This window comes from Streptomyces sp. NPDC091287, assembly GCF_044768525.1.
Lineage (GTDB): Bacteria > Actinomycetota > Actinomycetes > Streptomycetales > Streptomycetaceae > Streptomyces.
Genome location: NZ_JBIVUV010000023.1, coordinates 115343 through 172670 on the forward strand (window position 1 = coordinate 115343; position 57328 = coordinate 172670).

48 protein-coding genes (2 of these 48 cut by a window edge) are annotated in these 57328 nt (G+C 73.0%); 32 read left to right on the plus strand and 16 right to left on the minus strand.

Going from position 1 to position 57328, the window contains the following annotated elements; all coding sequences use genetic code 11:
- From ribD to ACIQRW_RS32650, 10 genes are all read left to right on the plus strand, one after another.
- Positions 1-53: the 3' portion of a bifunctional diaminohydroxyphosphoribosylaminopyrimidine deaminase/5-amino-6-(5-phosphoribosylamino)uracil reductase RibD gene (ribD, locus tag ACIQRW_RS32605; protein ID WP_403767291.1), read on the plus strand. Its footprint begins 1048 nt before the window's first position; 53 of the gene's 1101 nt are visible here — the last part of the coding sequence; its start codon lies off the left edge, out of view; the stop codon is at positions 51-53.
- Entirely contained in the window at positions 54-662 is a 609-nt protein-coding gene (locus ACIQRW_RS32610; RefSeq protein ID WP_403767294.1) for a riboflavin synthase, read from the plus strand.
- Entirely contained in the window at positions 659-1303 is a 645-nt protein-coding gene (locus ACIQRW_RS32615; RefSeq protein ID WP_403767297.1) for a nicotinamide riboside transporter PnuC, read from the plus strand. Before ACIQRW_RS32610 ends, ACIQRW_RS32615 begins: the two co-directional genes overlap by 4 nt.
- Positions 1300-2598: a bifunctional 3,4-dihydroxy-2-butanone-4-phosphate synthase/GTP cyclohydrolase II gene (locus tag ACIQRW_RS32620; protein WP_403767303.1), complete on the plus strand. Its 1299-nt coding sequence runs from the start codon at positions 1300-1302 to the stop codon at positions 2596-2598. Before ACIQRW_RS32615 ends, ACIQRW_RS32620 begins: the two co-directional genes overlap by 4 nt.
- Positions 2599-2639: 41 nt before the next feature.
- Entirely contained in the window at positions 2640-3125 is a 486-nt protein-coding gene (gene ribH, locus ACIQRW_RS32625; protein ID WP_007453188.1) for a 6,7-dimethyl-8-ribityllumazine synthase, read from the plus strand.
- A gap of 35 nt (positions 3126-3160) precedes the next feature.
- Positions 3161-3433: a phosphoribosyl-ATP diphosphatase gene (locus ACIQRW_RS32630; RefSeq protein WP_015607321.1), complete on the plus strand. Its 273-nt coding sequence runs from the start codon at positions 3161-3163 to the stop codon at positions 3431-3433.
- 91 nt (positions 3434-3524) lie between these two features.
- Positions 3525-4373 (plus strand): ATP phosphoribosyltransferase, encoded by an 849-nt coding sequence (gene hisG / locus ACIQRW_RS32635; RefSeq protein ID WP_403767306.1) that lies wholly within the window; start codon positions 3525-3527, stop codon positions 4371-4373.
- Positions 4374-4406: 33 nt separating this feature from the next.
- Positions 4407-4877 (plus strand): PH domain-containing protein, encoded by a 471-nt coding sequence (locus ACIQRW_RS32640; RefSeq protein ID WP_403767309.1) that lies wholly within the window; start codon positions 4407-4409, stop codon positions 4875-4877.
- 230 nt (positions 4878-5107) lie between these two features.
- Entirely contained in the window at positions 5108-6466 is a 1359-nt protein-coding gene (locus ACIQRW_RS32645) for a hemolysin family protein (protein ID WP_403767312.1), read from the plus strand.
- Positions 6463-7569: a hemolysin family protein gene (locus tag ACIQRW_RS32650; RefSeq protein ID WP_403767315.1), complete on the plus strand. Its 1107-nt coding sequence runs from the start codon at positions 6463-6465 to the stop codon at positions 7567-7569. The genes ACIQRW_RS32645 and ACIQRW_RS32650 overlap by 4 nt, the downstream gene beginning before the upstream one ends.
- Positions 7570-7612: 43 nt before the next feature.
- On the opposite strand, the gene ACIQRW_RS32655 is transcribed toward ACIQRW_RS32650, so the two are convergent.
- Positions 7613-9517, minus strand: coding sequence for an AAA family ATPase (locus ACIQRW_RS32655; protein WP_403767318.1), 1905 nt, complete (start codon positions 9515-9517; stop codon positions 7613-7615).
- A 357-nt stretch (positions 9518-9874) separates the two neighbouring features.
- Complete coding sequence (locus ACIQRW_RS32660; RefSeq protein WP_403767321.1) at positions 9875-10504, minus strand: uridine kinase; 630 nt, start codon at positions 10502-10504, stop codon at positions 9875-9877.
- 186 nt (positions 10505-10690) lie between these two features.
- On the opposite strand from ACIQRW_RS32660, the gene ACIQRW_RS32665 reads away from it, so the two are divergent.
- The 3 genes from ACIQRW_RS32665 to ACIQRW_RS32675 all read left to right on the plus strand — a co-directional run bounded on the left by ACIQRW_RS32665 (position 10691) and on the right by ACIQRW_RS32675 (position 13357).
- Complete coding sequence (locus tag ACIQRW_RS32665) at positions 10691-12055, plus strand: peptidase C39 family protein (protein WP_403767324.1); 1365 nt, start codon at positions 10691-10693, stop codon at positions 12053-12055.
- Positions 12056-12174: 119 nt separating this feature from the next.
- Positions 12175-12957: an SAM-dependent methyltransferase gene (locus ACIQRW_RS32670; RefSeq protein WP_403767327.1), complete on the plus strand. Its 783-nt coding sequence runs from the start codon at positions 12175-12177 to the stop codon at positions 12955-12957.
- 247 nt (positions 12958-13204) lie between these two features.
- Complete coding sequence (locus tag ACIQRW_RS32675; protein WP_403767330.1) at positions 13205-13357, plus strand: SCO1431 family membrane protein; 153 nt, start codon at positions 13205-13207, stop codon at positions 13355-13357.
- A 94-nt stretch (positions 13358-13451) separates the two neighbouring features.
- Here ACIQRW_RS32675 and ACIQRW_RS32680 read toward each other — a convergent pair whose 3' ends face one another.
- Entirely contained in the window at positions 13452-14699 is a 1248-nt protein-coding gene (locus ACIQRW_RS32680) for a glycoside hydrolase family 18 protein (RefSeq protein WP_403767333.1), read from the minus strand.
- A 386-nt stretch (positions 14700-15085) separates the two neighbouring features.
- Between ACIQRW_RS32680 and ACIQRW_RS32685 the strand changes: the two genes are divergently transcribed.
- Complete coding sequence (locus tag ACIQRW_RS32685; protein WP_403767336.1) at positions 15086-16258, plus strand: acyl-CoA dehydrogenase family protein; 1173 nt, start codon at positions 15086-15088, stop codon at positions 16256-16258.
- Between the two features lie 427 nt (positions 16259-16685).
- Here ACIQRW_RS32685 and ACIQRW_RS32690 read toward each other — a convergent pair whose 3' ends face one another.
- Entirely contained in the window at positions 16686-17084 is a 399-nt protein-coding gene (locus tag ACIQRW_RS32690) for a hypothetical protein (protein ID WP_403767339.1), read from the minus strand.
- Positions 17085-17286: 202 nt separating this feature from the next.
- Here ACIQRW_RS32690 and ACIQRW_RS32695 point away from each other — a divergent pair, with 202 nt between their 5' ends.
- From ACIQRW_RS32695 to fxsA, 4 genes are all read left to right on the plus strand, one after another.
- Positions 17287-17727: an Lrp/AsnC family transcriptional regulator gene (locus ACIQRW_RS32695; RefSeq protein ID WP_403767430.1), complete on the plus strand. Its 441-nt coding sequence runs from the start codon at positions 17287-17289 to the stop codon at positions 17725-17727.
- A gap of 68 nt (positions 17728-17795) precedes the next feature.
- Positions 17796-19442, plus strand: coding sequence for an amidohydrolase (locus tag ACIQRW_RS32700; protein WP_403767341.1), 1647 nt, complete (start codon positions 17796-17798; stop codon positions 19440-19442).
- A gap of 607 nt (positions 19443-20049) precedes the next feature.
- The gene (locus tag ACIQRW_RS32705; protein ID WP_403767344.1) at positions 20050-20817 is read left to right on the plus strand and encodes a polyprenol monophosphomannose synthase; all 768 of its coding nucleotides are present in this window, start codon (positions 20050-20052) and stop codon (positions 20815-20817) included.
- 113 nt (positions 20818-20930) lie between these two features.
- Positions 20931-21539: an FxsA family membrane protein gene (fxsA, locus tag ACIQRW_RS32710; protein ID WP_403767347.1), complete on the plus strand. Its 609-nt coding sequence runs from the start codon at positions 20931-20933 to the stop codon at positions 21537-21539.
- Positions 21540-21685: 146 nt separating this feature from the next.
- On the opposite strand, the gene ACIQRW_RS32715 is transcribed toward fxsA, so the two are convergent.
- The 4 genes from ACIQRW_RS32715 to ACIQRW_RS32730 all read right to left on the minus strand — a co-directional run bounded on the left by ACIQRW_RS32715 (position 21686) and on the right by ACIQRW_RS32730 (position 25224).
- The gene (locus ACIQRW_RS32715; RefSeq protein WP_003959706.1) at positions 21686-22060 is read right to left on the minus strand and encodes an RNA polymerase-binding protein RbpA; all 375 of its coding nucleotides are present in this window, start codon (positions 22058-22060) and stop codon (positions 21686-21688) included.
- Positions 22061-22326: 266 nt separating this feature from the next.
- Positions 22327-23700 (minus strand): MFS transporter, encoded by a 1374-nt coding sequence (locus ACIQRW_RS32720; protein ID WP_403767350.1) that lies wholly within the window; start codon positions 23698-23700, stop codon positions 22327-22329.
- A gap of 46 nt (positions 23701-23746) precedes the next feature.
- Positions 23747-24508: a glycerophosphodiester phosphodiesterase gene (locus ACIQRW_RS32725; RefSeq protein ID WP_403767352.1), complete on the minus strand. Its 762-nt coding sequence runs from the start codon at positions 24506-24508 to the stop codon at positions 23747-23749.
- Positions 24505-25224, minus strand: coding sequence for a YitT family protein (locus ACIQRW_RS32730; RefSeq protein WP_403767355.1), 720 nt, complete (start codon positions 25222-25224; stop codon positions 24505-24507). Before ACIQRW_RS32730 ends, ACIQRW_RS32725 begins: the two co-directional genes overlap by 4 nt.
- A 102-nt stretch (positions 25225-25326) precedes the next feature.
- Here ACIQRW_RS32730 and ACIQRW_RS32735 point away from each other — a divergent pair, with 102 nt between their 5' ends.
- On the plus strand, positions 25327-26826 hold the full coding sequence (locus tag ACIQRW_RS32735; protein WP_403767358.1) for a PLP-dependent aminotransferase family protein: 1500 nt from the start codon (positions 25327-25329) through the stop codon (positions 26824-26826).
- 92 nt (positions 26827-26918) lie between these two features.
- Here the strand turns inward: ACIQRW_RS32735 and ACIQRW_RS32740 are convergent, their stop codons facing one another.
- The gene (locus ACIQRW_RS32740; RefSeq protein ID WP_403767361.1) at positions 26919-28598 is read right to left on the minus strand and encodes a hypothetical protein; all 1680 of its coding nucleotides are present in this window, start codon (positions 28596-28598) and stop codon (positions 26919-26921) included.
- Between the two features lie 37 nt (positions 28599-28635).
- A complete protein-coding gene (locus ACIQRW_RS32745) occupies positions 28636-28830 on the minus strand; it encodes a hypothetical protein (RefSeq protein WP_003970432.1) in 195 nt (64 codons plus the stop codon).
- 327 nt (positions 28831-29157) lie between these two features.
- On the opposite strand from ACIQRW_RS32745, the gene ACIQRW_RS32750 reads away from it, so the two are divergent.
- The 7 genes from ACIQRW_RS32750 to ACIQRW_RS32780 all read left to right on the plus strand — a co-directional run bounded on the left by ACIQRW_RS32750 (position 29158) and on the right by ACIQRW_RS32780 (position 43308).
- Complete coding sequence (locus ACIQRW_RS32750) at positions 29158-29550, plus strand: ankyrin repeat domain-containing protein (protein WP_403767364.1); 393 nt, start codon at positions 29158-29160, stop codon at positions 29548-29550.
- A gap of 290 nt (positions 29551-29840) precedes the next feature.
- Positions 29841-31259 (plus strand): HEAT repeat domain-containing protein, encoded by a 1419-nt coding sequence (locus ACIQRW_RS32755; RefSeq protein WP_403767366.1) that lies wholly within the window; start codon positions 29841-29843, stop codon positions 31257-31259.
- Between the two features lie 92 nt (positions 31260-31351).
- Entirely contained in the window at positions 31352-31924 is a 573-nt protein-coding gene (locus tag ACIQRW_RS32760; protein WP_403767368.1) for a DUF4240 domain-containing protein, read from the plus strand.
- A gap of 112 nt (positions 31925-32036) precedes the next feature.
- Positions 32037-35726 (plus strand): hydantoinase B/oxoprolinase family protein, encoded by a 3690-nt coding sequence (locus ACIQRW_RS32765; RefSeq protein WP_403767371.1) that lies wholly within the window; start codon positions 32037-32039, stop codon positions 35724-35726.
- A gap of 45 nt (positions 35727-35771) precedes the next feature.
- Complete coding sequence (locus ACIQRW_RS32770) at positions 35772-37301, plus strand: hypothetical protein (protein ID WP_403767374.1); 1530 nt, start codon at positions 35772-35774, stop codon at positions 37299-37301.
- 175 nt (positions 37302-37476) lie between these two features.
- Positions 37477-38424: a hypothetical protein gene (locus ACIQRW_RS32775; protein WP_403767377.1), complete on the plus strand. Its 948-nt coding sequence runs from the start codon at positions 37477-37479 to the stop codon at positions 38422-38424.
- Between the two features lie 111 nt (positions 38425-38535).
- Complete coding sequence (locus tag ACIQRW_RS32780; RefSeq protein WP_403767380.1) at positions 38536-43308, plus strand: hypothetical protein; 4773 nt, start codon at positions 38536-38538, stop codon at positions 43306-43308.
- Positions 43309-43433: 125 nt separating this feature from the next.
- On the opposite strand, the gene ACIQRW_RS32785 is transcribed toward ACIQRW_RS32780, so the two are convergent.
- Positions 43434-43787, minus strand: coding sequence for a hypothetical protein (locus ACIQRW_RS32785; protein WP_403767433.1), 354 nt, complete (start codon positions 43785-43787; stop codon positions 43434-43436).
- Between the two features lie 625 nt (positions 43788-44412).
- On the opposite strand from ACIQRW_RS32785, the gene ACIQRW_RS32790 reads away from it, so the two are divergent.
- From ACIQRW_RS32790 to ACIQRW_RS32805, 4 genes are read left to right on the plus strand one after another with little or no spacing between them, the layout of a single operon-like run.
- Positions 44413-47538: a nitrate- and nitrite sensing domain-containing protein gene (locus ACIQRW_RS32790; protein WP_403767383.1), complete on the plus strand. Its 3126-nt coding sequence runs from the start codon at positions 44413-44415 to the stop codon at positions 47536-47538.
- Entirely contained in the window at positions 47535-47978 is a 444-nt protein-coding gene (locus ACIQRW_RS32795) for a roadblock/LC7 domain-containing protein (protein WP_403767386.1), read from the plus strand. Before ACIQRW_RS32790 ends, ACIQRW_RS32795 begins: the two co-directional genes overlap by 4 nt.
- Before the next feature lie 11 nt (positions 47979-47989).
- Positions 47990-48427 carry a DUF742 domain-containing protein gene (locus ACIQRW_RS32800; RefSeq protein ID WP_003970444.1) on the plus strand — a complete coding sequence of 146 codons (438 nt, stop codon included), beginning with the start codon at positions 47990-47992 and terminating at the stop codon, positions 48425-48427.
- The gene (locus ACIQRW_RS32805; RefSeq protein ID WP_403767389.1) at positions 48408-49016 is read left to right on the plus strand and encodes a GTP-binding protein; all 609 of its coding nucleotides are present in this window, start codon (positions 48408-48410) and stop codon (positions 49014-49016) included. Before ACIQRW_RS32800 ends, ACIQRW_RS32805 begins: the two co-directional genes overlap by 20 nt.
- Positions 49017-49169: 153 nt before the next feature.
- Here ACIQRW_RS32805 and ACIQRW_RS32810 read toward each other — a convergent pair whose 3' ends face one another.
- From ACIQRW_RS32810 to ACIQRW_RS32825, 4 genes are all read right to left on the minus strand, one after another.
- Positions 49170-50372 (minus strand): lipid-transfer protein, encoded by a 1203-nt coding sequence (locus ACIQRW_RS32810; RefSeq protein WP_403767392.1) that lies wholly within the window; start codon positions 50370-50372, stop codon positions 49170-49172.
- Positions 50369-50836 (minus strand): Zn-ribbon domain-containing OB-fold protein, encoded by a 468-nt coding sequence (locus ACIQRW_RS32815; protein ID WP_403767395.1) that lies wholly within the window; start codon positions 50834-50836, stop codon positions 50369-50371. Before ACIQRW_RS32815 ends, ACIQRW_RS32810 begins: the two co-directional genes overlap by 4 nt.
- A 116-nt stretch (positions 50837-50952) precedes the next feature.
- Positions 50953-51354: an Mpo1-like protein gene (locus tag ACIQRW_RS32820; RefSeq protein WP_403767398.1), complete on the minus strand. Its 402-nt coding sequence runs from the start codon at positions 51352-51354 to the stop codon at positions 50953-50955.
- Positions 51355-51486: 132 nt separating this feature from the next.
- Entirely contained in the window at positions 51487-52284 is a 798-nt protein-coding gene (locus ACIQRW_RS32825) for a M15 family metallopeptidase (protein WP_403767436.1), read from the minus strand.
- Positions 52285-52437: 153 nt separating this feature from the next.
- Here ACIQRW_RS32825 and ACIQRW_RS32830 point away from each other — a divergent pair, with 153 nt between their 5' ends.
- Complete coding sequence (locus tag ACIQRW_RS32830) at positions 52438-53004, plus strand: NUDIX domain-containing protein (RefSeq protein ID WP_403767401.1); 567 nt, start codon at positions 52438-52440, stop codon at positions 53002-53004.
- 90 nt (positions 53005-53094) lie between these two features.
- Here ACIQRW_RS32830 and ACIQRW_RS32835 read toward each other — a convergent pair whose 3' ends face one another.
- Positions 53095-55458, minus strand: a complete 2364-nt coding sequence (locus ACIQRW_RS32835; protein WP_403767404.1) for a glycoside hydrolase family 31 protein — start codon at positions 55456-55458, stop codon at positions 53095-53097.
- A gap of 217 nt (positions 55459-55675) precedes the next feature.
- On the opposite strand from ACIQRW_RS32835, the gene ACIQRW_RS32840 reads away from it, so the two are divergent.
- Positions 55676-57328, plus strand: the 5' portion of a protein-coding gene (locus tag ACIQRW_RS32840; protein WP_403767407.1) for an acetoacetate--CoA ligase. The gene runs 327 nt beyond the window's last position; only the first 1653 of its 1980 coding nucleotides appear in the window; it begins with the start codon at positions 55676-55678; its stop codon lies beyond the right edge, outside the window.

Here is a 57328-nt window from a genome sequence, read left to right on the forward strand (position 1 = left end):
GCCCCGATCTGCGCATCACCGCCGTCCCCGCCCCTGCTCGGAAGGGAAACTGAGTGTTCACCGGAATTGTCGAAGAACTGGGTGAGGTCACCGCCGTCGAGCAGCTGGCGGACGCCTCCCGCTTCCGGCTGCGCGGCCCCGTCGTCACCGAGGGCGCCAAGCACGGCGACTCCATCGCGGTGAACGGCGTCTGCCTCACCGTCGTGGAGACCGCCGACGGCGAGTTCACCGCCGACGTGATGGCCGAGACGCTGAAGCGCTCCAGCCTCGGCGCGCTCACCACCGGCTCCCGGGTCAACCTGGAGCGCCCGATGGCGCTCGGCGGCCGGCTCGGCGGACACATCGTCCAGGGCCATGTGGACGGCACCGGCACCATCGTCGAGCGCACCCCCTCCGAGCACTGGGAGCTCGTCAAGGTCTCCCTGCCGCCCGAGCTGACCCGGTACGTCGTGGAGAAGGGCTCCATCACCGTCGACGGCGTGAGCCTCACCGTCGTCGACGCGGCGGCCGACCACTTCACCATCAGCCTCATCCCCACCACCCTCGCCCTGACCACGCTCGGCCGCAAACAGCCCGGCGACCCGGTCAACCTGGAGGTGGACGTCCTCGCCAAGTACGTCGAGCGGCTGCTCGGCGACCGGGCCGGACAGGACCCGCGATGAACGCGGCGGACTGGCTCAACTCCGAGGCCTTCACCGTGTTCGGCCAGCACATCAAGTGGTCCGACATGATCGGCAACATCGTCGGCCTGACCGCCCTGGCCCTCGGCTGGCGGCGCTCGATCTGGACCTGGCCCGCCCAGCTCCTCTCCGGCGTGATCCTGCTCGTCGCCTTCGCCTCCGCGCACCTCTCCGGCAGCGCGGGCAAGCAGCTGGTCGTCATCGTCGTCGCCCTGTGGGGCTGGTGGTCCTGGAACCGCGGCAAGCAGCAGGCCCAGGACGGCTCCATAGCCGTCCGCTTCGCCACCTGGCGCGAGCGCGGCGTGCTGATCGGCGCCGCCGCTCTCGGCACCCTCGCCGTCGGCGGCCTGTTCACCGCCTTCCCGTCGCTGTCCTGGGACCCCTGGCCGGACGCGTACATCTTCGTCGGCACCGTCGTCGCGATGTACGCCCAGGCCCGCGGCATGGTCGAGTTCTGGTTCGCCTGGCTGCTCGTCGACCTGGTCGGCGTCCCGCTGAACTTCGCCAACGGATTCGCCTTCTCCGGCTTCGTCTACGTCATTTACGGCGCCCTCGTCCTGTGGGGGATGCGCGACTGGTGGCTGCGTACGCGGACACCCGCTCTGGAAGGAGCCACGGCATGACTGCCCAGCCCACCTGGTTGCACCCCGGCCACGGACCGCTTCCCGAGAACCTCTCCCTGGACCCGGTCGAGCAGGCCGTCCGCGACATCGCCGCCGGCCGGCCCGTCGTCGTCGTGGACGACGAGGACCGCGAGAACGAGGGCGACCTCGTCATCGCCGCCGAGAAGGCCACCCCGGAGATCGTGGCCTTCATGATGAGCGAGTGCCGCGGTCTGATCTGCGCGCCCATGGAGAGCGACGAGCTGGAACGCCTCGATCTGCCGCAGATGGTCGAGCACAACACCGAGTCGATGCGGACCGCGTTCACCGTCTCCGTCGACGCCTCCGCCGCGCACGGCGTCACCACCGGCATCTCCGCCGCCGACCGCGCCACCACCCTGCGCATGCTCGCGGGCGGCGTCGCCGGCCCCGGCGACTTCGTCCGGCCCGGCCACATCTTCCCGCTGCGCGCCCGCTCCGGCGGCGTCCTCGTCCGCAACGGCCACACCGAGGCCGCCGTCGACCTCGCCCGACTCGCCGGACTCCGCCCCGCCGGGGCCATCGTCGAGATCGCGGGCGAGGACGGCGTCATGCTCCGGCTGCCCGAGCTGATCCCCTTCGCCCGCAAGCACGGCCTGACGATCATCTCCATCGAGGACCTGATCGCCTACCGCCGCAGCAGCGAGCCGACCGTCCGCCGCGAGGCCGAGACCCGGCTGCCCACCGCGTTCGGCGACTTCACCGCGTACGGCTACCGCTCCAGCGTCGACGGCGTCGAACACGTCGCCCTGGTCCACGGCGACATCGGCGACGGCGAGGACGTCCTCGTCCGGATCCACTCCGAGTGCCTGACCGGCGACATCTTCCAGTCCCAGCGCTGCGACTGCGGCCCCCAGCTGCACGCCTCCATGCGGCGCATCACCGAGCAGGGCCGGGGCGTCGTCGTCTACCTGCGCGGCCACGAGGGACGCGGCATCGGCCTGCTCTCCAAGCTGCGCGCGTACGAACTCCAGGAGCGCGGCGTGGACACCCTCGACGCCAACCTGGAGCTCGGCCTGCCCGCCGACGCCCGCGACTACGCGGCGGGCGCCCAGATCCTCGCGGACCTCGGCGTGCGCAGCCTGCGGCTGATGACCAACAACCCCGACAAGACCGCCGCCGTCGTCCGCCACGGCCTCGCCGTCACCGGCCGGGAACCCATGCCCGTCCAGGCCGGCGAGCACAACCTGCGCTACCTGCGCACCAAGCGCGACCGCATGGGCCACGACCTGCCCTGGCTGGACGGCGCCCCTGCGTCGACCTGCGCCAACCAGTAACGCGAACCACCGAACACCACGTAACCAGCATCAGGAGAGACATGAGCGGCAAGGGTGCACCCGAACTGTCCGTACGTAACTGCGGCGACCTGCGCGTGGCCGTGATCGCGGCCCAGTGGCACGAGAAGGTCATGGACGGACTCGTCGACGGCGCCCTGCGCGCCCTGCGCGAGCTGGGCATCGACGAGCCGACCCTCCTCCGCGTCCCGGGCAGCTTCGAGCTGCCCGTCGTCGCCAAGGTGCTCGCCGGACGCGGCTACGACGCGATCGTCGCCCTCGGCGTGGTCATCCGGGGCGGCACCCCCCACTTCGAGTACGTCTCCCAGGGCGTCACCCTCGGCCTCACCCAGGTCACCGTCGACACCGGTGTTCCCGTCGGCTTCGGCGTACTGACCTGCGACACCGAGGAGCAGGCGCTCGACCGGGCCGGCCTCGAAGGGTCCAACGAGGACAAGGGGCACGAAGCGGTCACCGCCGCCGTGGCCACCGCGGCCACGCTGCGCACCGTCAGCGAACCCTGGCGCTGAGTGCCCTCCGGCGACCCCGTATTCTGAGGACCATCATGGCCAACAAAACCTTCGAAGAGCTCTTCACCGAGCTCCAGCTCAAGGCCGCCGAAGGCGACCCCGCAACCTCCCGCACCGCCGAACTGGTGGGCAAGGGTGTGCATGCCATCGGCAAGAAGGTCGTCGAGGAGGCCGCCGAGGTCTGGATGGCGGCCGAGTACGAGGGCAAGGAAGCCGCCGCCGAGGAGATCTCCCAGCTGCTGTACCACGTCCAGGTGATGATGGTCGCCCGCGGGATCTCGCTCGACGACGTCTACGCCCATCTCTGAGCCGACCTCAACGCCGTTGCCCGGGCCCGGCCCGGGCGACACCACCGCGAAACCGCCCGCACACTCCCTCCGCACGAAGGAAGCCGACCTCATGCTGCGCATCGCCGTTCCCAACAAGGGTTCACTCTCCGGGCCTGCGATGGCGATGCTCCATGAGGCCGGCTACCAGCAGCGCAAGGAGTCGAAGGAACTGGTCCTGGTCGACCCCGAGAACGAGGTCGAGTTCTTCTACCTCCGCCCCCGCGACATCGCGATCTACGTCAGCTCCGGCAAGCTCGACATCGGCATCACCGGCCGCGACCTGCTGCTGGACTCCGAGGCCGACTCCGAGGAGATCCTCCAGCTCGGCTTCGCCCGCTCCACCTTCCGCTACGCCACCAAGCCCGGCACCGCGGCGGGCCCGCAGGACTTCGACGGCATGACGATCGCCACCTCCTACGAGGGCATCGTCGCCGCCCACCTCGCCGAAGCGGGCGTCAAGGCCTCCGTCGTCCACCTCGACGGCGCGGTCGAGACCGCCATCGAGCTGGGCGTCGCCCAGATCATCGCCGACGTGGTGGAGACGGGCACCAGCCTGCGCAACGCCGGACTGGAGGTGATCGGCGAGCCGATCATGACCTCCGAGGCCGTCGTCATCCGCCGCAACGGCGCCCCCGCCGACGACCCCAAGGTGCAGCAGTTCCTCCGCCGCCTCCAGGGCGTCCTGGTCGCCCGGTCCTACGTGATGATGGACTACGACTGCCGCGTCGAGCACCTGGAGCGCGCCGTCGCCCTCACCCCGGGCCTGGAGTCGCCGACCATCTCCCCGCTGCACCACGAGGGCTGGGTCGCCGTCCGCTCCATGGTCGCCGCCAAGGAGGCCCAGCGGATCATGGACGACCTGTACGAGCTCGGCGCCCGCGCCATCCTCACCACGGCCATCCACGCCTGCCGCCTCTGACGGCCCCGCCCGCACCCCCCGAGAGAAGACCCGATGTCCGCGCCCAGGCCCGAACAGCCCACCCTGCCGGTCACCTTCCGGCCCACCCTCACCCGGGTGATCCTGCTGAGCACGGGCCTGGCGATGTTTCTCGTCATCACCGTCATCGCCCTGATGCTGGAGCGGCTCAACCCGGGGGAGCGGATCACCTTCGTCTTCGTCGCGGCGCTCTTCTTCGGTGTCCTGGCCCTGCTCAGCAGGCCCAGGGTCACCGCCGACGACACCGGGGTCACCGTCGTCAACCTCACCCTGACCCGCAGGCTGGCGTGGGAGGAGATCCTCCGCGTCAACCTGCGCTCCGGCGACCCCTGGGTCTTCCTCGACCTCAGCGACGGAACGAGCCTGCCCGCCCTCGGCATCCAGCCCGGCCTGGCCAAGCAGCAGGCCATCCACGACGCCCGCGCCCTGCGCTCCCTCGCCGAGTCGCGCGGCTCCGGGAGCGACGACACCCCGGCCGGCGGCTGAGAGGACGTCGGGCCGAGGTCACCCGAAAGCCTCTGATGCCCCTGCCCGGCGCGGGGCCTTCTTGTCTACTCTGGTGGGCGGCGGCGCCCCGCGCGTCCCGCCCCGCCCGTTCCACGGCCCCATCCCGGGCCCGCGGGGCTTTCCCTGCGACCCAAGGAGTGACTCCCTCCAGCAATGGACGGATCGTCCGGTAGTACCTGCGCCGCCCCCTCCCCGGAGGCGGCGGCCTCATGACCACCCCCCTGCTGCTCCTCGGAGCGGCCTTTCTCCTCATCCTCGCCAACGGATTCTTCGTGGCGGCCGAATTCGGGCTCGTCACCGTGGAGAAGCCCGACGCCGAACGCGCCGCCGCCGAAGGCGACCGACGGGCCCGTACCGTCGTCGAAGCCCTGCGCGAACTCTCCTTCCAGCTCTCCGGCACCCAGCTCGGCATCACCATCACCTCCCTGGTGGTGGGCATGCTCGCCGAACCGGCCCTCGCCCAACTGCTCGCCGGACCCCTCACCGCCGCCGGACTCCCCGCCGGGGCCGTCCCGGGCGTCGGCGTCGTCGTCGGCATGCTGCTGGCCTCGGCCGTGCAGATGGTCGTCGGCGAACTCGTGCCCAAGAACTGGGCGGTCTCCCGGCCGCTCCAGGTGGCCCGCTTCGTCGCCGGACCGCAAACCCGCTTCGCCGCGCTCCTGCGACCGGTGATCACCCTCCTCAACGCCCTGGCCAACCGGCTGGTGCGGCTTCTGGGCGTCGAGCCCACCGACGAACTGGCCTCCGCCCGCACCCCGGGCGAGCTGGTCTCCCTGGCCCGGCACTCCGCCGAGGCCGGAGCCCTGGAACAGGACACCGCCGACCTCTTCGTCCGGACCCTCTCGCTGGCCGGTCTCACCGCCCAGCACGTCATGACCCCCCGGGTGAAGGTCAGCGCCCTGCACTCCAGAGCGACCGCCGCGGACGTCCTCAACCTCACCCGCGCCACCGGCCTCTCCCGCTTCCCGGTCTACCGGGACCGCATCGACGAGGTCATCGGCATGGTCCACCTCAAGGACGCCCTCGCCGTCCCCGCCCCCGAACGCCTGCGCACCCCGGCCGGACGGATCGCCGTCCCCCCGCTCCTGGTGCCCGGGACGCTGCCGGTGGAGGTGCTGCTGCGGCGGCTGCGCCACGAACAGCCGATAGCCGTGGTCGTCGACGAGTACGGCGGCACCGCAGGCGTCGTCACCCTGGAGGACATCATCGAGGAGCTCGTCGGCGAGGTCCGCGACGAGCACGACGCCGAGGGCGCGGGCCGCCCCGAGCTGACCGCCGCCCCCGCGGAGGACGGCCGCCCGGTGTGGGACGCCGAGGGCAGCTGCCGGGTGCACACCCTGCGCCGCAGCGGACTCGATGTGCCCGAGGGGCCCTACGAGACCGTCGCCGGGCTCGTCGCCGGACTGCTGGGCCGCATCCCCGCCCCCGGCGACCGGGCCGAACTCCCCGGCTGGCGGATCTCCGTCCGCCAGGTCGGCCACAACCGGGCCGAACGGGTCCGTTTCACCCGGGTGCCCGACCCGCTGCCGGACAGGGCCGCACCGGCACTGCTGGAGGCCGCGCGATGAGCATGCTCCAACTCCTCCTCGCCGCCCTCCTCGTGCTGGCGAACGGCTTCTTCGTCGGCGCCGAGTTCGCCCTCGTCTCCGTACGCCGCAGCCAGATCGAACCGCTCGCCGCACAGGGCTCCGCACGGGCCCGTACGGTCCTGCACGGGCTGGAGAACCTGCCGCAGATGATGGCCGCCGCCCAGTTCGGCATCACCGTCTGCTCCCTCACCCTCGGAGCCGTCGCCGAGCCGACGCTCGCCCATCTCCTGGAGCCGCTCTTCCACGCGGCGCACGTCCCCGACGGGCTCGTCCACCCCCTCGGCTTCGCCCTCGCGCTGCTGTCGGTGGTCGTCCTGCACCTGGTCATCGGCGAGATGGTCCCGAAGAACCTCGCGATGGCGGCGCCCGAGCGGACCGCACTGTGGCTGAGCCCCGGTCTGGTCGCCTTCGCCCGGCTCTGCCGTCCGGTCACCACCGCGCTGGGCGCCTGCGCCGGGCTGGTGCTGCGGCTGTTCGGCGTCGAACCGAAGGACGAGGTGGAGGCCGTCTTCACCAGCGAGCAGCTCAACCGGCTCGTGGAGGACTCCGGACAGGCCGGCCTCCTCGGACCGGAGGCGGCGACACGTCTGGAGGACGCCCTCGAACTGGGCAGCAGGCCCGTCGCCGACGTCCTGCTGGAGCGGGCGTCCCTGGTCACGGTCGACCCGTCGGTGACCCCACGCCGGATCGAGGAGCTGACCGTGCGCACCGGCTTCTCCCGCTTCCCGGTCTGCGCGGACGGCGGCGGCCCCTTCATGGGCTACCTCCACGTCAAGGACGTCCTGGAGCTGGAGGACGCCGACCGCGCGGTCCCGCAGCAGATCTGGCGCCCGATGGCGACCGTACGGGCCGAACTCCCGCTGGACGACGCCCTGACCGTGATGCGCCGGGCCGCGACGCACCTGGCGCAGGTCGCGGACGCCTCGGGCCGGATCCTCGGCTTGGTCGCCATGGAGGACGTCCTGGAGACGCTGGTGGGGGAGGTCCGCGACCCGGCCCACCGGACGGTCTCGATGCCCCGCCGCACGGTGGACGCGCCGAAGACGCCGGAGCTTCCGGCGCCCGGAGCCCTCGTGCACTGAGGTGAGGCCGCGCCGCGCCGGGAGCGAGCACCCCGGCGCGGCGTCACACCGCGCCCGGCTCCTGCTTGCCCCGGCCCACCGGGCCGCGCCCCGACAGCACCTCGCCGTAGGCCTGCATCAGGTCCGCCAGCCGCAGCGTCGACAGGTCCTCCCGGGTCAGCTCGCCCGGACAGCCGGAGAGCCGCAGATCACGGTAGGCGCAGCTCTTCTCGTACAGCGTCCGCAGGAAGCGGCCGTTGCCCAGCTCGTCGATCCAGCCCTGGTCCACCACATGGCCGCTGATGGAGCGCAGCTCGTCCACCGCCTCCTCGTCCCACACGTCGTCGTTCTCCGCGGCCAGCACGCTCCCGATCGCCGTGAGTTCGAGCGGCCGGTAGCTGGGGAAGTCGACCCGGCTGGTGAAGCGGGAGGAGAGCCCCGGATTGGTGGCGAGCAGCCGGTCCATGCCCTCCGGGTAACCCGCGAGGATGACGACGAGATGGTCCCGGTTGTCCTCGGCCCGCTTGAGGAGGACCTGGAGCGCCTCGTCGCCGTACGCGTCGCCCTTGCTGTAACCGGAGTTGGCCAGGCTGTACGCCTCGTCGACGAACAGCACCCCGCCCAGCGCCGAGTCGATCAGCTCATTGGCCTTCACCGCCGTCTGCCCCAGGAACTCCCCTACCAGATCGGACCGTTGGGCCTCGACCAGATGATCGCCGCCGAGCAGCCCGAGGGCGTAGAAGACCCGGCCCAGGATGCGCGCCACGGTGGTCTTGCCGGTGCCGGAGGGGCCGGAGAAGACGAAGTGGCGTTTCGGCGGCTGGACGGGGAGGCCCTGATCGGCCCGCAGCCGGGCCATGTTCAACTGCGCCGAGAGCGCCTTGACCTGCCGCTTGACCGGTTCGAGACCGACCATGCGCTCCAGCTGCGCCAGCGCCTCGGCGAGCAGGGCGGGATCGCTGGGCCCTGCCGGGAAGGGCGGCGGCTTCCGGGTCTTGGTGCGGCGGGCGCCCTCGACGGGGGCGGGCGGACCGGGGGCCGGGTCGTCGCCGAGCAGCCCCGCGTCGCTCACCGGCCAGGACTCCCGTCCGTCCACCGGATCGGCGCCGAGCAGCGCGTCGCCCTCCGGCTGCGCCCCCGTCCCCGAGGCACCCGAACCGAAACCGGTCAGGGTCACGGCGGCCAGGTCCGCCGACTCGTCGTACCCGTCGCCCTCCACGAGCGCGGCGAGCCGGGCGGAGGTGTCCATGAAGGCCGGGTCGACCCGGTGCACCGCCCGGTACAGCGGCAGGGCGGCCGCGCTGCGCCCCGTGCCCTCGTGGGCCCGCGCCAGCCAGTAGCGCAGCTCCTTGCGCTGCGGCTGTTCGCTGCGACAGCGCATCAGCGCGGCCGACAGCAGGGGCTCCGCCTGCCCGAACATCTCCAGCCGCACCCGCGCCATCCCGCCGAACAGACCCGCCTCGATGCCCAGCATCGGATCGTCGACGAGCTGCTCGGTACAGCGCACCAACTGCTCCCAGTCCTTGACGAGATAGGAACGACAGGCGTGCAGGAACCGCACCTGCGGATCCGCGTCCACCGGCGGCAATCCGGCCAACGCCCGGTCCAGCTCCGGCACATGGCGGCCGTCCAGCCAGTGCGAGGCGTGCGCGAGCAGCAGATCCCGCCGGCTCTCCAGTACCGGCTGCACCCACCAGCCGAGCCAGTACCAGGAGTTGAGCGTACGTCGGTGGCGTGCGCGCTGTTCGCCGAAGCGTTCGCGGTGCCGGTACATGCGTAACAGGGCCGTGGTGGTGTCGATGCGGAGCGCGTGGAGGCCGAGCCAGCCGTCCGCCATGCCCGGATCGAACCGCACCGCGGCTCTGAACTCCTCCTCGGCCTGCGGGTAGGCGCCCATCGTGTAGGCGTCCATGCCACGCAGCCAGGCGAGGTCGGCAGGGGCTCCAGCGCCCTGTGTGCCGATGTCCATCAGGTCCCCCACAAACCGTGCCCCCAGGATGTCCCGCCCGCACAGCATGCCCACCGGAGCGTGCTGAATCACGGCGTGGAGGAAGGGAATTGACCACACCGAGGTGCATCGTACCCGCGCACGGGGAGGCGACCGCCCGATGACCGGCCGCCGGGGCGGTGACCCAGGGTGAGTGAATCGCTCTGCGTGGTCGCCGGGGCGGCGGGGGGAGCACAGAGCGAAGCCCCCGATCACGGGGGAACAACCGGGGGCTTCGCGTCCATGGGGGCTCCGAAAAGCCGCACAATGAGAACGTAAGACCAGTAAGGCCCCCCGGTCAAGCAGAGTTGGGGCACTTCCGGGCCGATTTCCGACTGCTCAGTATGGCGGGACGTCCTGGCTACCGTGCGTGACGGCTCGGTTCACTCCCGCTGTCACGCGGGGCCCCGCCAGCCACGCGTACCCCTCAGGCAACTGGCGTACCAGAGTGTCGGCGTAAGGCCGTGAGGGATCCTCGGCGAAATGCCGGGCCTCGGCGAGCGTCCACCCGTCCCAGAACCCGGTGAGCCCGGCCCCGTCCCGCCGCCGGCCCCGCTCCCAGGACGTGTCCCGGTCCAACTCCATCCAGCACAGCGCCGCCAGCCATGGGCGCAGCTGACGGCGTCCCGCGCCGACCCCCTCCACCAGCACCACCGGGGCCGGCTCCAGGGTCCGCGCCGGGCCGAAGCGGCGCTCCGTCCAGTCGTACGGGGCGTAGCGGGCGCTCTCGCCGCGCGAGAGGGGCAGGATCACCTGCTCCCGCAGCCGTCCCGTCCAGCCGAACAGCTCCTCGTGCGTGGCGAGGTCGTCCAGATGGAGGACCGGCGCACCGCCCAGCGCCGCCGCGAGACGGGCGGCGAAGGTGCTCTTGCCCGAACCGGCGTGCCCGTCGACCGCGACGAGCCGCACCGGCCCGCAGGAGGGGGGCAGTGCGGAGAGGTCATCGGCGTGGCGGGCCAGGTCGTCCATGGCTCCAGGGTACGTTCCGGCACGAAAGCGCCTGGGGTCCACCGCAGGTCACGCCAGTGGTCCAGACCCATATTCGATTGGGCGGCCACTGCCGAACACTGGCCCGATCCGGCCGCGAACCGGGATAGTTGGCGCACCGCACGGCACCCGCAGACCACCTTCCGCATCCCACCGGGAGTCACGACCATGACCAGTCCGACTTCGCGCAGAACCGTTCTGACCGCCGCGCTCGCCGCGGCGGCGGCCGCCGGCACGGTGGGCTCCACCGCGTCCGCGTCCGCCGCCCCGACCTCGCCCACCGGCTCCTCCGCCGCCCCGGAGGCCCTCGTGGACAATCGTTTCTGGCACACCTACACCGACTGGCGCTGCGGCACGGGCGACGGAACCCGGGTGCTTCCGGGGCCCCGGCCCGGCATCGTGATCGCCGTCCCGGCCGGCCGCACCGACTACACCGACCCGCACACCGGCAGGACGGCCGCCTGGGACTACGCCACCTGGACCTCCTCCGTGCACCGCTCCGCCGTCCCCGCCACCGAGGTGATCGCCTCCTGGAACGCCCGCACCCCGGCCGGCACCTGGATCCAGGTCGAGCTGAGCGGCGTCTACGCGGACGGCACCGCGACGCCCTGGTTCGTGATGGGCCGCTGGGCGGCGGGCGACGGCGACATCCGCCGCACGTCCGTCGACGGCCAGGGTGACCCGTACAGCTCCGTGTGGACGGACACCTTCTCGGTGGACGACCCCGCGAGCGGCGTCCGCCTGGCCTCCTACCGGCTGCGTCTCACGCTGTACCGCACCCCGGGCAGCCGCCTCACCCCGACCGTCTGGCGGGTCGGCGCGATGGCCTCCGACGTGCCCGACCGCTTCACCGTGCCCGCGAGCACCCCCGCGCTCGCCCGCGAACTGCCCGTGCCCCGCTACTCGCAGAACATCCACATCGGGCAGTACCCCGAGTACGACAACGGCGGTGAGGCGTGGTGCAGCCCCACCTCCTCGCAGATGATCATCGAGCACTGGGGCCGCCGCCCCACGGCCGAGGACCTGGCCTGGGTCAAGCCCGGCCTGCCCGACCCCCAGGTCTGCCACGCCGCCCGCCAGACCTACGACTACCAGTACGAGGGCTGCGGCAACTGGCCGTTCAACGCCGCCTACGCCGCCACGTACCGCGACCTGAACGCCGTCGTCACCCGGCTCGGCTCACTCACCGACGTCGAGCGGCTGATCCGCGTCGGCATCCCCGTCATCACCTCCCAGTCCTTCCTGAAGGAGGAACTGACCGGCGCCGGATACGGAACGGCCGGCCACCTGATGACGGTCATCGGCTTCACCCCCGAGGGCGACGTCATCGCCAACGACCCCGCGTCCCCCGACAACGACGCGGTACGCCGCGTCTACCGGCGGCGGGAATTCGAGAACATCTGGCTGCGGACCAAGCGCTACGACGCGGGCGGCAAGGTCAGAAGCGGCACGGGCGGGGTGGGTTACGTCTACTGGCCGACCCGGACGACACCGGGGCAGTGGCGCGCGCTGAGGGCGCTCGGCCTGTTGTGAGCAGGTGCGGCCTGAACCGTGCGGGAACTCCCCGCACGGTTCAGGCCGGTGAGCCGACGCCGGGGCCAAAGTGACGTAGGCGCACAGGAGTTGCCGGAGGGCCGCGCTATGTTGAACAGGTGACCGACATCAACTCGCGCATCGACACATCCCGCCCGCACACGGCCCGGATATGGAACTACTGGACCGGCGGCAAGGACAACTACCCCGTCGATCGCCAGGCCGGTGACGAGATCCGGGAGCTGCACCCCGGGATCGGTGAGTACGCGAAGGCGGACCGCCTGTTCCTGGGGCGGGCGGTGCGCCACCTGGCCGAGCAGGAGGGCATCACGCAGTTCCTGGACATCGGAACGGGGCTGCCCAGCGCCGACAACACCCATGAGGTCGCCCAGCGCGTGACCCCGGGCGCCCGCGTCGTGTACGTGGACAACGACCCGCTCGTGCTGGCGCACGCCCAGGCCCTGCTGGTCGGGACGCCCGAGGGACGTATCGACTACCTGGACGCCGATCTGCGGGACGTCGACGCGATCCTGGCGGCCGCGGCGAAGACACTCGACTTCTCGCAGCCGGTGGCGCTGATGCTGCTCGGGGTCGTCATCTTCATCGAGGACGACGAGGAGTCCTACGGAATCGTCCGCCGGCTCCTGGACGCGCTCGCCCCCGGCAGCTACCTCGTCCTGTCCCACACGGTCACGCACCCCGACATGCGGGACGTCGACGAGGCGGTGGCGTTCTGGAACGAGCACGGGACACCGAAGCTCACGCAGCGGACCCCGGCCGCTGTGACGCGCTACTTCGAGGGCCTGGAGCTGCTGGAGCCCGGGGTCGTGTCGTGCTCCGCGTGGCGGGCCGCGACCCCGGCGCCCGACGTCGCGATGTACGCGGGCGTCGGCCGCAAGTGAAGGACGGCTCCCGGTGGTCCGTCGGGCCACCGGGATGCGGGGCCGGTGTGGCGTGCCCCACTGCGCGCTCCCGCCCGCGTGGCCCGTCCCGGCCCGATTTCCCTGCCGTGCCTGCGGAGCGGGACGCCCGCGGATGCCTGGTCCGCCTCGGGCCGTGACCGGGATCTCGTTTTCCGCGGCCCGGGGTGCTGGCACTCTGGTCGGGTCACGGGGGACCCAGCCGAAACCGTACGAAGAGCGAGACGCCATGACCGCGACCACCGCCGTAGGAAACGCCCACCACGCCCGCCGCGCGCGCACCGGCGGCCCCGAGGACGGCTCGAAGCTGATGGAGCACATCGCCGGCTGGGCCTTCGTGGTCGTGTTCGCGATGCTCGTCACCCAGCTCGGCCTGCTGTGACGGCCCGCCTCCGGTCGTGCGTGCCGGCGGGGCGCGCGAAAGGGCGGGGCGCCACCCGGCGCCCCGCCCGTTCCGTCCGTCGATCCCGTGAACGCTAGCGGATCGCCTTGATCAGCTCGCCGTTCCCGGTGTCACCGCTCAGCTCCCAGAAGAACGTGCCTCCCAGGCCCTGTTCGTTCTTGTAGTCCATCTTGGTGCCGATGGTCTCCGGGGTGTCGTAGCTCCACCAGTTGCTGCCGCAGTGCGCGTACGCCGTACCGGCCACCTTGCCCGTGGCGGGGCAGCTGTTCTTGAGGACCCTGTAGTCCTCGATGCCCGCTTCGTACGTACCCGCCGCCGCACCGGTCGCGCTGCCGCCCGGCTCGGACTGGGTGACGCCCGTCCAGCCGCGGCCGTAGAAGCCGATGCCCAGCAGCAGCTTCTCCGGCGGGATGCCGAGGGCCTTCAGCTTGGAGATCGCGGCGTCGGAGTTGAAGCCCTCCGTCGGGATGCCCGGGTAGGAGGTCAGCGGGGAGTGCGGTGCCGTCGGCCCCTTCGCCTCCCAGGCTCCGAAGAAGTCGTACGTCATCGGCAGGTACCAGTCGAGGTGCTTCGCCGCCCCCGCGTAGTCGACCGCGTCGATCTTGCCGCCGTCGGAGCCGTCCGCCGTGATCGCCGAAGTGACCAGGTCGGTCCCGAAGGACTTGCGCAGCTCGCCCAGCAGATTGCCGTACGCGTCGCGGCCGCTGGTGTCACAGGTGAGACCGCAGGCGTTGGGGTACTCCCAGTCGATGTCGATGCCGTCGAAGACATCGGCCCAGCGGGGGTCCTCGACCAGGTCGTGGCAGGACTTCGCGAACGCGGCCGGGTTCTGCGCCGCCTGGCCGAAGCCGCCGGACCAGGTCCAGCCGCCGAACGACCAGAGGATCTTGAGGTCGGGGTGGAGCTTCTTCAGCTTGCGCAGCTGGTTGAAGTTGCCGCGCAGCGGCTGGTCCCAGGTGTCGGCGACCCCGTCGACCGACTGGTCGGCGGTGTAGGCCTTCTCGTAGTCGGCGTACGAGTCGCCGATCGTGCACTTGCCGCCGGTCACATTGCCGAAGGCGTAGTTGATGTGGGTGAGCTTGTCCGCGGATCCCGACGTCTCGATGTTCTTGACGTGGTAATTGCGGTCGTACGTACCCCAGTTGGTGAAGTATCCGATCACCTTGTCTCCCGCCGCCGTGGGGGCGGCCTCGGCCGCGGCGGGGGCGGCGCCGGCCGGGGACGTTCCCGCGACGCCGAGCAGGGTGGCGCCGAGGGCCGCCGTACAGGCGGCCGCGGCGAACGCCCGGAGACGGGCGCGGGGGCGGTGCGGCTTGAGCATCGTGGCTCCTCGTGGGGGAGGGCTGGTGCGTGGGGGGTGCGGGTGGAACTGCGGGCGGGAGCGCCCGGCTTGACATGGACGCGATAGGCGTTCGGTGGAACCGTAGAAGGACTAGACCAGTTGGGTCAATGGTTCGGACCAATTCACCGGTGGTTCGCGGCCGTCCCGGGCCGTCCGGCCTGCGCGGTTGCCCCCGTGACGGGAGGCATTCGATCGGGCATACTCGACCCGCCACAGCCGATCACCGCGCCACCCGTGACCCGGGAAGGCAGGATCGGCTGGGCAGTCTGCTTTTCCCGGGTCACTTCCGGGAGATCACCCGGCGGCGCCTCTCCCACCCCGAGCGCGTGACCGCCGCAACGCCCGACAGGGAGGAGAGCGCCGTCATGTCCGACCGTGCCCCGCAGCCGGTGGAACGCCGTCTGCCCACCGAGGAGTCCCGGCAGCTCGTCGCGCTCGTCCGCGACATCGTGTCGAAGGAGATCGCTCCCCGGGCGGCCGAGGAGGAGGAAGCGGGCGTCTTCCCCCGCGAGGCCTTCACCCTCCTGTCCAAGGCCGGACTCCTGGGACTCCCGTACGACTCCGCCCACGGCGGCGGTGACCAGCCCTACGAGGTCTACCTCCAGGTCCTGGAAGAGCTGGCCGCCGCCCGGCTCACCGTCGGTCTCGGCGTCAGCGTCCACTCCCTCGCCTGCCACGCCCTGGCCGGATACGGCACCGGCGAGCAGCGCGCCGCGCATCTGACGGCGATGCTCTCCGGCGGCCTGCTGGGCGCCTACTGCCTCTCCGAACCCGCCTCCGGCTCCGACGCCGCCTCCCTGCGCACCAAGGCCGTGCGGGACGGGGACGATTGGGTCATCACCGGGACCAAGGCCTGGATCACCCACGGTGGCGTCGCGGACTTCTACACCGTGCTCGCCCGCACCGGCGTCGAGGGCCCCCGCGGCATCACGGCCTTCCTCGTCCCCGGCGACGCCGAGGGGCTGAACGCCGCTCTCCCCGAGAAGAAGATGGGGATGAAGGGCTCGCCCACGGTCCAGCTCCACTTCGACGGCGTACGGGTCGGCGACGACCGGCGCATCGGCGAGGAGGGCCAGGGCTTCGCCATCGCCCTGTCCGCGCTCGACTCCGGACGCCTCGGCATCGCCGCCTGTGCCGTCGGGGTCGCTCAGGCCGCCCTGGACGAGGCCGTCCGGTACGCCACGGACCGGCGGCAGTTCGGCCGCCCCATCGCGGACTTCCAGGGGCTGCGGTTCATGCTCGCCGACATGGCCACCCAGATCGAGGCCGGCCGGGCGCTGTACCTGGAGGCGGCGCGGCTGCGGGACGCGGGGGAGCCCTTCTCCCGGCAGGCCGCCATGGCGAAGCTGTTCTGCACGGACGCGGCCATGCGGGTGACCACCGACGCCGTCCAGGTGCTCGGCGGCTACGGCTACACGCTCGACTTCCCGGTCGAACGGCTGATGCGCGAGGCGAAGGTGCTCCAGATCGTGGAGGGCACCAATCAGATCCAGCGCATGGTCATCGCGCGCCACCTCGCGGGTCCCGAGACGCGCTGAACCGCAGCGGCGCCTCGGGCCACGGGGGCAGTGCCGCGGCCTGGCGCCACTCCGGGTCGCGGCGGCCCGGCAGGGTGCGGCCGTCGCTCTCCCACTGCCTGAGCAGCGCGCTGTAGATCGGCGGGTCCACGGGGGCGCCCATGGGTGAGGTCCCCGTGGAACGGGGCAGCGGCTGCGTGGGCGTTCCCGGCTGCGGAACCGATTCTTCGGGGGCGGGCGCGGCGAGACGGCGGCGACCCGAACCGACTGTTGAATGCAGCGTGGTCATACGGGGCCAACGCGGCGGGGCGGGACGGGGTCACTGCCACGCCGATTCGAGCGCTCGTTCGCGGGTGCCCGCACCCGGTCGCCGGCGACCGGGTGCGGTGCCTCGTGCACCACGGCGGCCGGGCCGCCGTGGTGCTGGGCAGGGCGTACGGCGTACGGGTCAGGCGGCCTCGCGCCGCATCCTCGGCACGCGCAGCGGACGGGAGCCGGGCCCCGCGGCGTGCGAGAAGGGCTGCATCCGCCAGTCGAGTCCCTGGGGGAGCGTCAACAGCAGCCCCGCCTCCTGCTCCTGGAGTTCCAGCGTCTCGTCCGCGGGCCGGGCGTCGCCCACGCCGCGGCCGGTTCCGGCGCAGACGGTGAGGACGAAGGGGTTCCACGGCGTGGGGCACCGGGCGTGCTCCGGCAGGACGTCCTCGTCGGCCAGCAGCGCGATGGGCTGGGCGCAGTCCGGGCAGATCACCCGGACCATCTCGAACATGTCGTACGCGTCGGCGCTACCGTCGTCGTCCGGATCAACAGGCTCCGGTTCGGTACGTTCGGTGAGCTTCAGGCTCTGCATGGAAATTCCCCCCTCGGGTGGGCCGACAAGGCGCCACGGCCTCGACCACAGCAAGCACTTCCCGCCGCGCATCCCCGATAACCACGAGGCGGCCCGCTACCGACCCGCGAGCATGTGGCATTCGTCACATGCGGCCCGCAGGTGCCGAACCGTGACCCGCGCGACTGTGCCGAGCGGCGCCCGGGGCCATAGGTTGATCCACATGGAGGAGCTGGACCGTCAGATCGTTGAGTCGCTCGTCAAGGACGGGCGGATGAGCTACACCGACCTGGGCAAGGCCACGGGCCTGTCCACTTCGGCGGTTCATCAGCGCGTCCGCCGACTGGAGCAGCGCGGGGTGATCCGCGGCTATGCCGCGGTCGTCGACCCCGAGGCCGTCGGGCTGCCCCTCACCGCGTTCATCTCGGTGAAACCGTTCGACCCGAGCGCACCCGACGACATCGCCGAACGGCTCGCCGGAGTGCCCGAACTGGAGGCCTGCCACAGCGTCGCCGGGGACGAGAACTACATCCTCAAGGTGCGCGTGGCGACCCCGCTGGAGCTGGAGCACCTGCTCACCCGGATCCGCACGCTCGCCGGCGTGTCCACCCGGACCACCGTCGTCCTGTCCACCCCGTACGAGGCCCGGCCCCCGCGTATCTGAGCGGCGGGCCGCCCGCCGCGGAGGGGGCCGGGGACCGGTCGGCGGCCGACAGGCGCGAGACTGGTCCCATGAGCCAGAGCACCGCCCCCCAGAGCGCCCCCGAACACCGCACCGTGCTGTTGCGCGGCGGAGACGTCCACAGCCCCGCCGATCCGTTCGCCACCGCGATGGTCGTCGAACGCGGGCATGTCGCCTGGGTGGGGTCCGAGGGAGCTGCCGACGCCTTCGCCGGCGGCGTGGACGAGGTGGTCGACCTCGAAGGCGCCCTGGTCACCCCGGCGTTCACCGACGCCCATGTGCACACCACCGCCACCGGCCTGGCCCTGACGGGGCTCGACCTCTCCGGCGCCCGCACCCTGTCCGAGGCCCTCGGCCTCGTCCGTGCGTTCGCGAACGGGCGCCCTGCCGGGGACGTTCTGCTCGGACACGGCTGGGACGCCGCCCGCTGGCCCGAGCGGCGTCACCCCTCACGCGCCGAGCTCGACGAGGCGGCCGGCGGCCGGGCCCTGTACCTGCCCCGGATCGACGTGCACTCCGCGGTCGTCACGACGGCCCTGCTCGACCTCGTCCCCGGCGTCACCGCGATGACCGGCTACCACCCCGACGCGCCGCTCACCGGCGACGCCCACCACGCGGTACGGGCCGCCGCCCACAGCGCGCTCCCGGCCGCCCAGCGGGGAGCCGCGCAGCGCGCCGCCCTCGACCACGCCGCCTCCCTCGGCATCGGCAGCGTGCACGAGTGCGGAGGGCCGGAGATCTCCGACGAGGAGGACTTCACCTCGCTGCTCGCCCTGGCCGCCGAGCGGCCCGGACCCCGCGTCCTCGGCCTCTGGGCCGAGGAGATCGCCGACGAGAAGGACGCCCGGCGCATCCGCGAGCTGGGCGCGATCGGCGCGGCCGGCGACCTGTTCGTCGACGGTTCCCTCGGCTCGCACACCGCCTGCCTGCACCGGCCCTACGCGGACGACCCGCACACCGGCACCGCCCACCTGGACGCCGCCCGGATCGCCGCCCATGTCACCGCCTGCACCGAGGCGGGCCTCCAGGCGGGCTTCCACGCCATCGGCGACGCCGCGGTCACCGCCGTGGTGGACGGGATCCGGGCCGCCGCGGGGACGCTCGGCCTCGACCGGATCCGGGCCGCCCGTCACCGCGTCGAACACGCCGAGATGCTCACCCCCGAGACGATCGCCGCCTTCGCGGAACTGGGCCTCACCGCCTCCGTCCAGCCCGCCTTCGACGCCGCCTGGGGCGGCCCGGAGGGGATGTACGCCGAGCGCCTCGGCACGGAGCGGGCCGCCACCCTCAACCCGTACGCGGCGCTGCTGCGGGCCGGAGTGCCGCTGGCCTTCGGCTCCGACAGCCCGGTCACCCCGCTCGACCCCTGGGGCACCGTGCGGGCCGCCGCCCACCACCGCACCCCGGAGCACCGCATCTCGGTCCGCGCCGGGTTCACCGCCCACACCCGCGGCGGCTGGCGGGCCGTCGGCCGCGACGACGCGGGCCTCCTGGTGCCCGGCGCCCCGGCCGACTACGCCGTCTGGCGCACCGCCGAACTCCTGGTCCAGGCCCCCGACCACCGGGTCGCCCGATGGTCCACCGACCCCCGGTCCGGCACGCCCGGCCTGCCGGATCTCACCCCCGGGGTCGACCTTCCCGTCTGCCTGCGGACCGTGGTCTTCGGACAAACTGTCTACGTGCGACCGAACGAGTGACGTCGGGACATTTCGTACCGCCGATCGATGGCCCGATCGCTGGTCCGCGACCTGCGCCCCTTCCGCACTGACCAGGCTATTTCGGAAAAAGTCGCAGGTCGCACGGGTGTTGACAGAAAGCGCCCACGGGCCGGTAGGTTCGGCCGGGTCCACCACAGGACGTCCGCCCGGTTGAACCTCCACGCAGTCGTCGAACGCCGCTGGGTCATGAGGTGGTGTGCCGCACCGGCCCACCACCGCCGACAGCCAGGTTCAGCGCCCGCGCCTCGGGGGCGAGGGAAGGTTCCAGCCGGACGGAGGGTGGGACCCGGGTGGGGCCCGGACGTTCAGTAGACAACGGCTTTCGGTCGACCCGCAGCCAGCGGGTCCCAGGTCGGCCCGAAGGGCGCCGGGCCCCGATCCGAAGTTCCGACGCCTTCTCCATGCCCTCTCCACGTGGTCTCCCGCGTCTTCTCCTGGAGGGGGTCGCCGTGTCCCGGGCCCGTGTTCTGTCCGCAGTTCCACGGGTCTGTCCGCGCCGCGCCGCGCGCCCGCGCGACCGCGTCGGCGCCCGACGGCGGTGCGCTGGATATGGTGTCCCCCTGTGTACGGACTCTAAGGGGCAGTAGTGAACGACGGCGGTCAGAGGCAGTTCGGCCCGCTCGGCAAGGTTCTGGTGATCATTCCGACCTACAACGAGGTCGAGAACATCGGGCCGATCGTCGACCGGGTGCGTACCGCCGTCCCGGATGCCGACATCCTGGTGGCCGATGACAACAGCCCCGACGGCACCGGCAAGGCGGCCGACGAGATCGCCGCGGCCGACGGCCAGGTCCACGTCCTGCACCGCAAGGGCAAGGAAGGGCTCGGCGCCGCCTACCTCGCGGGCTTCGCCTGGGGCTCCGAGCACGGCTACGGCGTGCTCGTCGAGATGGACGCGGACGGCTCCCACCAGCCCGAGGAGCTGCCCCGGCTGCTCACCGCGCTGAAGGGCGCCGACCTGGTCCTCGGATCCCGCTGGGTGCCGGGCGGCCGCGTGGTCAACTGGCCCAAGAGCCGTGAGGTGATCTCGCGCGGCGGCAGCCTCTACTCCCGGCTCGCCCTCGGTCTCTCCGTCCGGGACGTCACCGGCGGCTACCGGGCCTTCCGCACCGGGACGCTCGACGGCCTCGGGCTGGACGAGGTCGCCTCGCAGGGCTACTGCTTCCAGGTGGATCTCGCCCGCCGCGCGGTCGAGGCGGGCTATCACGTGGTCGAGGTCCCCATCACCTTCGTCGACCGGGAGATCGGCGACTCCAAGATGAGCCGGGACATCCTCGTCGAGGCGCTGTGGCGGGTCACCGGCTGGGGCATCACCTCCCGCGCGAACAAGGTCCTGGGCCGCAAGACCCTCTGAGGCCCCGGACCGGCGAGCGCCGAAGCTCCGGCCCGGCGAACGAGGGCGTCTCCGACCGGCTTCATGATCACCCCCTTACGCCGCTTGCACGCCCGTACAGGCACACTGGGGACATGACGACCGGCACTCCGCCCCCGACCCGTCCCCGGCGCTCGCGCGCCCGTAGATTCCTGCCGCCGGCCCTGGCCGCCTGGCTGGTCCTGGAGATCTGGCTCCTGACCCTGGTCGCCTCGGCCGCCGGCGGCCTCGTCGTCCTGCTGATCCTGGTGGCCGGGGCCGCGCTCGGCGCCGTGGTCATCAAGAGCGCGGGCCGACGCGCCTTCAAGAACCTGACCGAGACCCTCCAGCAGATGCCGGGGCAGCCCGGCGCTCCGGCCACGCCGCCGGCCGCCCCCGCGGGCGGCAAGGGCTCCCGGGGCAACGGGCTGCTGATGCTGGGCGGGCTGCTGCTCCTGATCCCCGGTCCGATCTCGGACGCGGCCGGGCTGATCCTGCTGGTGCCGCCGGTGCGCACCATGCTCAGCCGGTACGCGGAGCGCTCTCTGGAGCGCCGTATGCGGGCCGCGACGCCCGGGGGCCTCTCGGACGCCTTCCAGCAGACCAGGATGGGCCGGCCGGACGGAAAGGTCGTCCAGGGCGAGGTCATCCGCGAGGACGGCACCCAGGCGCCCTCCGGGCCCGACGACGACCACCGGAGCCCCCGCCCGCCCCTCACGCCCTGACGGGAGGCTCCCGGCGCACCAGGGAGCCATGCCATCGGGCATCGGGACCATGCCTCGGGGCATACCGAAGAGCCGCGGGCCGTGACACATGTTCCGTGTCACGGCCCGCGGCTCTTGGCGCTGTGCTGCTGTGCGGTATTACGCGGTCAGGCAGACTTCCTGCTGTCCCGCGGGTGCACGGCGATGTTCATGGCTCCGGAGCGCAGAACCGCCAGCCTCTCGGCCAGCACCTCCTCCAGCTCCTCGCGGGTGCGCCGCTCCATGAGCATGTCCCAGTGCGTGCGCGCCGGCTTGCCCTTCTTCTCTTCGGGGCCATCCCCGTCCACCAGGAGTGCCTGGGCGCCGCACGCCTTGCACTCCCACTCCGGCGGAATCTCTGCTTCTACCGAGAACGGCATCTCAAATCGATGTCCGTTCTGGCATGCGTACTCCACCGCCTGGCGCGGGGCCAGATCGATGCCGCGGTCCGTCTCGTAGCTGGTAACCACAAGTCGCGTGCCGCGGAGAGCTCGCTCACTCATGAATCGTGCCTCCCGGGCTTGTCGCCCACAGGACAAAATGTCGCTGTCGTCGTCATCCGGTCAACGTCCGGTCGGCGGTAAAGATTCCCGTTGCCGGTCATGCGTCGCCCGTCGTGCCGCTGCTTTATCTGGGTTGAGTACCCGCGCATGCCCGGTTTGTCACCTCTGGTGGAAGTTGTCACTCAACGGTTGAGCCGCTTCCACTGGCAGTAACGGTCCTCCCGGGCAGGCCAAAGACGTATACTACCGCCCTTTGACTTCAACGTCTAAATCCGTTCCGGTACGGGGTTGCCCGCGGCCTCCACCGCACGCCTCACCGGGACCCGCGCGAGCAGCACCGCGCCGAGCGCGAAGAACACGATCAGCGAGATGATCGCGTCGCGATAGCTGCCGGTCAGCTGGTACGCCAGACCGAACACCAGGGGCCCCAGCCAGCTCAGTCCGCGGTCGCTCAACTCGTACGCGGAGAAGTACTCCGCCTCCTTGCCGCGCGGCACCAGGTGCGAGAACAGCGACCGTGACAGGGCCTGGCTGCCGCCCAGCACCAGGCCGATCGCCGCCGCCAGAACGAAGAAGAACGCCGGAGCGTCGGCGGGCAGCAGATAGGCGGAGATCAGGATGAGGGTCCAGATCACCAGCGATCCCAGAATGGTGCGCTTCGCGCCGTGCGTCCGGGCGAGCCGCCCCATGCCGAGCGCCCCCGCCACCGCCAGGATCTGCACCAGCAGCACGGCGACGATCAGCGTCGTCTGATCCAGGCCCAGCTCCTCGGATCCGTACAGCGAGGCCTGCGAGATCACCGTCTGGATCCCGTCGTTGTAGACGAGGTAGGCGAGCAGGAAGGAGAGCGTCAGCGGGTGGCGCCGCATGTCGCGCAGGGTCGCTCTCAGCTGCTGCCACCCGGATCCGACCGCTCCCTCGCCGCCCGGCGGGATCCGGCGGTCGCGCAGCCGGCGCAGCGGTACGAGGGTGAACGCGCCCCACCACAGACCGGCCGAGGCGAGGCAGATCCGCACCGCGTCGGACTCCGAGAGCCCGAAGGACTCGTGGCCGGTGTACAGGATCAGGTTGAGGACCAGGACGATGGCGCCCGAGGTGTAGCCGAAGGCCCAGCCGCGCGAGGAGACCGCGTCGCGCTCCTCCGGCTCGGCGATCTGCGGCAGGTAGGCGTTGTACAGGACCGACGACACGGAGATGGAGGCGTTCGCCACGATCAGCAGGAACGCGCCCAGCAGATAGCGGTGGCCGTCCAGGAAGAACATCCCCGCCGTCGCCGCGGCCCCCGTGTAGGCCGCCGCCGCCAGCAGCGGCTTCTTGCGCCCGGTACGGTCCGCCGCCGCGCCCACGATCGGCATCAGCACGACGGCCACCACGATGGACGCCGAGACGGAGTACGCGAACAGCGAACCCGCGCGCACGGGTATGCCCAGCGGGTGCACGAAACCGTCGGGATCAGCCGCCGCCTTGGCGATCGACGTCAGATACGGACCGAGGAAGACGGTCAGCACGCTGGTGGAGTAGACGGAGCACGCGAAGTCGTAGAAGTACCAGCCGTGCTGCTCGCGTCTGCGGGCGGCCGCCGCCCCGTCGTCCGGTGGCTGCCCGGCCGGATCGGCCTTCCCTGTGGTCCCGGTGCTCAAGCCGCGCCCCCTCGGTCGTCCCCTGTGGACGTGGACGGACCGGGCGTCAGGACCATGCCCCCCGCTCGCTCAGCACCGTACGCAGCGTCTCGATGTGATCGGTCATGATGCCATCCACGCCGAGGTCCAGGAGCGCCGCCATCCGCTCCGGCTCGTTCACCGTCCAGACGTGCACCTGGAGCCCGAGCGCGTGCGCCGTGCGGACGAAGCGGGCGTCCACCACCGGGATGCCGCCCTGCCGCTCCGGGACCTGGGCGCAGACCGCGCCCGCGCGCAGCGCCGCCCGGATGCCGTACGAACGCAGGCGCAGCCCCAGGACGCCGCGCACCCCGTACGACGTGGCCAGGCGGGGGCCCGCCAGGCGGTGGGCGCGGGCTACCCGTGCCTCCGAGAACGAGCCGACGCAGATCCGGTCCCAGGCGTCGGTGCGACGGATCAGGCCGAGCAGCGGCTCCAGCGCCGATTCCGCCTTCAGGTCCACGTTCCAGCGGGCCCGGGGGAACTCCTCCAGCAGCTCCTCGAAGAGCGGGAGCGGTTCGCCGCCCCCGACCCGGGCCCGGCGCACCTCGCTCCAGGGCAGTGCGGAGATCCGGCCCCGGGCATCGGTGACCCGGTCCAGCGTCGCGTCGTGGAAGGCGACGAGACGGCCGTCCGCCGTGGTGTGCACATCGGTCTCGAAGTAGCGGTAGCCCGCCTCGGACGCCCGGCGGAAAGCGGTCGCGGTGTTCTCCACGCCGTCCGCCGCCCCGCCGCGATGGGCGAAGGCGATCGGCGCCGGGTGGTCCAGATAGGGGTGGCTCGGATTCACTGCGGCAGTATGGCCTGCCCGGACGCCGGGTCGGCAACGGGGCCCGAACCGGCGGGCGGCGCGGTGGTGGACGGCTCGCCCGAGGCGACGGTGACACCCGGTCCGGCGGACTCGGGGAGCGCGAACATCCGCAGGAAGAACTGGGCCAGCGGGCCGATGGCCAGCGCGTACAGCACCGTGCCAGCCCCCAGCGAGCCGCCCAGCAGGAACCCGGTCACCACGACCGCCACCTCGATCGCCGTGCGGACCAGCCGGATGGAACGCCCGGTGACCCGGTTCAGCCCGGTCATCAGCCCGTCGCGAGGCCCCGGCCCGAACCGGGCCGCGATGTAGAGACCGGTCGCCACCCCGTTGAGCACGATCCCCAGGGCCATCACGGGAACGCGGAACCCGAGCCCGTCCACGTCGCCGACCACGGCGAGCGTCCCGTCCATCGCCAGCCCGACCACGAAGACGTTCGAGACCGTGCCGAGCCCCGGCTGCTGGCGCAGCGGGATCCACAGCAGCAGCACCACCGCGCCGATGACGATCGACACCATGCCGATCGATATCCCGGTCAGCTCCGCGAGGCCCTGATGCAGCACACCCCACGGCTCCAGGCCCAGTTCGGCCCGCACCAGGAGCGCGGAGCTCGCCCCGTACAGCGTCAGGCCGACGTACAGCTGGACCAGCCGCCGGGTGAGATGAGTGGTGCTCCGGCCGGTGGTCCTGGCCACGTTGTGCCCCCTGCTGTAGTGGTAGTGGACTGCTTCGTGCCACTCTGTGGCAGGGGATCGGTCACCAACTATGGCCAATCCGAGGAAGGTGGACTGATTTCGATGGCGCAGTGGACATCGACGGTGGGGGCGGCGCAGCTCGCCCGACAGCTCCGGTCGCAACAGGCCCGGCCCACCGGACCCGGCGGCCGCAAGCCGCCCGCCTACCGTGCGCTCGCCGACGGGGTGCGGCTGCTCGTCCTGGAGGGCCGGGTCCCCGTCGCCGCCCGCCTCCCCGCCGAACGCGAACTGGCCCTCGCCCTGGCCGTCAGCCGTACGACCGTCGCGGCGGCCTACGAGGCGCTGCGCGCCGAGGGCTTCCTGGAGTCCCGGCGCGGCGCCGGCAGCTGGACCGCCGTCCCGGCCGGCAACCCGCTGCCCGCCCGCGGCCTCGAACCACTGCCGCCGGAGTCGCTCGGCTCGATGATCGACCTGGGCTGTGCGGCCCTGCCCGCGCCCGAGCCCTGGCTGACCCGCGCCGTCCAGGGGGCACTGGAGGAGCTGCCGCCGTACGCCCACACGCACGGCGACTACCCGGCTGGACTGCCCGCCCTGCGGCAGATGATCGCCGACCGCTACACCGCGGTCGGCATCCCGACCATGCCCGAACAGATCATGGTCACCACCGGCGCGATGGGCGCCATCGACGCGATCTGTCACCTCTTCGCGGGCCGCGGCGAACGGATCGCGGTCGAGTCCCCCAGTTACGCCAACATCCTCCAGCTGATGCGCGAGACGGGCGCCCGCCTCGTCCCGGTCGCGATGGAGGAGGGGCTCGGCGGCTGGGACATGAACCGCTGGCGCCAGGTGCTGCGGGACGCCGCCCCCCGGCTCGCCTATGTGGTGGCCGACTTCCACAACCCCACCGGCGCGCTCGCCGACGAGCAGCAGCGCCGGGACCTGGTGGACGCGGCCCGGTCCGCCGGAACGGTCCTGGTCGTCGACGAGACCATGAACGAACTGCGCCTGGACGCCGACATCGACATGCCGCGCCGCGTCTGCGCCTTCGACCCGGCGGGCAGCACGGTCCTGACCGTCGGCTCGGCCAGCAAGGCCTTCTGGGCCGGCATGCGCATCGGCTGGGTGCGCGCGGCCCCCGACGTCATCCGCAGCCTGGTCGCCGCCCGCGCCTACGCCGACATGGGCACCCCCGTCCTGGAACAGCTCGCCATCAACTGGCTCATGGGCACGGGCGGCTGGGAACAGGCCGTCGAGGTCCGGCGGAGCCAGGCGCGGGAGAACCGGGACGCCCTGGTCGCGGCGGTGCGCCGGGAGCTGCCGGACTGGGAGTTCGCCGTGCCGCGCGGCGGTCTGACGCTGTGGGTGCGCACCGGGGGCCTCTCCGGATCGCGGCTGGCCGTGGCCGGCGAACGGGTCGGCGTCCGGGTGCCGTCGGGTCCCCGCTTCGGGGTCGACGGGGCCTTCGAGGGATACGTACGGCTGCCGTTCACGGTCAGCGGGCCCGTCGCGGACGAGGCGGCCGTACGGCTGGCCGCTGCGGTGGACCTGGTGCGCTCCGGGGCGGGCGTGGGGGCCGACGCCCCGCGCAGCTTCGTGGCCTGAGCGCTTCCGGGCCTCGCGGAGACGCCTGCGGGCGGGAGGCCGACCGTCGATGGTCCGCTTCCCGCCCGCGGTGGCGCGGCGGTGCTCCCCGTTCAGCTCTCGGCGCCCGCCGGCTGCGCCAGCGGCTCGGACGGCCTGGCCTCGGCGACCATCGCCTCCACCGGAACGGCCTCGACCGGACGGGCCGCCGCTTCCACCGCCACGGGGACCTGCTCCGTCGCGGGCCCCTCGTCGGCGGGCTCCCTCGCCGGAGCCGCCTCCATCGGGGGGTGCCGGTCGGGCAGCAGGTCGAGCACCGCCTGCCGGTGCGCGTCGCTCGTGGCGTCGTCGTACGGGTCCGGGGTGGCGGGCACCTGGAACCGCAGGACCTGGCCCGCGCCGAGGCGGACGTAACCGCGCCCCGCGGGGACCTCGGGCGGCGGCGTGGTGTGCGGTTCGGCGCCGAGGACGGCCTCGATCTGCTCGCGGGAGGCCGGTCCGAGGACCGCGCGGGCGCGGGTGTAGGTCCGTACGGTCTCGGTGAGGGTGTCCAGCGCGTCGAACTGCTCGGCCAGTACGACGGTGACCTGGGCGGCCCGGCCGTGCCGCAGCGGGATCCGGAGCAGCTCCAGCGGGTCGGGCCTGCCGTCGGCCGCCGCGAGATGCCCCAGGGCGCCGGGGCGGTCCAGCAGGATCCACAGCGGGCGCCGGATGTCGTCCGGCACGGGGTGGCCGCTCTGCCGGGCCCGGTTGGCGGCGATCAGCCGGCGCTCCGTCTCGTGTGCCGCCCACTCCAGGGTGGCCAGCGCCCCACCGAGGCCGGACTCCACGGCGAGGACGCCGCCGCGCCCGGCGAGGGCGCCGTACTCCCCGGTGCCGCTGCCGTCGACGATGATGACGTCGCCGTCCCGGAGGGCCTGGAGGGCGATCGAGCGGACCAGGGTGGTGGTGCCGCCGCCGGGCTGTCCGACTGCCAGCAGGTGCGGTTCGGTGGAGCGGCCGCCGGTCCGCCAGACCACGGGCGATGCGTCCACCGTCATGTCGCCGTCGCGCACGGGGACGGTGCGCGAGACGGCGTCCGGGTCGGTGAAGCCGAGCACCGTCTCGCCGGGGGCGGTGACGAAGCGCTGGGCGGCGATCGTCGTGGGGAGCGCGTCCAGCACGGTCATGAAGAGACGGTTGGCCTCCTCGTCCCAGCCGAAGTGGTACTCGCGACCCCGGCCGGACTTGGTGTGGAGCAACTGCTCGATCCGGGAGCGGGCGGCCGGCTCGCCGTCCGTGAAGAACGCGGGGTAGGAGACCCGCAGACGGGTGAGCCGCCCGTCGACGTCGAAGGCGTACCCGTCGAAGGCCTTTCCCCAGTCGCCGCCGTGGGCGAACAGCGGATCGGGATCGTCGGGCGTCGAGAAGTACGGCACGAGCGCCTCGTACAGCGACCGCAGACGCGCGGTCTCCGCGTCGTCGGGCCCGGTTCTCACCGGGGTCCGCTCCCGCCCCTTCCACGCGGCAGCGCCCATCACCGTGACGAGGGCCAGGATCGGCCCGTAGGGGACGAGCGCCACCACCAGCACGCAGGCCGCGCCGAGGAGCAGCTTGGGACCACGCCGCTCCTTGGGCGTCGCGACCCATTTCCGCCGGCCGGACACGGCCAGCAGCCGTACTCCGCGGACCACGGTGATCAGCGGATGGAGGACATCGGTGGCACTGTCGGCGGCCGTGCGCGCGATCTCTCTGCTGCGCGTGATCGAAGCGCTGCCGCTGCTCAGAATGCGGGGGAGTGGTCGCCGTGCCACGTCGGTCTCCTGTAGGGGTGGGAGCGGTTGCGGAGCGTCAGAACTTGATCCCGCCCAGCAGGCCGGCGAGGCTCGCCCCGCCCGCCGTGATGCTCGGTGCGATGGCGGTGCCGGCCAGGTAGAAGCCGAACAGGGCGCAGACGATGGCGTGGGATGCCTTGAGCCCGTCCTTCTTGAAGAACAGGAAGACGACGATGGCGAGCAGTACCACGCCCGAGATGGAAAGGATCATGAGCGGTTCTCTCCTGGTTGAAGGGGACAGTCACCATGAGTCCTTCCAGGATCACAAGAAGTATCTATACGACAAAAGGTGCAATCGAGTGAATATCCTGCGCTTTCACTTGACTGGCTCACAGAAGTGGGCCCCCGGGGAGCGGCATCACCTCGTCCGTGCCGGGCAGGATCAGCCGCGGTGATCCCTTGCCGTATCCGGGCCGGGTCATGTCGGCCCGGGAGCAGTACCCTGTCGATTCACTCGTACGGTCCCGTGCCGTACTCCCCACCAGGTCAACCGCGGCGATGACAGCCGTGGCAGCAGTCAAGGAAGGCGGTCCGTCCGATGAGCGAAACCCCTGATCCCGAGGTGGTCGAGCTGGCGACCAAGGTCTTCGACCTGGCCCGTGCCGGCGACACCGAGGCGCTCACCGCGTACGTCGAGGCCGGAGTCCCCGCCAACCTCACCAACGACCGGGGCGACACGCTGCTCATGCTCGCCGCCTACCACGGTCACCCCGGGACGGTCGCCGCCCTCGTCGCCCGTGAGGCCGACCCGGACCGGGCCAACGACCGGGGCCAGACCCCGCTGGCCGGAGCCGTCTTCAAGGGCGAGGACGCCGTCGTCGACGCGCTGCTCGCCGCCGGCGCCGACCCGGCCGCCGGAACGCCGTCCGCGCTGGACACAGCGCGGATGTTCGGCAAGACCGACCTGCTGGAACGCTTCGGTGCCCGGTGAGACACCGGCGGGCGCGCCCCATCGCGCGTCCGCCGTGGGCTCCGCTGACCGGTCCGTCGTAAATGTGGTCGCGGTGGCGAAATGGCTGGGTCATCATGACGTCGCGGGCCCGCTCAGGGCCACCGACGAGAGGCAGAGGAAGATGCTCTACACCAGGCGAAAGACGGCGGTCGGCCGATCATGTCACTGCGCGGCGTAACGGTGTCCCCCCGGACACTCCCGCGTGCCGAGAGGCACGGGGCACTGCACAGTCCCGGTTGCGTCGACAGCTTGATGTGAGGCTTTCTCCCATGTTCGATCCGTTCATAGCGCCGAGCGGCACCCTGCTCGGCCTGTTGCAGAGGGGCCGCGGCGACGGCACGCTCCACGCGCTCGCCGCACCGCGCCCCGAGGCCCTCGCGGCTCTCAACCACTGCGTCGTGAGCGACCCCCGTCACGACTGGCAGGTGGAGAACCGCTCCCTCTACTACGCGCGCCTCTACCTCGACCTCGACGGCGGTATCGAGGAGATCGAGCGACACCTCGCCGATCCCGACGACCACCTCGATACCGACGACTCCCGGACCGGTCTGGCGCTGTCCGTCCTCGGCCACCTCGCCTCCTACGGGCGCGACGACGCCCTGGCCCTGCTCCGCCGCTACGCGGCGACCGGCGCCAACTGGGCCTGGGCCCTGGACGAACTCGCCCTGCGCGACGACGACGCCGGCCTGCGCTCCCTCGCGCTGCCCGTCCTCGCCCGCTTCCCGGCCACCGATCAGGGCTCGGCCGACCTCGCCGCCGCCGTACGGGACTCCTTCGAGCCGCGCCCCTGGCGGCTGTGGGCCGACGACCCGCGCGCGGCGGTCGGCGCCCGGGTCAGGGCCGCCGGCGAACAGGGATCGTTCGACCGATGGCAACGCCAGATGCGCCCCGGGGGTCCCCGCCCCGGCTGGAGCGTCCAGGCCGTCTTCGACTGGGCGCAGCAGGCCCTGGAACGCGGCAGCGAACTGCACGTCCCCGCGGCCCGCTGCCTCTCCGCCGTCGCCGGACCCGACGACCTGCCCCTGATCGTCGAGGCCGCCCGCAGCGGCCCCGAAGGCGCTCGCTGCGCCGCTCTGCACTACCTCGCGGAGGCGGGCGACCCCGCCGTCCTCGACCTCATCGAGGCCGCCGCCGTCAGCCCCGCCCGCACCGTCGCCGACACGGCCATCGCCGCCTTCGAGCGGATGACCTGCGACGACGCCGTGGAACGGGCCCGGCGCTGGGCCCACCGCCCCGACGCCCTCGGGGCTTCGGCCGCCGGAGTGCTCGCCTGCCGAGGCACCGCCCAGGACGCTCCCCAAGTCCTCGGCGCGCTGCGGGAGGCCGTACGCGGCGACGGCCCCGACGCCCCCCGGCTGTGGACCCTGGTCGACGGAGCGGGCCGCCTCGGCATCGCCTGCGCCGCGCCCGTGCTGCGCCACGTCTACCGCGAGACGTCCTCCTCGCACCTACGGGGCAGGGCCGCCCGCGCGCTGGCCGCCACCGACCCGTCCTTCGCGACCGGGTTCGCGGTGGAGTGCCTCTGGGACTGCGAGGAGACCACCCGCGAGGTGGCCGCCCTGCACGCCGAGACCGGAGACGTCCGCGTCGCCGAACGCCTGCGCCGCCTCGCCGCCGACCCGGCCGAGGAGGCCGAGGTCCAGACGGCGGTACGGAGCCGGATCGGGCCGGACGCGCCGGCTCTCTGACCGCGGGAGTCCGGGAGGACCAGGCAGCCGAGGAGGACCCGGCAGCCCAGGAGGAGGGGGCGTTGTCAGACCCTCCTCCTAGGCTTCTCCCCATGGACATCAACGAGTGGTGGGGGCTCGTCGAACGGGCTCGCGAAGCGGCCGGGGACCGGGCGGACGACCGGGATCCGCCCGACGACCCCTTGCCCGGAGCCCTGACCGACGTGCTCGCGGCCCTGGAGCCGGAGCGGATCGCCGCCTTCGCCGTCACCGCGGTGGACGTGACCCGGTCCGCCTACCGGTGGCCCCTGTGGAACGCGGCCTACCTCATCGAGGGCGGCTGCGGCGACGACGGCTTCATGGACTTCCGCGACGGGCTCGCCCTGCTCGGCCGGGAGACCTTCAGCCGGGCGGTGGCCGATCCGGACGCGCTGGCCGGACTGCCGGTGGTGATCCGGATGAGCCGGGGAGAGCGCGGCTGGATCGGATACGAGTCCCTGAACGCCCCGATCGCCGAGGCCTACCGCCGCCTCCGGGGCGAGACCGCCTCCCTCGACGCCGCCGTCGAAGCGGCGCTGCGCGACCGCATACGCCCGGCGGACCCGGCGGGCGAGAGCTGGGACGCCGAGGACGCCGCCGCGAACCGCCGCCGGCTGCCCCGGCTGGCAGCGCTCTTCCAGGACTGACCCCCAGGGGGCTCTTCCAGGACTGAGCCCCCTGAGGACGCTGCGCCCCTGCGTACCACCCTGCGGATGCTTCGGGCCTGCGAGCCCGGGGGCGCGGGCACAGAATGGCGCCATGACCGGACGCTGGGAGTTCTGGATCGACCGGGGCGGCACCTTCACCGATGTGGTCGGCCGCCGCCCGGACGGCCGCCTGATCACCCGCAAGCTCCTCTCCCACGACCCCGATCGCTACGACGACGCGGCCGTCGCCGGAATCCGGCTGCTCCTCGGCCTGGACCCCGGCGAACCGGTGCCCGCCGACCGGGTCGCCGCCGTCCGGATGGGCACCACCGTCGCCACCAACGCCCTGCTGGAACGGCGGGGCGAGCCGACCGTGCTGCTGATCACCGAGGGCTTCCGGGACGCACTGCGGATCGCCTACCAGAACCGGCCCCGCCTCTTCGACCGGCACATCGTCCTGCCCGAGGCCGTCCACGAGCGCGTGATCGAGGTCCCCGAACGCCTCGACGCCCACGGCCGCACCGTACGCCCCCTCGAACTCGGCCCCGTACGCGAACAGTTGCGCGCCGCCCACGCCGACGGTCTGCGCAGCGCCGCCGTCGTCCTGATGCACGGCTACCGCCACCCCGCCCACGAACGGGCCGTCGCCGAAGCGGCCCGTGAGGCGGGCTTCACCCAGGTCAGCAGCTCCCACGAGGTCAGTCCGCTGATCAGGCTCGTCCCCCGCGGCGACACCACGGTCGTCGACGCCTACCTCTCACCCGTCCTGCGCCGGTACGTCGACGAGGTCGCCGCCCGCCTCGACGGGATCCGGCTGATGTTCCTCCAGTCCAACGGCGGCCTGCGCGAAGCCGCCCGGTTCCGCGGCAAGGACGCCGTCCTCTCCGGCCCGGCCGGCGGCGTCGTCGGCATGGTCCGCACGTCGCGGCAGGCCGGATACGACCGCGTCATCGGGTTCGACATGGGCGGCACCTCCACCGACGTCTCCCACTACGCCGGCGCGTTCGAACGGGAGCTGGGCACCGAGGTCGCCGGGGTCCGGATGCGCGCCCCGATGATGAGCATCCACACCGTCGCGGCCGGCGGCGGTTCCGTCCTGCACTTCGATGGCAGCCGCTACCGCGTCGGCCCCGACTCGGCGGGCGCCGACCCCGGGCCCGCCTGCTACCGCCGGGGCGGCCCTCTCACCGTCACCGACGCCAACGTGATGCTCGGCCGCGTCCAGCCCGGCCACTTCCCGGCGGTCTTCGGCGAGGGCGGCGACCTCCCGCTCGACGCCGACCTGGTGCGGACGCGGTTCGCGGCCCTCGCCCACGAGGTGGGGCGCGCCACCGGGCGACGGCCGGACAAGGCGGAAGTGGCGGCGGGCTTCCTGGAGATCGCCGTGCTCAACATGGCCAACGCCGTCAAGAAGATCTCCGTGCAGCGCGGCCACGACGTCACCCGCTACGCCCTGACCGGCTTCGGCGGTGCGGGCGGCCAGCACGTCTGCGCGGTCGCCGACGCCCTGGGCATCGACACGGTCCTCGTCCCCCCGCTCGCCGGGGTGCTCTCCGCGTACGGCATCGGCCTGGCCGACGCCACCGCGATGCGCGAGCAGTCGGTGGAGGAGGAGCTCGACGAGGCCGCCCGGGAGCGTGTGGAGAGGCTCTGCGCGGAGCTGGCCGACCGTACCCGCGAAGCCCTGCGCGCCGACGGAACGCCGGACTCCGCTATCACCACACAGGCCCGCGTCCTGCTGCGGTACGCCGGGACGGACGCGGCGCTGCCGGTGGACCTGGACACGGAGACCGTCATGGCCGAGACGTTCGCCGCCGCCCACCGGGCCCGGTTCGGCTTCGCGATGGACAAGCCCGTCGTCGTCGAGACGGTCACGGTGGAAGCCACCGGAGCCACCGGAGCCACCGGAGCCACCGGAGCCACCGGAGCGACCGGTGATGCCGCACCCGCCGCCGGCTCCGGTCCGCGCGACGGCCACCGCGACACCCCGCCGCGCCCGGCCGACACCGTGGAGCTGTACGCCGAGGGGCGATGGCAGCAGGCCCCGCTGTACCGCCGGACGGACCTGCGCCCCGCCGACACCGTCACCGGGCCCGCCGTCGTCGCCGAGGACGACGCCACCACCGTCGTCGACCCCGGCTGGCGCGCCGAAGCGGCCCCCACCGGACATCTCGTCCTCACGCGCCGCAGCCCCCGCCCCGAACGCACTGCCGTCGGCACCCGGGTGGACCCGGTGATGCTGGAGGTCTTCAACAACCTCTTCATGTCGATCGCCGAGCAGATGGGCGTCCGCCTGGAGAACACCGCCCACTCGGTCAACATCAAGGAGCGCCTCGACTTCTCCTGCGCCCTGTTCGACGCCGAGGGCAACCTGATCGCCAACGCCCCGCACATCCCGGTGCACCTCGGCTCGATGGGCGAGTCGATCAAGGAGGTCCTGCGGCGCAACGAGGGGAGACTGCGCCCCGGCGACGTGTACGCCGTCAACGACCCGTACCACGGCGGCACCCACCTGCCCGATGTCACCGTGGTGACCCCCGTGTTCGACGAGGGCGGAGCAGGAGAGCCGGACCGCCTGCGCTTCCTGGTGGCCTCGCGCGGGCACCACGCCGAGATCGGCGGCATCACCCCCGGCTCCATGCCCGCCTTCAGCCGGACCATCCACGAGGAGGGAGTCCTCTTCGACAACTGGCCGCTCGTCCGCGACGGCCGGCTGCGCGAGGACGAGACCCGCGCCCTGCTCACCTCCGCCCCGTACCCCTCCCGCGACCCGGACACCAACCTCGCCGACCTGCGCGCCCAGATCGCCGCCAACGAGAAGGGCATCGCCGAACTGCGGCGCATGACCGACCAGTTCGGCGCCGACGTCGTGGACGCCTACATGGGCCACGTCCAGGACAACGCCGAGGAGTCCGTACGCCGCATCGTCGCCGGACTGCACGACGGGCACTGCCGCTACGAGACCGACAGCGGGGCCATCGTCCAGGTACGGCTGACCGTGGACCGGGACACCCGGGGCGCCCACCTCGACTTCACCGGGACCTCGCCCCAGCAGCCCGGCAACGCCAACGCGCCCCGGTCCGTCGTCATGGCCGCGGTCCTCTACGTCTTCCGCACTCTCGTCGGGGAGGACATCCCGCTCAACAGCGGCTGCCTCAAACCCCTGGAGGTGACGATCCCGCCCGGATCCATGCTCGACCCCGCCTACCCGGCGGCGACCGTGGCGGGCAACGTGGAGACCTCCCAGGCGGTCACCGGAGCCCTGTACGGGGCGATCGGCGGCCAGGCCGAGGGCTCCGGCACCATGAACAACCTCACCTTCGGCAACGACCACGTCCAGTACTACGAGACGATCGCCAGCGGATCCGGAGCGGGGGACGGCTTCGACGGAGCCGACGCCGTACAGACCCATATGACCAACTCCCGGCTCACCGACCCCGAGATCCTGGAGTGGCGGCTGCCCGCCCTGCTGGAGGGCTTCGCCGTGCGGGACGGCAGCGGGGGAGCGGGGCGGTGGCACGGCGGCGACGGCGTCGAGCGCCGTATCCGCTTCCTGGAACCGGTCACGGTCGCGCTGCTCTCCGGACACCGCCGCGTCCCGCCGTACGGAGCGGACGGCGGCGAGCCGGGGGCGCTCGGGGAGCAGCACATCGAGCGGGCCGGAGGCGAGGTGGTGGTACCGCTGGAGGGCTGCGACACCGCCGAACTGGACGCCGGAGACGTGCTCGTGGTGCGCACACCGGGCGGCGGCGGCTACGGAAGCCACGCAGACTTGGACGCTCGCACGGGACCGGTCGCATAAACGCCGTTTCGACCGTTGTCGGTGCGAGGACCTAATCTGTCCCACGTGACTTCGCCTGCCTACCCGGACACCGCCTCGCCGCAGCTCAGCGCGGGGCCGCGGCCTGCCCCGGGCCCCGCCGCCGACGAGGGGCTCTCGCGGCGGCTGCGCGCGCTCGCGTGCACGGCGCCGCTGCACGACCTCGACGTCCGCAAGGCGAATCTGGCCGGCGAGTACACGGTGTACGCCATGGCGGAGGTCGCCCTCGCCGCGATCGACCACGTCACGCTCAACATGGACTTCGACACCGGGGCCGACCACGACCAGATAGTGGCCAGACTGCTGCCCCGGGTCGGCGCCCAAGCCCCCGACCGCCCGGTCGCCGAGCACGAGCGGGTCGCCCGCTGGGTCCTGGAGAACCTGATCAACGTCGGCAGTGTCGACCGCGGCTTCCGCGCGGTCTACGGCACCTTCGGCCCCGACGGGGTCTACGTCCGCCGGGACTACGACTTCAAGCTCATCGAAGAGGTCCCGGGCTACGGCGGCATGGTCTACCTCCGCGCCACCGACGAAGCGGTCAACGTCCTGGTCGGCGCACTGGACACCGATGTCACCAGCGCCCAGATCGCCGCCGAGGTGAAGCTGGAGGTCCTCATCAGCCGGGGCCGCCTCGCCGACGCCCAGCTCGCCGCCGAACAGGCCCGCTACCGCACCGTGCAGTACGCCGAGACCCTGCGCCGGACCCTGGAGGCCACCCGGCGCAACGTCCGCGCCGTCGACTGGCTCCACACCGTCCCGGACATGATCGCCGAGGCCCTGGACCACGTGGCCGACCGCTACCGTCACGAGAACGCGATCCTCACCAACATCCGCAAGGCACGCGACGAGGCCGAGGAGCCCGAGCACAAGCGCCGGGCCGCCGAGCTGGTCGACATCGTCAAGGACTGCATCCGCCGCCACACCCAGCTCCAGTCCCGGCTCCTGGAGGCGGGCCCCCTCTTCCGCGCGGAGCAGGACCGGCAGGCGTTCGCCGCGCCCGCCGCCCACGCGGGCCTCGATCTGTACGGGCAGCTCCTCGCCCCGCTCCTCCCTCTCCCCGTCGAACAGTCCACCCGCGCCACCGACGCGTTCTTCGCCCACGGCACCGGACTGCGCACCCCCACCTCCGTACGGGTCGGGGACCTGGTCGACCTGCTGCTCACCCCACCGCTGGAGCGCGAGCACCTGGGCGCGGAGATGCCCGAGCCGGACCTCATCGCCACCCCCGACGACAGCCGGTTCAGCGAGGAGCAGCTCGCCCGCGCCATGACCCTGCTCGACCTGGAGCACGACGCCCCGCGCCGGCTCTCCGGACTGCTCGCCGAAGCCCGCGGCACCGGAGACACCGACCTGCCGTACCTGGTCGCCCTGCTCGCCGTCCACGCCGCCAGCCCGCCGGTCGGCACCGCCTACCGCCAGGGCGAACGACGCCTGCTGTTCGCCGTGGACGACGGGGCGCAGCTGGACGACCCGGAGTTCGGCGGCGCCGACCTGATCGTGGGCACCGCCCTGCTGGACGCCGTCGGCATGGCCGCCGACCGCAAGGAGGCCTCATGACCGGCCCTGCGGCCTCCCTCGTGGCCGGCCCCGCGGCCTCCCTCGTGAACAGCCCCGCGGCCTGCGTAGTGAACAGCCCCGCCGCGTCCGTCGTGAACAGTCCCGCGCCCTCCGCCGTGACCGGGCCCGCCCTCCTTCCGCACCCACACGTTTTCCGTACCGAGGAGTCCCAGCCGTGAGCGACCACGACGCCGAGCACCCCGACGCGTGGATCGAGCCCTCCGCGTACGCCGGGCCCGCCGCCACCCCGCACGCCGGCGACTCCGCACACCGGGGCGCCGCCGAGCCCGCGGGCCAGGCTCCCGTCACCCCGGCCGACGCCGCCGACGCCGCCCGCCTGGTCTCCTTCGGGCTCCAGCCCAAGCTGCTGCCCGCCCGCGACGTCGAATACGCCGACCTGCTGCGGCGCTACCGCGAGGAGAGCGCCTTCGCCCGGCTCGCCGACGCCGTCGCCACCGGCCTCGGCCTCATCGTCCTGGAGGTCTCCCCGCGCGCCGGGATGGCCGTGACCGCGGGTGAGGACTCCGTCTTCGCCGTCCGCATGGGCGACTACGCCCGCCGCGCATCGTCCGACGCCGCCGACCGCTTCCTGCACGGCCTCGCCCACCTCGCCGTCGCCGCCCTGGCCTTCCCCCGCCCCGAGGACCTCGCCGACGACGCGTACATCGGCCGCATCACGGTCAACGGCGTGGACGCCTTCGTACGCCAGGCCTGCCGACGGCTGGAGGAGCGCGCCGAGGAACAGGGCGACAACACCGACCCGGCCAGCGACGCCCCCGGACTCGAAGCCGGCTGGCGGATCTACGCCCGCCGCAGCTCCACCGGCGCGACGAAGGACGCCCGCCGACTCGCCGGATCCACCACCGGCATCATCGGCAAGGCCGTCGCCTTCCTCACCGACTCCGGCTTCCTCCAGCGCACCGGCGACGACGCGGGCGGCGCCTACCGCACCACCGCCCGCTACCAGCTCCAGGTCCGCGACCTGGCGGGCAGCGCCGCCATGGCCGAACTGCTGGAGCTCGGCGTCGTCCCCGTCACCGACGGCTCCGCCACCCTGCTGCCGCCGCCCGACCCCGACAGCATGGAGCTGGCCGCCGACGCGGGCCTGCCCTTCCACTCCTGACCTTCCCTTCTGACCTGACCTGACCTGACCTGACCGGCCGTTCCCGACCGGCCCGCACGCCCCGCACCTGCCGCTCCGCCCCCGCTCACCGAACGACGAGAGTCCGCCGCCATGTACGAGTTGTCCCGGGTCCGCCTCTACTCCATCGGGCCTGCCGGTGCGCGCTACGCCGACACCGTCCTCGACCTGCGCGGCGTCGGCGCACCCGTTCCCAGCCCCGCCCCCGCCCAGGCGGAGTTCTTCGAGGACGAGCCGGTCGGCCCGCCCCGCCGCCCCGCCCCCGCGGGCGTCCTCTTCCTGGAGAACGGCGGCGGCAAGTCCGTCCTGCTCAAGCTGATCTTCTCGGTGATGCTCCCCGGCCACCGCAACACGCTCGGCGGCGCCAGCTCCGGCGTGCTGCGCAAGTTCCTCCTCGCCGACGACTGCGGGCACGTCGCCCTGGAGTGGCAGCACACCCTCACCGGTGAATGCCTCGTCGTCGGCAAGGTCAGCGAGTGGCGCGGCCGTCAGGTCTCCAACGACCCCCGCAAGTTCGCCGAGGCCTGGTATTCGTTCCGGCCCGGCCCCGGGCTCAGCCTGGACAGCCTGCCCGTCGCCGAGTCCTCCGCCGTGGGCCGCCCCGCCGAAGGCGTCTCCGGCGCACGCGGCAGGCGGCGCACCATGAAGGGCTTCCGCGACGCGCTGATGGACGCGGGCAAGTTCTACGCGCACCTCGACGTCCACTGGGAAGAGATCCACGACCGCTGGAACGAACACCTCGGCGACCTCGGCCTCGACCCCGAACTCTTCCGCTACCAGCGCGAGATGAACGCCGACGAGGGCGAGGCCGCCGGGCTCTTCGCGGTGAAGAAGGACTCCGACTTCACCGACCTCCTGCTCCGTGCCGTCACCGACACCCGCGACACCGACGGACTCGCCGACCTGGTCAGCGGCTTCGGCAACAAACTGGGCCGCCGCGCCGAGCTGACCGCCGAACGCGACTTCACCGCGGGCTCCGTCGACCTCCTCAACCGGATCGTCGAGGCCACCGACACCCGCGCCCGCGCCCGCGACATCCACGCCGGCGCCGAACGCCGCACCCGCACCCTGGCCCGTCGGCTGACCGCCCGCGCCGCCGAGGAGCGCGGCCGCACCGCCGAGCTGGCCGGACGGGTCACCGCCGCCGCCCACACCGTCACCGAGGCCGAGTCCACCCGGGGCAGCCGTTCCCTGATCGCCGCCGAACTCGCCTACCGGCACGCCTCGCTGGCCCTGACCGCCGCCGAGAAGAGCGCCGCCGCCGGCCGCAAGGAGCTGGTCGAGGCCCGCACCCTGCACGCCGCCTGGCAGGCCGCCGAAGCCGTCCTGCGCCACCGGGCCGCCGCCGACCGCTCCGCCAGGGTCGCCGTCGCCATCCGCGAAGCCGAACGCGACGCCGCCCCCGCCCTCGCCGCCCGCTCCGCCGCCGCCACCGACCTCGTCCGCGCCCTGCACCGGGCCGCCGAGGAGGGCGAGCGCCTCGCCAACGAGGAGGAGGAGCGCTCCGACACCCTCCAGGCCACCGGCGAACGCGCCCACCGCGACGCCACCGTCGCCGCCACCGAGGCCCAGCGCGCCCGCAGCGAGGCCGGACACCTGCGCCAGCGCCTCGCCGAAGTGGGCCAGGAGACCGCCGAAGCCGTCAAGGCAGGCTGGCTCGACGACACCGCGCCCGACGCCGACCCCGCCCGCGCGGCCCTCGCCGCCAGCGACGCCGAACAGTCCGCCGTCGCCGCCTGGGACACCGCCCGCGAAGCCGCGCGCGCCGCCGCCGACACCGCTCGCGAGGCGGCCGCCGCCGAGAGCCGCGCCGATCTGGCCGCCGCCCGCGCCGCCGACGGGGCCAGGGCGGCCGAGCAGAGTCACGAGGACGAGCTCCGCGCGGCCGAATCCATCGCCGCCGACCCCCGCCTGGGCGACCTGCTGGGCCTTCCGTCCGGCACCGCCGTCCCGCACCCCCGCAGGGAAGCAGCCGACGAGCCGTCCGGACCGCACCGGGGATCCGGGACACGCCCCGGCCCGGGGGCCGACGACGGCACGGCCACCTCCGCCGAACCGGCCGCCGATCGCGCGGTGGCCCTCGCCGACCAGCCCGGCCCCGCCCAGCAGCCGCTGACCGCCGAGGAGTTCGACCGCAGCGCCGACGAGCTGCGCGACCTCCTCGACCAGTCCGTCGCCGCGGCCGAGCGCCGCCTCTTCGACCTGCGCACCGCCGCCGCCGACGACGCCCGCATCCTCGGCGCGCTCGGCGAGGGCGGGCTGCTGCCGCCCGGCCCCGACGTCCTGGCCACCGTCGAATATCTGGGCGAGCACGGCATCCCCGCCCTGCCCGGCTGGCGCTATCTCGCACAGGCCGTCGACCCGGCCGACCACGCCGCCGTCCTCGCCGCCCGCCCGGAGCTCGTCGACGGCGTCGTCATCACCGACCCCGACGCCCACACCCGCGCCCGCGAGGTCCTCGGCGGCGCGGCCCTGCTGCCCCGCTCCGCCGTGGCCGTCGGCACCGCCGCCGCCCTCCTCGCTCCCGTCCCGGCCCCCGGCACCGGCTCCGACGCGCAGCACGACGGCGTCTTCCTCGTCCCGCCGAACCCGGCCATGCACGACGAGCACGCCGCCGACGAGGAGCGCCACGCGCTGCGCAGCCGCGCCGCCGCCCGCGACGAGGACATCAGGACGCTCGCCGCCCGCCTCTCCGGGGACCGCGCCCTCGCCGCCCGCATCGGCTCCTGGCGCGCCGACTGCCCGCCCGGCATGCTCACCGAACTGGCCGAGGCCGCCGCCACCGCCCGTACGGCGGCCGAGAGCGCCGAAGCCGTCCTCGCCGAGGCCCGCACCGCCCGAGCCGAGGCCGACGAGGCCGCCGCCGACACCGCCCGGGTCCGCGACGAGCGCCAGGAAGCCGCCCAGCGGGCCCGCCGCGCCGCCGACGCCCTGGCCGGACTCGCCCACCGGCTGCGGGAGCGGGCCGGCTGGCAGGTCCGGCTGCGCGAACTGGTCGACGAGGCCGCCGAGTCCGAGGCCCGTGCCGCCGTCTGCCTCGACCTCGCCCGCGCCGCCGACGAGGACCGCAGGGCCGCCCAGCGCGCCGGGGACGACGCCCGCCGCACCGCCCGCGCCCTGCGGGCGGAGCGCGCCGAGATCGCCGGCGTCCCCGAAGTCCTCCCCGAGCCCGACGGGACCGCGGCCCGCACCGCCCTGCCCACCCTGCGCGAGGCCTACCGGGCCGCGTCCCAGCTCTACGAGAAGGTCGGCGTCGGCGCCGACCTCCGCGCCGAACAGGCCCGCGCCGAGAGCGACGAGAGTGCCGCCCTCGCCGAGCTGGACCGCCTCACCAACAAGGTCCGCACCCGCGCCGCCCAGCTCCTGGAGGGCACCGACGGAGCCGACGGACCCTCCCGCCAGGCCGCCGCCGCCCGCGCCGAGGCGCACGTCCAGCTCCTGGAGACCCGCGCCTCCACCGCCAGCGAGCATCTGGGACGGCTGCGCGGCGAGGCCGAGCGGCTCGCCCCCGACGACGAGCGACAGCACCACACCGAACTGCCGGACGACCTCGTCCCGGCCGACGCCGAGGGGGCCCAGGCCCTCCTGCGTACCGCCACCGCCGAGCTCGCGGCCGCCACCGGGGCCCTGGACACCGCCCGCGCCGCCCACAGCGAGCTGCTGCACGCCCACCGCACCGCCGAGGACTCCGCCGGCGGCTTCGACGAGACCGCGGCCCTGCTGCGGGACCTCCTGCGCGACCACGGCACGGAGGACGGGACCGAGCACCCCGACCCCTACCCCGGCACCCTGGATGAGGCCCGGCAGTCCGCCGCCGAGTCCCGCCGCTCCCTGCGTGGCTGCAACACCGACCTCTCGGCGGCCGAGAGCGCCGTCCGGGAAGCGAGCGACGTCCTCGTCCGGCACGCCAACTCCACCCGGTACGAACAGGTCCGCACCCCGGCCCGCCAGCAGATCCGCGAGCTGCCCGCCTCCGCACTGCCCGAGCACGCCCAGAAGTGGGCCGACGCCTTCGCCCCCCGGCTCCGCGTCCTCACCGACGAACTGATCCAGCTGGAACGCAACCGCGACTCGATCGTCGACCGGCTGCGCGGCCTGGTCGACTCCGCGCTCACCACCCTGCGCTCCGCCCAGCGGCTCTCCCAGCTCCCCGAAGGGCTGGGGGAGTGGTCGGGGCAGGAGTTCCTCCGGATCCGCTTCGAGGAACCCGACCAGGCCACCCTCACCGAACGCCTCGGCGAGGTCGTCGACGAGGCCACCCACGCCGCCCTCAAGAAGAATTCCGACCTGCGCCGGGACGGTATGTCCCTGCTGCTGAGGGGCGTCGAGGCGGCGCTGCGGCCCAAGGGCATCGCGGTGGAGATCCTCAAGCCGGACGCCGTGCTGCGCGCCGAGCGCGTCCCCGTCGGGCAGATGGGCGACGTCTTCTCCGGCGGGCAGTTGCTCACCGCCGCCATCGCCCTCTACTGCACGATGGCGGCGCTGCGCAGCAACGACCGGGGCCGTGACCGCCACCGGCACGCGGGCACCCTGTTCCTCGACAATCCGATCGGCCGCGCCAACGCCACGTACCTGCTGGAGCTCCAGCGGGCGGTGTCGGACGCCCTGGGCGTGCAACTGCTCTACACGACCGGTCTGTTCGACACGACCGCACTCGCCGAGTTCCCCCTCGTCATCCGGCTGCGCAACGACGCGGACCTGAGGGCGGGGCTCAAGTACATCAGCGTGGAGGAGCATCTGCGTCCCGGTCTGCCGCAGCAGGACCCGGACGGAGAGACGGTCCACGGCGAGATCACGGCGACCCGCATGTTCAAGAGGAACGAACAGGCGGCCGCCGGGACCCCGGCACCACGGCCCGGCGCGTAGCGGCGGACCGCCACCGCTGCCGGGCGGAGCCGCCCGGCAGCGGTGGCCGAACCGCGGAGCGGTCCCGTCAGCGATGGCGGTCAGCGATGGCGGTCCGCGTTCAGGTCCGCGTTCAGGCCCGCGGATCAGGCTCGGGAGAGGTCTCCGGTCTTCCGGCGGCCGTCTATGCCACTGCTTGTGCCGTCCCGCTCGGCGGCTCGTTCGGCCCGGCGGGACCGCCGCCGCTCACGACGTATCTGCCGGGCCGAACTGCTCGGCACCGACACCACGCCGTTGCGCTGGTTCCATACCTGCCGGGTCACCCAGACGTCGAGCACCGACCAGGTGGCGACCACCGTGCTGGCCACAGTGCTGAGCACCATCGGGAAGGCCAGCCAGGAGCCGGTCAAGGTGCTCAGAAAGGCGACCATCGCCTGGATGATCGTCAGCGACATGATGAGCACGGCGCGCACGGCGGCCGTCCGCACCGCGTCGGGCATCCGTCGCTTCGACGCCGGCTCCTCCACCCACAACTGCCGCGGCACCCGTGCCCCGTCCGCGGCTTCTGTTCTCGCGGCCGCCGGTGCTCCGGCGCTCCCGCGTTCCTGCGTGCTCAAGGACCTTCAACTCCCCACCACTGTCCGACTTCAGGGTGGCTGCCCGGCTTGCGCCGGTTCTACGCGGGCGGAACACGTCCGCCCTGCCGCGCACGACCCCACCGTGCGTCTACCCCGTACATATGGACGAACCACCCGTCCCGAAGATTCCCCTGAAAAACGCCCGCAGGGCACAGAAGGGCACGGAGCGAAGAATTCCAGCCAACTGATGCGTGCCGGTGCCGACAGGTCCGGCCCGTATCCTCTGTCGCTTTCGCGAATTTCATCTCCGGGAATACCGGGACAACTCATGATCAAGTCCAGGGTGGACGGCTGAAAATCATCCGGACGTGTCTTCGAGTTGTCTCTGTGTCAGTAGTAGGCTCGCGCCGTTTATTGACGCAGGACGGACCTCGCCCGCGTCCGCCCGATGCGCGCCGGTGTACGCACGGTGCGCGGCGGGGGGCAGGGCCGAGGGACGACCGGGAGAAGACCACCCCCGCGGTGCGGGGCCGATCTGGGGGAGGCCATGCGCTTTCGCGGGAAGTCCATCCGCAGGAAGATCGTGGCGTTGCTGCTGGTGCCGCTCGTCTCCCTCACAGGCCTCTGGGTCTTCGCGACCTACATCACCGGCCGCCAGGCCGACGAGCTGATGAGCGCCGGATCCATCGTGGAGAAGGTCGGTCACCCGCTGGAGGACGCCGTCCGAGCCGTCCAGGACGAGCGACGGCAGACGCTGGTCTTCCTCGCCGATCCCCGGGCCTCCGACGCGCTCCCCGTCCTCATGGGCCAGCGCGCCGCCACCGACCGCATCGTGGGCGAGGTCCGGGAGAACGCCCGGGAGCAGGGCGTCCGGGAGGCGCTGACCACCTCCGACGCAAGCCGCCTGGACACGATCCTCAGCGCCGTCGACGGACTGGACGCCCTGCGCGAATCGGTCGAGAAGCGCACCATCAGCCGGGCCAAGGCGCTGGACTTCTACAACGGCCTCGTCGACCCCTCGTACCGCTTCCTCACCGGACTCCACACCCTGGAGAACGTGTCGATGGACAAGCAGATGCGGGCCCTGGTCGGGGTCTCCCGGGCCCGGGAGATGCTCTCCCGCGAGGACGCCCTCATCGCCTCGGGCCTCATCGCGGGCCGCTTCACCACCTCCGAACTGCGCCAGATATCCGGCCTCGTGGCCCAGCGCGAGCTGCTCTACGAGGTCAGCCTGGAGAACCTGCCCGCCGCGGAGCGCCGACGCGTCGAGCAGTTCTGGGGCAGCCCCGACACCGAACCGCTGCGCACCGCCGAGGACGCCCTGATCGCCGCCGGTCCGACGAAGCGCCCCGGCGCCGTCGACACCGACCGCTGGGAGGAATCGGCCGTCACCGTCCTCGACCGGCTGGCGGGCGACGCCACGGAGATGGGCAACCGTTTCCAGGACCGCGCCGAACCTGCCGCCTACCGGGTCCTCGTCCAGGCCGGGATCGCCGGAGTCCTCGGCTTCCTGGCCCTGATCGTCTCGGTCTTCGTCTCCGTACGCATCGGCCGTGAACTCGTCCGCGACCTCTCCCGACTGCGCAAGGACGCCCACGAGGTCTCCGGCGTCCGGCTGCCCAGCGTCATGCGCAGGCTGGCCGCGGGCGAGCAGGTGGACGTCGAGACCGAGGCCCCGCACCTCAGTTACGAGCCCGACGAGATCGGCCAGGTCGGACAGGCGCTCAACACCCTTCAGCGGGCCGCCGTCGAGGCCGCGGTCAAGCAGGCGGACATGCGGCGCGGCGTCTCCGAGGTCTTCGTCAACCTCGCCCGCCGCAACCAGGTCCTCCTGCACCGCCAGCTCACGCTGCTGGACGCGATGGAGCGCCGCACCGAGAACGGCGACGAACTGGCCGACCTGTTCCGCCTCGACCACCTCACCACCCGCATGCGGCGCCACGCCGAGGGCCTGGTGATCCTCTCCGGCGCCGCCCCCTCCCGTCAGTGGCGCAAGCCCATCCAGCTGATGGACGTCGTGCGGGCCGCCGTCGCCGAGGTCGAGGACTACGAACGCATCGAGGTCCGGCGCCTCGCCCGGATCGGCGTGGGCGGCCCCGCAGTGGCCGACCTCACCCACCTGATCGCCGAACTCCTGGAGAACGCCACCGTCTTCTCACCCCCGCACACCGCGGTCCAGGTGCACGGTGAACGCGTCTCCAACGGGTTCACGCTCGAGATCCACGACCGGGGCCTCGGCATGGCCCCCGAGATCCTCCTCGACGCCAACCTGCGGCTCGCCGAGACCCCCGACTTCGAGCTCTCCGACACCGACCGGCTGGGCCTGTTCGTCGTCAGCCGGCTCGCCCAGCGGCAGAACGTCCGCGTCTCCCTGCAGAAGTCGCCGTACGGAGGCACCACCGCGGTCGTGTTCATCCCCGCGGCGCTGCTCACCGACGCCCCCGACACCCACGGCACCGGGTTCCGCCTCGACCGCCGGGCCGAGCGGGCGATCGGCAGCGGCCGGAAGTCCGACGCGGCGCAGGGCGCGCAGAGCACGGCCCCGGGCGCGGAGCGCCGCGTCAACGGCAGGTCCCCGGCCCTGTCTCCGGTGCCCACCGGGCTCACCGCACCGGGCGTCCTGGACGGGCCGGTCGAGCTGGAGGCCCCGGTCGGCCCGCTGGACTTCACCGGCGACCCGCTGGGCCGTTCGCCGGATCCGGATCCGGAACTGGACCCGGCCCTCGGCCCCGTCCTGGACGGCGTGTCCGACCTGGAGGACACCGAGAGCGAGCGAGGCGGTATCTTCCGCGCCCGGGACGTGCGCCGCGAGGGAGACCGCGAGCCCCGCCGCGACGAGCCCGGCGGCATGCGCCGGGCCACCGACCGGGACCAGCACCAGCAGGCCCGCGACCACGCCGACGAGCCCACGGCGGAGGTGCGCCCGATGCGCCCCGCGGGCCCCGTCCCGCTGCCGCGCCGTACCCCGCCGACGCTGGTCACCGACCGGGGCCGCCGGGTCGACGATCCGGGCGACGACCCGGTCGAGACCCCCGCGAAGGCCACCGGCCCGGTCCCGTACACCGCCGACCGGGAGCCCGGGGCTGCCGACAGGTCCCGGACCACCGACGCGCCCTGGACCGTACGAGCCGCCATGCACCGCACGCCAGAGACGCACCGCGCGAAAGAAGCGCACCGCGCGAAAGAGACGTCCCACGCGACGGAGCCGTCCCGTGCGAAAGAGACGCCCCGTGCCGCGGAGCCGTCCCGTGCCGCGGAGGCATCCCGCGCCACGGAAGCACCGCGCGTCGCAGAGCCGTCCCCGGCCCCCGGGGCACGGCCCGACAGGACCCCGGCGCCCGACACCGTGGGCGGACTGCCCCGGCGGGTCCGGCAGGCCAGCCTCGCCCGCCAGCTCCGTGAGGAATCCGCGGACCGGACCCCGCAGCGGGCGCCCGTGGACACGTTCGACGACGGCGAGCGCGACGCCGACGAGGTACGCGACCGCATGGCCTCCCTCCAGCGGGGCTGGCAGCGCGGCCGTCGGCAGAACGCCGCCGAATCCACCGCGAACACCGAATCCACCGCGAACACCGATCCCACCGCGAACACCGAATCCATCGAGAACACCGAAGACACCGGCGGCCCCGGTGGCACAGCACCAGGAACCACTCCGGGAGGGGACGGTCGATGACCGCACCGAACGCCGCAGCACACAACCCCGCACGCCAGGGCTCGGGCGAACTGAACTGGCTGCTCGACGAACTCGTCCAGCGCGTCGCCAGCATCCGCAAGGCGCTGGTGCTCTCCAGCGACGGACTCGCCACCGGGGCGTCGGGCGACCTGACCCGTGAGGACAGCGAGCATCTCGCTGCCGTCGCCTCCGGGTTCCACAGCCTCGCCAAGGGAGTGGGCCACCACTTCGACGCGGGCCGGGTGCGCCAGACCGTCGTCGAACTGGACGAGGCCTTCCTCTTCGTCACGGCGGCCGGCGACGGGAGCTGTCTCGCCGTCCTGGCGGACGCCGACTCCGACGTGGGCCAGGTCGCGTACGAGATGACACTGATGGTCAAGCGCGTGGGGGTCCATCTGGCCAACGCCCCACGGACGACCGGTCTGCCCGCCGGAGGGTGAGGGTGGCGGGCATGAGCGCCGACTCCCCCCGGGGCACCGGTCCCGGATCCACGGACGGGTCCGTCGACCCCCAGGTCTCGCGGTGGTACGACGCGGAGGCGGGACCGGTGGTCCGCCCGTACGCGATGACCCGCGGGCGCACCAGCAGCGCCTCCCGTCACCGCCTCGACCTGATCGCGCTCGTTGTGCCGGAACCGGCCGCCGACGATCCCGGCCGGGACCAGACGCTCGCCCCCGAACATGTGGCGATCGTCGAACTCTGCAGCGACATGCCCCAGTCGATCGCCGAGCTCGCCGCCGAACTCGACCTTCCCGTAGGGGTGGTACGGGTCCTGGTCGGCGACCTCGTCGAGGACGAGCTGGTGCACGTCACCCGTCCCGTTCCACCGGCCGAGCTGCCGGACGTGAACATTCTTCGCGAGGTTATCAATGGCCTTCGGGCGCTCTAGGCGCGAGAAGCAGCGGCACGTCGAGCCCGTCACCCTGAAGATCCTGGTGGCGGGAGGATTCGGCGTCGGCAAGACGACCGCGGTCGGCTCGGTCAGCGAGATCAGGCCGCTGCGCACCGAGGAACGCCTCAGCGAGGCGGGCCGCCCGGTGGACGATGTGGCGGGGGTCGAGTCCAAGACCACCACCACGGTCGCGATGGACTTCGGCCGGATCACGCTGCGGGAGGACCTGGTCCTCTATCTGTTCGGCACGCCGGGCCAGGACCGCTTCTGGTTCCTGTGGGACGAACTGGCCCAGGGCTCCCTGGGCGCGGTCGTCCTCGCCGACACCCGGCGTCTTGAGGACTGCTTCGCCGCGGTCGACTACTTCGAGCGCCGGCGGATCCCGTTCACGGTCGCGGTCAACACCTTCGAGGGCGCCGAGCGGTTCCCGGCGGAGACCGTACAGGCAGCCCTCGACCTCGACCCCGAGGTCCCGGTGCTCGTCTGCGACGCGCGGGACCGGTCCTCCGTCCGCGACGTCCTGGTCGCTGTCGTGGAGCACGCCCTGGAGCGCGCGGCACGGGCCCGCGAACCTGTCGCCACCTGAGCCGGGGGCGGTCCCCCCGGCACGCGTGCGGCCCGTACCCCCGCCGACAGGGGTACGGGCCGCACGTCGTCCGGCGGACCGGGCCCCGAGTGTTCTGCGGCGGTGACGCCCAGTCAAGTAGAGGGCAGGGAAAACCTGGTGGGGGCGGCCGCGTCAGCGGACCGCCACCACCGCCGAGCCGTGCCCGAACAACCCCTGGTTCGCCGTGATGCCGACCCGTGCGCCCGGTATCTGCCGCTCCCCGGCCCGTCCGCGCAACTGTCGGGTGAGCTCGCAGACCTGCGCGATGGCCTGGGCGGGGACCGCCTCGCCGAACGAGGCGAGGCCGCCGCTCGCGTTCACCGGAACCCGGCCGCCCAGCGCGGTCGCCCCCGACCGCAACAGCTTCGCTCCCTCGCCGGGACCGCAGAGCCCGATGTCCTCGTACCACTCCAGCTCCAGGGCCGTGGACAGGTCGTATACCTCGGCCAGCGAGAGATCCTCCGGCCCGATCCCCGCCTCCTCGTACGCGGCCCGTGCGATCGAGGCGCGGAAGCTCTCGGGGGAGGGGGCCACGGCCACCGCCGAGTCCGTGCCGATGTCCGGCAGGTCCAGGACGGTCCTCGGGAACGTCGGCGTCACGGTGGAGACGGCCCGGATCCGCACCGGATCACGCACCCCGCGACGCCGCGCGAACTCCATGCTGGACAGCACCAGGGCGGCGGCTCCGTCGGACGTGGCGCAGATGTCCAGCAGCCGCAGCGGATCGGCGACCATCGCGGAGGCGGCGACCTCCTCGGCCGTCACCGGATCCCGGTAGCGGGCGTACTCGTTCAGCGCCCCTGCCGCCGCGTTCTTCACCTTGACCAGCGCGAAGTCCTCCGGCGTGTCCCCGTACAGCGCCATGCGGCGACGGGCGTACAGCCCGAAGTACGCCGGATTCGTCGCCCCGAGAACCCGGAAGCGCAACCAGTCCGGGTCGTCGGGCCGCTCCCCGCCCGCCGGGGCGAAGAACCCCTTGGGCGCCGCGTCGGCCCCCACCACCAGCACCACGTCCGCCAGACCCGCCAGGATCTGTGCCCGCGCCGTGTCGATCGCCTGCGCTCCGGAAGCGCAGGCCGCGTACACGGACGCCACCCGCGCCCCCTGCCACCCGAGCGCCCGGGCGAACGTAGCTCCCGCCACGTACCCCGGATAGCCCCCGCGCACCGTCTGCGCGCCGACCACCGACCGGACCTCGGGCCAGCCGATGTCCGCGTCCGCGAGGGCGGCGTGGGCGGCGATCCGCCCGTACGTGACGAAACCGCGCCCCCACTTGCCCCACGGGTGCATCCCGGCCCCCAGGACGGCCACGTCGCCGGCCCTTCCGCCGGTCATGAACCGGCCCCCGCCGCCGCGACGGGGCGCCAGTGCCAGGTCGTGTGGACGACTCCCGTGACCCGGTCCTCGTCCAGGACGCCCGGTACGACCTCCACCACCGAGCCGACGGGGAGATCGGCCACGCCCATCCCGGGGGCGGCCTGCCCCAGCACCACCATGCGCTCGGCGGCCAGCTCGACGGCGACCAGGGTGTACGGAGTCCAGGGCGCCTCGGGGTCGCTGACGTACGGGGGAGGGGGCCGGTAGCGCCCGTCGGTGCAGGACCACACCGTGCCCCGCTTCGACAGCGGAGCCTCCTCCAGCTCGCCCCCGGGGCAGCCCGGGTTGCGGCAGTGGCCGTCCTCCCGGGGGAAGTGCACCGACCGGCAGCCGGAGCACCGGGTGCCCAGCAGCCGGAAATCCTCCTCCGCGGCGTCCTCGGTGAACCAACCGGCCACCACGGGTATGCGCGTGCGCGACAAAGCCCCTCCCGGCACTGGATCTGACGTAACGTCAGAAGTGTGCCACGGGCGCCCCTGTCCGGCGAGGGGTCCGGCCCGCCGGTCCTGGCCGGGCCCGGCCCCGGTCGCGCCGGGCCTCAGCCGCGCCCGGCCCCGCCCTGCCCGTGCTCACCGCCGCAGGTGCTCCCGCCCTCGCCGTGCTCCGCCAACCACTTCGCCGCGGTCTCCGCCAGCTCCGCGTCCCGGCCCGCGAGCATCGTCCGGATCATCTGCACGTCACCGCGCAGCGACCACACGGGATGTCCGAACGTGGCCGGGTTGTTCTTCTCGATCAGGAAGTGCGCGGGCCACGCCGTGCCGTAACCGATCAGCGGCAGGGCCGCCAGATAGCGTTTCCGGCCCCGCGCGAGCCCGTACGCGGAGATCGCGAGCCCGGTCAGGGTGCCGGTGAGATGGACCCAGCGGGTGGCGGCACGGGAGTGCATCGCGACGTAGTACGGCCAGAATTCCTCGTACGTATCGAACGTCTGCTGTGACATACGGGCACCGTAGCCGCCCGATCGGCAACCGAACACGCCCCTTTCGCGTCCGACATGAAGAACGGGCGGCCGGAGCCCACGGGGGTGGTCCCGGTCGCCCGTTCCCCGCTCCTCGGGGCGGACTGTTTTCGGTCAGCGCCCGGCGACCGACCGGCGGTGCACCGGGAAGTCGAAATAGGTGTCCGGGAACGGCTCCGGCCTGAACGTGAAGTGCCACCACTCCTCCGGCAGGTTCGCGAACCCCACCTCGGTCAACGTCCGCTTCAGGAACTGCCGATTGGCGCGCTGAGCCCCCTGGATCCGGGGATCGTCCGTGTGCGACAGGGTGTCGAAGCAGTCGTAACCCGTGCCCATGTCCACCGAGTTGTCGGGGAACCGCACGTCCTTCGGTGCGAAGCAGGGGGTCAGCCGCTCGCCCGGACGGTACGGCCTGGTCGGCAGGGCGGGGAGCCGGACCAGGGTCAGGTCCACCGTACTGCCCCGGCTGTGCCCGGACTTCTCCGCGATATAGCCGTCCTTGAACAGCCGGTCCTTGTCGACCCGCGGATAGAACTCTCCCTTCATGGTCCGGTCGTCGAGGTCCTTCGCCCACCGCACGAAGTGGTCCACCGCCCGCTGCGGCCGGTAGCAGTCGTACACCTTCAGGGAGTACCCCTGGCGCAACAGTCGCTGCTGCGCCAGGTGCAGGGCACGGGCGGCGGGCCGGGTCAGGATGCAGACCGGCTGCCGGTATCCGTCCACCCGCTCGCCGAGGAAGGTGTGCGCCGTGGTGTAACGCATCTCCTGGATGATCGTCGGGTCCACCGAGCGCAGCGCCACGAACTCCTCGGGAGCTTTCGGTTCGGGGCGCGCCTGTGCCGCGGGGGAGAGGGCGGTGACGGCGAGGAGGGCGGCGGCCGTGGCGGCCAGAGCACGCAGAGCGGTACGCATTCCTGTCATGGGCACACCGTCTATCAGCTTCGTGGCCTCCGGGAAAGGACACGACGTGGCTGCCCCCGGAAACCAGGGACATCCGGAGAGCCGAAAGCGCCGAGAACCCGAAAGCGCCGGAAAGCCGGAAGGACGGTTCGATACAGTCCGCCCGTGTCCGAACCCGGCAGCAGCCCATCCCCGACCGCCGCCCCGCAGCCGTCCCGGTACGTACGGGACTCCCACTGCGGCACCTGCGGAGCCCCGTACACCGCGCTACCGTCCGCCGGCGCCTGGCCCCGCTCCTGCGGGCACTGCGGAACCACCGCCTACCGCAACCCGCTCCCCGTCGCGGTGGCCCTGCTCCCCGTCACCGGACCGCGCTCCACCGGACTCGTCGTCATCACCCGCACCATCGAGCCGCAGAAGGGCGGTACGGCCCTGCCCGGCGGGTTCATCGACCATGCCGAGGACTGGCGTGCGGCGGTCGTCCGCGAGCTGCGCGAGGAGACCGGCATCGAGGCCGCCGCGGAGGACGTCCGCCTCGCCGACACCCTCAGCGACACCGCCGGCCACCTCCTGGTCTTCGGCCTTCTCCCGGCACGCCCCCTCGCGAGCCTCCCGCCCTCGGTCCCCACCGACGAGACATCCGGCTACGACGTCCTGTACGGCCCGCGCCCCCTGGCCTTCCCGCTGCACACGGAAGCGGCCGACGCCTGGTTCGCAGGCCGCCGCAGCTGAGGCCACCACAGCCGGGGCCGCCAGGCCGGGGCCGCCACAGCCGGGGCCGCCACGGCTGAGGTCACCGGGCCCGCGCGCACCGGACACTACCTAGCCCCGCCCCCGCACCCCCCGCACCCGTACCGGACAGTCGACCCCGCCCTCCGTGCCGTCCCGCTCCACCACCACGCGGTCGCCCTCCCACCGAGTCACATACCGCTCGACCTCCGCCTCCGCCCACCCGTCGCCCGGGTCCCGCACCACCAGCCCGCCACCGGTCGCCCCCGGCACGGGCGCCCACACCTCCAGCTCCGGGCCACCGTCCGCACCCCGCACCGGAATCACCGCGCCCGCCCTCGCCAGCACCGGCACCCGCGACAGCGGAGCGTCGAGCAGGACCTGGCCCGGACCCTCGTACGCCCGCCCGGTCGCCGTGTCGTACCACCGCCCCCGGGGCAGCCGCACCGCCCGCCGCCGTGCCCCCGCCTCCAGCACCGGAGCCACCAGCAGCGCGTCGCCCAGCAGGAACGCGTCCTCGCACTCCCGCAGCGCCCGGTCGCCCGGCGCGCCCCACCACATCGGCCGCACATAGGGCGCACCGGTCAGCCGCGCCAGGTGCGACAGCGTCACGAAGTACGGGCGCAGCCGCTCCCGCTCCACCAGCGCCGCCCGCGCGTGCTCCAGCACCTCCGGGCCGAACTCCCACGGCTCCCGCCGCCCCGCGCCGATCGCCGCATGGGTCCGGAACAACGGCAGATACGCCCCCAGCTGGAACCACCGCAGATACAGCTCCGGCGACGGGAACCCGTCGAACCCGCCCACATCCGGACCCGAGTACGGCACCCCGCACAGACCGAGCCCCACCACCAGCGACAACGACGCCCGCAGCCCCGGCCACCCCGTCGACACATCACCGGACCAGGTGCCCCCGTACCTCTGCATCCCCGCCCACCCCGACCGCGAGAACAAGAACGGCCGCTCCTCCGGACGGAACCGGAGCAGCCCTTCATAACCCGCCCGCGCCATCGCCAGGGCGTACACGTTGTGTGCCTCCCGATGATCACCACCGGCGCCTTCCAGCACATGCCGGGCCGAACGCGGCAGCGACGGATCCCCGAACGCCGCGAACGACACCGGCTCGTTCATGTCGTGCCAGACCCCCGAGAAGCCCTGCGCAAGCCGTTCCTCGTACAGAGATCCCCACCAATCCCGCACAAGCGGATCGGTGAAGTCCGGATAGACCGAGGCCCCCGGCCACACCTCCCCGACCACCACCCGCCCCCGCGCGTCCCGGACGTACGCCCCCCGCTCCCCGACCGCCGCCCCCGCGTCGAACACCGCGTCGCCCGGCTCCGCCTTCACCGCCGGATCCACGATCGACACCAGCCGCACCCCGTCCTCGCGCAGCTCCTTCGCCAGCGCGGGCAACGCGGGGAACCGCTCACGGTCCACCGTGAACACCCGGTGCGCGTCGTAGTGGTCGATGTCCAGATGCAGCACCGACAGCGGCAGCCCCCGCTCCCGGTACCCGTCGACCACCCGCCGCACCTCCACCTCGCTGCCGAACCCCCACCGGGCATGCTGCGGCCCCAGTGCCCAGGACGGCGGCAGCGCCGGCGCACCCGTCAGCGCTGTCCAGCCCTGGAGCACCCGGGCCGGCGTCCCCGCCACCACCCAGCAGCGCAGCGGCCCGCCCTCCATCCGCACCTCGCAGGCGCCCGGCCGGTCATGCCCCGAACCGGCGCCCTCCTCGCCCTCCCGCAGCACCACCCGGCCCGCCCAGCTGTTGTCGTGGAACACCAGATGCGTCCCCGCGTCCGACACCACCACCTGCACCGGCATCGTCAGATACAGCGGATCGTCCCCCGGACCGAAAAGTCCGCCCGGATCGGTGTTCCACAGCCCGTACACCCCGTCCCGCAACCGGGGCCCGCCCGCCCGTCCGCCGAGCCCGAAGAACCGCGCGTCCGCCGGCACCTCGGAGCGCTGCACCCACCGCACCGGCCCCCCGCCCACCGGCTCCCACCACCGCGGCGGCAGCTCACGCCGCAGCAGCAACCCGCCCGGCGTCCGCAGCTCCACCGCCCCGGTCCGCGACACCACCACCGTCAGCCGCTCCGAGACCACCTGCCAGCCGCCGTCCTTGTCCGGCTCCAGCACCGCCCGCGGATCCGGCGCGGGCGCCTCTCCCGCCACCGCGTACGACGGCAGCGGCTCCGCCCCGTCCCACGCCCAGAACACCGCACCGCCCACCGACACACGGATGCGCAGCTCCGAACGGACGAACCGCACCACACCCCCACCCGGGCCCGGCTCCGCACCCGTCAGCGCACCGGGCACCCGGGCCCGCTCCACCCCGCGCGCCGGCAGCGCCGCCGCGTCCGCGGACCGCCGCCGCCACGCCGAACGCACCGTGCGCAGCCCCCGCACCGAACCGACCAACCTCACCCGACGCACCAGGTCACGACCGTCCATGGCGCACACCCTGCCACCCGCCCGACCCGCAGAACCTCCCGTTCAACTCCCGTTCACCCATGCCGGCCCCGCAGCGACGGAACCCCTGACACCGGGGCCACCCTGGTGCCGAAGACGATCACATGGCATCGTCCGTGTCAGCCGCTCACGCGCACACCCCGGCCCGTGCGCGCGACACGCCCACCCCGCGTACCCGTACAGCCAGGGAGCAGCCCTCATGACCGCAGCCACACCCGACGCCCCGCTCTGGCAGCCCGGCCCCGACCGCATCGAGGCCGCGGCCGTCACCCGCTTCCAGAACTGGGCCGCGACCCGGTACGGCGCCCCGGCCGAGGGCGGATACGCGGCCCTGCACCGCTGGTCCGTCGACGAACTCGACACCTTCTGGCAGGCCGTCGCCGAGTGGTTCGACATCCGCTTCTCCACGCCGTACGAGAGCGTCCTCGGCGACCGCGCGATGCCCGGCGCCACCTGGTTCCCCGGCGCCACCCTCAACTACGCCGAACACGCCCTGCGCACCGCCGAGGACCCGGCCCGCGCCGACACCCCCGCCCTGCTGTACGTCGACGAGACCCACACCCAGTCCCCCGTCAGCTGGGCCGACCTCCGCCGCCAGGTCGGCGCCCTCGCCGCCGAACTCCGCGCCCTCGGCGTCACCCCCGGCGACCGCGTCAGCGGCTACCTCCCCAACATCCCGCAGGCCGTCGTCGCCTTCCTCGCCACCGCGGCCGTCGGCGGCATCTGGACCTCCTGCGCCCCCGACTTCGGCGCCCGCAGCGTCCTCGACCGGTTCCAGCAGATCGAACCCGTCGTCCTGTTCGCCGTCGACGGCTACCGCTACGGCGGCAAGGACCACGACCGCACCGAGACCGTCGCCGAACTCCGCCGCGAACTGCCCACCCTGCGCGCCGTCGTCCACATCCCGCTCCTGGGCACCGACGCCCCCGAAGGCGCACTCGCCTGGGCCGCCCTCACCTCCGCCGACACCGAGCCGGTCTTCGAGCAGGTCCCCTTCGAACACCCGCTCTGGGTCCTCTACTCCTCCGGCACCACCGGCCTGCCCAAGGCCATCGTCCAGTCCCAGGGCGGCATCCTGCTCGAACACTTCAAGCAGATCGGCCTGCACTGCGACCTCGGACCCGAGGACCGCTTCTTCTGGTACACCTCCACCGGGTGGATGATGTGGAACTTCCTCGTCTCCGGCCTCCTCACCGGCACCACCGTCGTCCTGTACGACGGCAGCCCCGGCTATCCGGACGTCAGCGCCCAGTGGCGGATCGCCGAACAGACCGGCGCGACGCTCTACGGCACCTCCGCCGCGTACGTCATGGCCTGCCGCAAGGCCGGCATCCACCCCGGCCGCGACTTCGACCTCTCCCGCGTCCAGTGCGTCGCCACCACCGGATCCCCGCTCCCGCCCGACGGCTTCCGCTGGCTCCACGACGAGGTGGCCGAAGAGCTCTGGATCGCCTCCGTCAGCGGCGGCACCGACGTCTGCAGTTGCTTCGCCGGAGCCGTCCCCACCCTCCCCGTCCACATCGGCGAACTCCAGGCCCCCTGCCTCGGCACCGACCTCCAGTCCTGGGACCCGGCCGGCGAACCCCTCATCGGCGAGGTCGGCGAACTCGTCGTCACCAACCCCCTCCCGTCCATGCCGATCCGCTTCTGGAACGACCCCGACGGCAGCCGCTACCACGACAGCTACTTCGACATGTTCCCCGGCGTCTGGCGCCACGGGGACTGGATCACCCTCACCGAGCACGGCTCGGTGATCATCCACGGCCGCTCCGACTCCACCCTGAACCGCCAGGGCGTCCGCATGGGCTCCGCCGACATCTACGAGGCCGTCGAACGGCTCCCCGAGATCCGC

Bases quoted from the DNA above. Each gene is read 5' to 3' on its own strand.
- ACIQRW_RS32615 (WP_403767297.1), top strand. From the start codon at position 659: ATGAACGCGGCGGACTGGCTCAACTCCGAGGCCTTCACCGTGTTCGGC.
- ACIQRW_RS32620 (WP_403767303.1), top strand. From the start codon at position 1,300: ATGACTGCCCAGCCCACCTGGTTGCACCCCGGCCACGGACCGCTTCCC.
- ribH (WP_007453188.1), top strand. From the start codon at position 2,640: ATGAGCGGCAAGGGTGCACCCGAACTGTCCGTACGTAACTGCGGCGAC.
- ACIQRW_RS32630 (WP_015607321.1), top strand. From the start codon at position 3,161: ATGGCCAACAAAACCTTCGAAGAGCTCTTCACCGAGCTCCAGCTCAAG.
- hisG (WP_403767306.1), top strand. From the start codon at position 3,525: ATGCTGCGCATCGCCGTTCCCAACAAGGGTTCACTCTCCGGGCCTGCG.
- ACIQRW_RS32640 (WP_403767309.1), top strand. From the start codon at position 4,407: ATGTCCGCGCCCAGGCCCGAACAGCCCACCCTGCCGGTCACCTTCCGG.
- ACIQRW_RS32645 (WP_403767312.1), top strand. From the start codon at position 5,108: ATGACCACCCCCCTGCTGCTCCTCGGAGCGGCCTTTCTCCTCATCCTC.
- ACIQRW_RS32650 (WP_403767315.1), top strand. From the start codon at position 6,463: ATGAGCATGCTCCAACTCCTCCTCGCCGCCCTCCTCGTGCTGGCGAAC.
- ACIQRW_RS32655 (WP_403767318.1), bottom strand. From the start codon at position 9,517: ATGGACATCGGCACACAGGGCGCTGGAGCCCCTGCCGACCTCGCCTGG.
- ACIQRW_RS32660 (WP_403767321.1), bottom strand. From the start codon at position 10,504: ATGGACGACCTGGCCCGCCACGCCGATGACCTCTCCGCACTGCCCCCC.
- ACIQRW_RS32665 (WP_403767324.1), top strand. From the start codon at position 10,691: ATGACCAGTCCGACTTCGCGCAGAACCGTTCTGACCGCCGCGCTCGCC.
- ACIQRW_RS32675 (WP_403767330.1), top strand. From the start codon at position 13,205: ATGACCGCGACCACCGCCGTAGGAAACGCCCACCACGCCCGCCGCGCG.
- ACIQRW_RS32680 (WP_403767333.1), bottom strand. From the start codon at position 14,699: ATGCTCAAGCCGCACCGCCCCCGCGCCCGTCTCCGGGCGTTCGCCGCG.
- ACIQRW_RS32685 (WP_403767336.1), top strand. From the start codon at position 15,086: ATGTCCGACCGTGCCCCGCAGCCGGTGGAACGCCGTCTGCCCACCGAG.
- ACIQRW_RS32690 (WP_403767339.1), bottom strand. From the start codon at position 17,084: ATGCAGAGCCTGAAGCTCACCGAACGTACCGAACCGGAGCCTGTTGAT.
- ACIQRW_RS32695 (WP_403767430.1), top strand. From the start codon at position 17,287: ATGGAGGAGCTGGACCGTCAGATCGTTGAGTCGCTCGTCAAGGACGGG.
- ACIQRW_RS32700 (WP_403767341.1), top strand. From the start codon at position 17,796: ATGAGCCAGAGCACCGCCCCCCAGAGCGCCCCCGAACACCGCACCGTG.
- fxsA (WP_403767347.1), top strand. From the start codon at position 20,931: ATGACGACCGGCACTCCGCCCCCGACCCGTCCCCGGCGCTCGCGCGCC.
- ACIQRW_RS32715 (WP_003959706.1), bottom strand. From the start codon at position 22,060: ATGAGTGAGCGAGCTCTCCGCGGCACGCGACTTGTGGTTACCAGCTAC.
- ACIQRW_RS32735 (WP_403767358.1), top strand. From the start codon at position 25,327: ATGGCGCAGTGGACATCGACGGTGGGGGCGGCGCAGCTCGCCCGACAG.
- ACIQRW_RS32745 (WP_003970432.1), bottom strand. From the start codon at position 28,830: ATGATCCTTTCCATCTCGGGCGTGGTACTGCTCGCCATCGTCGTCTTC.
- ACIQRW_RS32750 (WP_403767364.1), top strand. From the start codon at position 29,158: ATGAGCGAAACCCCTGATCCCGAGGTGGTCGAGCTGGCGACCAAGGTC.
- ACIQRW_RS32755 (WP_403767366.1), top strand. From the start codon at position 29,841: ATGTTCGATCCGTTCATAGCGCCGAGCGGCACCCTGCTCGGCCTGTTG.
- ACIQRW_RS32760 (WP_403767368.1), top strand. From the start codon at position 31,352: ATGGACATCAACGAGTGGTGGGGGCTCGTCGAACGGGCTCGCGAAGCG.
- ACIQRW_RS32765 (WP_403767371.1), top strand. From the start codon at position 32,037: ATGACCGGACGCTGGGAGTTCTGGATCGACCGGGGCGGCACCTTCACC.
- ACIQRW_RS32780 (WP_403767380.1), top strand. From the start codon at position 38,536: ATGTACGAGTTGTCCCGGGTCCGCCTCTACTCCATCGGGCCTGCCGGT.
- ACIQRW_RS32785 (WP_403767433.1), bottom strand. From the start codon at position 43,787: ATGCCCGACGCGGTGCGGACGGCCGCCGTGCGCGCCGTGCTCATCATG.
- ACIQRW_RS32790 (WP_403767383.1), top strand. From the start codon at position 44,413: ATGCGCTTTCGCGGGAAGTCCATCCGCAGGAAGATCGTGGCGTTGCTG.
- ACIQRW_RS32795 (WP_403767386.1), top strand. From the start codon at position 47,535: ATGACCGCACCGAACGCCGCAGCACACAACCCCGCACGCCAGGGCTCG.
- ACIQRW_RS32800 (WP_003970444.1), top strand. From the start codon at position 47,990: ATGAGCGCCGACTCCCCCCGGGGCACCGGTCCCGGATCCACGGACGGG.
- ACIQRW_RS32805 (WP_403767389.1), top strand. From the start codon at position 48,408: ATGGCCTTCGGGCGCTCTAGGCGCGAGAAGCAGCGGCACGTCGAGCCC.
- ACIQRW_RS32810 (WP_403767392.1), bottom strand. From the start codon at position 50,372: ATGACCGGCGGAAGGGCCGGCGACGTGGCCGTCCTGGGGGCCGGGATG.
- ACIQRW_RS32820 (WP_403767398.1), bottom strand. From the start codon at position 51,354: ATGTCACAGCAGACGTTCGATACGTACGAGGAATTCTGGCCGTACTAC.
- ACIQRW_RS32825 (WP_403767436.1), bottom strand. From the start codon at position 52,284: ATGCGTACCGCTCTGCGTGCTCTGGCCGCCACGGCCGCCGCCCTCCTC.
- ACIQRW_RS32835 (WP_403767404.1), bottom strand. From the start codon at position 55,458: ATGGACGGTCGTGACCTGGTGCGTCGGGTGAGGTTGGTCGGTTCGGTG.